The following is a 57,671-nucleotide window of genomic DNA, read 5'->3' as shown; positions in this document are numbered from 1 at the left end:
ATGTATGGTGGCCGAACACAACTGCGGTTACTTGAGAATCCAGCAGATTTGGCATTAACCGGTAACCCCACTCCGCACCAAGACCGCCTAATTGAATCCACTTCGGTTTGACCTCAATACCATGCTCTTTCATGGCAGCTAGAAACCCCAATTTCCTCTCTTGGACATTAATAAACGTGTCCCATCCAATAAATCCGATATTGGTATGTCCATTTTCAATCAAATGTTTTGCCGCGGTATAACCACAGTTCMAGTTATCGCAACCAACAAAATCATATTGATCAACGCCAATTAATGGTCTCTCCAAAATAACGTATGGTATACCTAAGCTGCGTAGATGATCCGTATTTTCAGTCCCTTGAATGGTTGGGCTAATAATTATTCCATCCACGCGCTGTTCGATCATTTTTTTAATAATTTCCCGTTCTCTCTCCATATCATCTACAGTTGTACTGATTGAAACAAAGTATCCTCTGCTTCGAGCTACTTCCTCAATAACAACGACGATTCGAGTAAAGAAAGGATTATCGAACTGCGGAATCAGAACGGAAAGTATGCCACGTTCTTTGCCTTTTAAGCTGCTAGCTACGGCACTCTTCATATAATTGAGCTCTTTAGCCGCTTGAATCACCCGTTCCTTTAACTCTGAGCTTACATAACGTTTATTGGAATCATTGAGAATATATGATACAGTGGCAATTGAAGTTTCTGCCAACTTGGCTACATCGTTAAGTGTTGCATATTTCTTTTTTTTCGGTTTATCGATTAAAACCACCATTTCCCCTCCTCAACATAAGGTAAACGTTTACTTTCTAATATAAAATTCTCCCTAGAATTAATAAAAAAACACAACCCTTTTCGACTAATTCTAGGTATATTTCCAGTTGAAGTCAAGGTCTATACACACAATTCTTTACGTTAACGGAAAATTGTCATGGCTCGGACATACACCTATCAACATTATAAGCATAAGGCCTCATACTCCATAAAGTTATGCCTTTGTTCCCCGTAGAAATACAGAGCAAAAAGCCGAATTCTCACTATACGAATAGTTTAAGTCTTCGACTTGACTCACTTACTTTCAAAAAAGTTACACTTTAAATTTCCTTACTAACGTTTGTAGTTCTTCCGCCATTTGAGCAAGATACGTTGCTGAAGATGAGAGTTCTTCCATAGAGGCTAACTGTTCCTCAGATGCACTTGAGACGCTTTGTGTACCTGATGCAGTTTCTTCTGATTGCTGTGAAACGATGTTTATCAAATTGACTACTTCTTGTGCGCTAGCCGACACTTGTTCAATGGCTGTAGAAACTCCCTCAACTTGCCTTGACACACCATTGACTGATCGTTGGATCTTCTCAAAAGATTCGCCTGCTTGATTAATAACAGATGTTCCTTCATTTACCTCAATAAGCGTCTTTTCCATAGATAAAACCGCTTTATCCGTTTCAATGTGAAGATCGTGAATAAGTTCAGTAATTTTGTTGGCCGAGCTGTCTGATTGCTTCGAAAGTTTTTTCACCTCATTTGCGACTACCGCAAATCCCTTACCTTGTTCGCCAGCACGCGCGGATTCAATTGCCGCATTAAGTGCTAATAAATTGGTTTGTGAAGCTATATCCGTAATCACTACGGCAATTTGATCAATTTCTGATAATTGTTTTCCAAGATTATGAATGATTCCTGCTAAACCATGAATGGATAGCTTAATAAAATTCATTTGATCGACTACCGATTGTATAGCTTCATTACCTGAGAGTGCGAATGCAGATGATACCGTGGACGTTTTCGATACTTCCTGAATGTTGGTAGCAATCTGCTGAATGCCCACCGACATTTTGGTTATCCTTGTTACGCTTTCGCTCAAGCTTAGTACTTGCTTTTCAGATCTAACAGCCATTTCCTGCATATTAAAAGCAATATGTTCCGTTGCTTGACCTGTTTGTTGAGAACAAGCGTTTAAATGCTCAGAAGAGTAAGCTATTTGATGTGCAGTAGTACCTACCTGTTGCACCATCATCCGGAGATTATGGATCATTTGATTAAAATGAAGAGCTAAATCACCGATCTCATCTTTGGACTTCACGATAATTTGCTTTGTTAGATCTCCACCTCCCTCAGCAATTTCCTTTAATTGCCTATTCACTTGAAGAACAGGTTTAACTATTTTTCCAGATATCAATAATGCAAGCCCTATCCCAATTAAAAAAGTAACAATGATTATGGTAATATTGAATTTTCTGACAAAAGACTTGAAAGTAACAATAGCCGCATCTTGCGTTAAAATTAATTCCGATAAGCCATCATTATAGGTAATTAATGAGTTTATTACAGGATCAAAAGGAACCTCTGTATACATAGATTGAGCCGCTTGGGCCCCCTTGCTTTGGACAGCACTGAAAGAAGCATCAATTCCTCGAATATATGTATTCCATTCATTATCAAAGGTTGTAATTGATTTTAACTGCTCGTTATCATGGAAATGGCCTTTGATTATTAGCTTTAATTGTTCAGAAACGTTTTCGATGTCCTTATCCATTAAGGACTTATATCTCTCTTTGTTCTCCTTTGTTGAACTCATTAAATACCTGCCACCATCATCATTCGTCGTGCGGACTAAATAATTAATTTTTTGTAAAATAGATTGTTCATTTTTGCTACCCATGATTTCGTTCGTTAAGGTATTTACTCTTTCTTGAATCCACATATTACATGTGATGGCAATTAGAAATAAAAATAAAAGTGCTAGAAATCCTGACATAAGCTTTAATCGAATGGTCATTCTCAAGTTAATCCCCCCTTAAATTGAATGTAAAAATGAGCAATGCAATCACATCTAGGTCATCTTATCATCGAGGCATTGGGATCGTTGCTTTAAAAAATAGCCGATAACTCACTACAATACATAGTGTGTTGTCGGCCTTAGTCTTTTAGTAGGTAAACGTTTACTTGAAGTTTAACATTTTATTAACACACGGTAACTTGGTTTGAAAGTGTAACCGACTGACCTGTACGAGCTGACTCGTAAATCGCCAAGATAATTTCCAGCGGTTTATACCCCTCTTCACCATTAATGACAGGCTCGCGGTTTTCTTCAATCGCTGCAATCATGTCATTCATTTGTTTAATATGACCTGTTCCTTCAATTGCACCAGGGTCACCAGCGGTTGTTGCTCCACCTTTAATCATTGAAATGGCAGGTTTCTCATGAGAATCCGCTTCTCCCACTTCAGACTTTAATACTCTAAATACAAGCTCATCGCCATCAATAACGGCACTTCCGTCTTTTCCAAATATTTCAATACGCGCTGTTAGACCCGGATAAGCGCAAGTGGTGGCTACTATTGTACCAATAGCTCCGTTGCGAAAACGTAGAGTGGCTACAGCAGCGTCTTCAACTTCGATTCGATCATGACCCAATGTTTCACAATGCGCATACACGCTCTCGACTGGCCCCATTAAATACTGCAAGACGTCAATCGAGTGAACTCCTTGGTTCATTAATGCCCCACCCCCGTCAAATGCCCAGGTCCCACGCCAAGCTCCACTATCATAGTACTCTTGCGAACGGTACCAGTTGATCGCTACAGATCCCAATACTAATTTCCCAAACCTACCGCTCTCAATGTCCTGCTTCACTTGCTGGGTTGAAGGTTGTAAACGATGCTGTGAAATAACGRCTAACTTAACTCCCGCTTGACGACATTCTTTAATCATTTTCAAAGCATTCTCTGCCGTAATATCGATTGGCTTCTCCGTAATAATATGTTTTCCTGCACGTGCAGCAGCGATAGTAAACTTTGCATGCATGCCGCTTGGCAAGCAAATATTTACGATATCTACATCAGGACGAGCGAGCACTTCATCTAAGTTGCAGGACCACTCACAGCCGTATTTTTCACCGAACTCACGGGCTTTTTCTTCGCTCAGATCACAAATAACAACCAATTTCCCTTTATCAACATCTAACAATCGCTGTGCATGAATATGCCCAATTACGCCCGCTCCAATGATTGCAAACCCATACTTTTCTTTGCTCATCTCTCTACTCCTCCTAGAAGAATAATCGACTCTGCCGTCTCCTGACCAGGAAGTGGGCAGAATCTCTATTCTCTCTCTATTATTTCGCTGCAATGTCCTTCTTGTTTGTGAACATTCCTTTTACCTTATTAAATGCATTAAACTGCGATAAAACTAAAAGCAAAATGAAGATGACTAAAACTAAACATAAAGGTCTTGTAAACAACGGCTCTAGACTGCCACCAGACAGAACCATTGCACGTCTTAAGTTCGTATCCACCATAGGTCCGAGAACGACCCCAAGCAAAAACGGGGAAGCTGGAAATTTCATCTTGGACATCAGTAGCCCAATAATACCGAAAATAAACATGATATAAATACTTGAAATCTTGTTATCGATAACATACGAACCTACGGCACAAATAACAAAGATAACTGGCATCAGGATGCGCTTATCAATTCGAAGTACCTTTACCGTATATCTGGAGATTAGGAGTCCTAAGAACAACATAACAAAGGCACTTGCTGTCAAGTACAAGCTCATGGAGTATATAAACCCTGGCGATTCGGTCATCATTAATGGTCCTGGTCTTAAACCATGAAGCCACATAGCTGCAAGCAATACGGCCGAAGAAGTACTTCCGGGAATGGCCAAGGTCAATAAGGGAATAATATGGCCGCCGATGGTGGAATTAATTCCTGTTTCTGCAGCGATAACGCCCTCATAAGAACCTGTGCCGAATAATTCTTTCTTTTTACTGCGAACTTTTGCCGCCCAGTACGATAACCAGCCTGCCACGTCCTCGCCAACTCCGGGGACAAGCCCGATAAGAACTCCGATCACACCCGAACGAAATATCGTTGGCGTATTTCCCTTAATGATGCCTAACCCCTTTTTGACTCGCAGATCAAGGACTTCCGTAGGAACCTTAATCTGCTGCTTCTTAAAGGAATTCACAATTTCAGGGAATCCGAACAAGCCAATCATGATGGGAACCAATGAAAGCCCTGCCATCAGTTCCACGCTGCCGAATGAAAAACGCGGGTATGAATTTATACCGTCTAACCCGATTTGTGATACGAACAAACCCAGCGCACCGGCAATCCATCCTTTGATTGCATTTCCGCCAGAAGTCAAACTACCGCAAATGATAACTCCGAACAAGCCCAGCAAGAAAAATTCCCACGAACCGAACTTCAAGGAGATCTTCGAAAGCATGGGGCTTAGCACCAAGACGCAAACAGCGCCGAATAGTGTCCCAAGGAAAGCGGAGAAATTCCCGAGGAAAATACCTAAGCCAGCTTCACCTCTCTGTCCGATCTTATAACCGTCAAGCGCTGTTGCCGCTGAAGCAGGTGTGCCCGGTATATTCAGCAAGATGGCGGTTTGAACGCCACCCGATATCGCGCCGACATACACACCTACAAGGGACAAAATAGCTGTTTCCGCGGAAACGCTATACGTTAAACCAGTCAAAAGAGCAATAGCCATCGTTGAGGTCAATCCCGGTAGTACACCCACAATCAATCCAAAAAATACAGATAGAACGAGTGTAATTAAATTAACAGGAGACATCAGAGAGTATAAAGCCTCAAGTGTATAATGCAGTGTCATTTTGTTTGCCTTCTCTCCTTAGAATAAAGGAACTTTAAATAATATTTCAAAAAGTACGTATAACGAAATGCTTACGGAAACCGCAGTCAAAATGATTTTCAAATACGATCCCGCATTTAATACTTTCATCAGAAACACCATGAAGATCACCGATGACAACAAAAAAGGCAACCTCGGCACTAAGACAAAACAATACACAGCAATAATAAGGATMCCTGTAAACATACTACGTACATCTGCATCCTTGAAAAATGGTCCAAACCATTCACTTATCGCTCGTAAGTTGCCACTAAAACCCACGTTTTTCACACTTTTAATAAATAACACAATCGTGCACAGCATCAACATGCTTCCAATAATAATCGGCAGCAGTCCTGGTGATGAGTATACTGGCCCTCCGACCGAATTTATCATCATCCAGCTATCCGCTACAATATAAACCGAAACTAGAAACAAACAGATTGACGTTATGAAATCCAGATGTTTAGGCGTTCCTGCCGTTGTGCCTGAGTTATTCTCCATCTGTTGCTCACCTTATTTCTATCAAATTTATTTTGTTGGCTTTTTAATGTTAAATTTCTCAGGAGAGATTTTGGCAACTCCGCCATCATATAATGCCCAGTCCACAGTCGAAGCGAGCTTCTCTACATATTGCTGAGCCTTATCACCACTGAGACCTAGGATCTCTACACCTTTTTCTGCAGCAAACTTCTTGACACTATCACTTTCCACTGCTTTTTTGAAGGCTTCATCAATTTTCTTCACTACGTCAGCCGGCGTATCTTTCGGTACACCAATACCAAACGCTTCACCAAGTGGGACAACGGATTTCAATTCTGGTGCAACTTGCGTTATGGAAGGGATGGGATCAGCACCTTCGATAGCAAGTGGTTTATCTGTCAAAGCAGCAAGCCCTTTTAATTTTTTGCCACGAATCATATCAACCATTTCCATAGACAATTGAGGCACCACTTCGACTTCACCAGAAATTGTAGCTACGATAGCAGGGTTGCCTCCTGCATAAGGGACATGCTTGTATGTGAACCCAAGGTTTGATTTAAGTACTTCACTGGCGATATGCCCACCTGTACCAACACCTGCTGTTCCTATGGATACGTTCCCAGGATTGTCTTTCAAACCTTTAATCAACTGATTGATATCCTGGTACTTAGAATCTGGCTTCACAGCAATAATGTTAGGAGAGAAGGCTGCAATCCAAATGTTCCAATCGCGATACGTTTGCTCTGTATAGCCCATAACCGGATAGCTTGAAAATGACATAAAGCCGTTACCCATAATGGTATAACCGTCATGCGGAGCGTTCCAGACGTTAATCGTTCCTACAGAACCACTGGCTCCTGGTGTATTGACAACGCTAATATTTTTACCTAGTGCTTTGGACATTTCATTTGCTACGGCTCTAGTTGTAAGATCCGTTCCGCCCCCGGGAGCATAAGGAACAATTAAAGTAATATCTTTAGATGGGAACTGGGCTTGCGCACCCTTGAACATAGGTGAAATCTTCGGCCAACCTACTGCTAATCCGATAATGGCTACTGCGGCAACACCGATAATGATCTGTTGTTTTTTCATTTTACTTCCTCCTAATGGATTAGTTTATTAGCGTTTAACACGACAAAGCTCACTTGAAAACTCGGCTTAATTACTTCTAATGTGATCGTGTATTTCATGTTTAATATCTCTCTGATGAAAATACCTCCTCTTTTTAGTTAAACGTTTACTTATTTAAGGTAAACGTTTACTTGATCACTGTAAGCGTTTCCTGAATTATATCTTAATCCCATATCCCAATTGCTGTCAAGGTATTTTTTGTCGTTTTTTGTCTAATGCGAATCATTTGAATTGACTTACAGAAACTGTTGGAATTTGCTATTTAAAATTCCTAAAAGAATTTAGGTTACTCTTCAGGCAGTCTATTTGACTGCCGCAGAGTAACCCTTTTTTCCGCCTTCCAACTGATTTTGATTAGTTGCTCTTGTTGGCCAGTCTGAGCAAGACCGTTACAGCCTCAGCCCTCGTTGTTGAGTCTGTAGGAGCGAATTGGTTAGCGCCTTTGCCTTCTATCAGTCCTTGTTTCTTCATCGCCGCTACTGCACCCTTGGACCACGCAGGAACATCGTTGTCGTCTGTGAAGTCGGTTGTCGATTCGGCATCAACGGCCAGACCCATAGCATTGGCGAGCATCGTTGCCACTTCTGCGCGTGTAATTTCCGCGTCCGGACGGAAGCTGCCGTCCTCATAGCCATGAATAATACCTGCTTGAACAGCTTGCGTAATAGCTTTTAGCGCCCAGCTTCCGATCTTCGCTGTATCTGTGAAACTCAACGCCACTCCTTCTCCCTGCGGCTTCAACGTATTCATCAGCATCACAGCAAATTCCGCACGTGTCACCGTATGATTCGGCTTAAATGTGCCGTCTGGATAACCACTGACGATTCCTTTGCTCACTGCTTGCTTGATGTTAACCTCTGCCCAGTGCCCAACGATATCACTTAATTGAATAGGTGGTTTCGTATCCGTAGGGTTATCTGTAGTTGGTTTCTCCGCTGCTTGATCAATGGCGAATACAGCATATTTGGTAAAGTGATTGACCTCTACCGTAACATGATTACCGTTCACTTTACTTCCGGCCACTTCCACCCATGTCTTCTTCACTTCGTCGTAGTAGAATACCGCCACTTTTTTATTACTCTTCAAGCTGGCTGGATCAAAAGCGAAGCTCAGCGTTACAGGTTTGCTAAAGTTCTCTGAGAAGTTTTTCAAAATCTCATAGATTGGACTGGCTAGAACATCTTTCTCCGTTAGAAGCTTTTGCGTGTCTAACACTTTTTCAATTGTTAGTTTCAGTTCCTTACCTGAGGCATCGGCAGGAATGGAGATTTTGATCCCATCACCCAAACTAACCTCACCGATTTTACCTGTTGGTAGCGTTAAATTACCATCCGTTGAGATTACTGTGTCACTTGTATCTCCTCCTCCGCCATTGCCATTACTAGGCGGCGTTGTAGGTGCAGATGCACGAGTCACTGTAACCGTGTAGGTTTTCGGGGTACCATTCTGAGCTGTCACAACCACAGTAATGATATTCTCCCCTACGTTCAGCGCGATAGCTTTACTTGGCTGACCACTTATAACGGTCGTTCCATTTACTGTGACACTCTCTTCTGCATCAACTACCGTTGGGGTAAGCGTCAAGCTCAGAATATTGTTGGCTACATTTTGTGTATAGCTTTGTTTTGCCCGAGCAAATGTCTCGTTCAACGCGCCCGATGACAAACTAATATTGCTCAAATCAGGGAAAGGCGCATGCTTAGTATCGGCCATAGCCGTTTTCATCGACTGAAGGAACCTTGATGTTTCATCGTAAGGTGGTGTACTTAGAACGTTCGGATAGCCGTCATCACCGGGAAGCCATAATAGTTCAACTGGGATATAACCACGATACGGACTATTTCGGATGACCCCGAACAATTTATTCAAATCCATAAGCTCCGTTGTTTCGGCACCACCAGGCTTTTTCTTAACCTGAAAGTTGTTGGAGTAGGGAAGGACAAGTGAAATATCCTTATACCAATCGTATTGTGACGCGTCGACATTTAGAAAATCTCTGTAGTACCCTGTATCGTTCACAATGCCAACATTAGATCTGTTGATCCATTGCACAAGCTGTAGAACCTGGTTGGCCGTTGCTAACATATCGCCGTGGTTCTGAACACCAATTTGAACATCTGGATAATTTGCTGCTGCATAATCGGCAACTTGCTGAATGGCAGGCACAATACGATCATGTGTGATTGTCGCCCAGCCTGTGCGCGCAATGTCAACAGGAGGAGGTCCAGAAAACACACGGATCACAGGCGCACCCATTTCAGACGCAACCTGCGTCCAAAAATTAATGCGCATAATATCCAAATCACGTCTCGTTTGATTGGGGTCCGCAAAGTTATTTTGAATACCCGTCCCGCTTATCGCAATACCCAAACTGCTGGCCAGATCTTTAATTTGTTTGGCATAGGCAAGGATTGCTGGTATCTGAGCTTCTGTAGGCATAGCCGTATTGCTGTACCCTGGAATGTAATAGCAAGTGACGTCGACAGCATCAAATCCATGATCATGCGCCCATTGAATAGCCTCAAGTGCTGTCATTGGAGTCGGTGATGTACGACCTTGCAAGAATGAGTTGATATTCGAGTTAAAGGTGTACATATTGAGACTTAACTTATAATCACCGTTATAATACGGCACCGTTTGATCCACACGGAGGAAGTTATAATCTGCATCAATATAAGGTGCCGCCGGTGTTATTACGGGTAAAGAGTCACCATTATCAGCAACAAATGTCATCGCGCTCCAGTCAATTTGATCACTATTTTCCAGCTTAATATACTCATTGTATACAGCTAAACTAGGCACATGAATAGTCATGTGTGTCACAAAATTGAACCATAAGCCTTGTTTGCCATCAGGTACATTAAGCTCAGGCGGTACGTCTCCTAAGTATAAATCCGTCAAATTCATACAAAAGTAGAAAGCTCTTTGTTCGATTTTTTTTACTTTGGGAAATCTTGCCGTCGTAAGCTTGCTGGCACTAGAACCCTTTGTTTGGGCGAACGCTTGGGAACTTATCGTTGTTACATTTGGAAAGTTGACTTCAGTTAAATTTTCAAATAGATTAAATGCTTTTACTCCGATTGTCGTTACGTTATCCGCTTGGACTTTTTTCAAATATCGATTACCTTCAAATGCGTTCTTGGGAATGGTCGCAGCTACGAAATTAGCTGTGCCAACGACATAGAGTTCTTCAAGCTTTGTAAGGTTGGAAGCAATAAAAGCACAGTCAGTAGGGTCTAATTCGCCTGCATTGATGGTAAGAACTCGGATATCTCCATAGTTAGTACCCGTAAAATTAGAGCTGTCAATCGCACTCTTCAGAGATTTAGGAGCAAAGTACGTATTTATGGTAACTGTTTGGGTTGCGGCTGGTCCGCTGCCAGCATCCTGCTCAGCATCGTCGCCATTTGACATCACGATTACACCATTGTCACCAATACCGCTCCAGTCTCCATCGTTAATAAAAAGGTCTACGGAAACAGTGGGCACACGAATGATGAGATGGTCGGTATCGACCCCATAAAACCAGTCGCCCGGTGCAGGTGGTGGACCAACAAGATCATCAAGCCCAATCGGAAGATAAGTTTTATTAAAAGTGATGGATTTAAGGCTGATATCGCCACTAAAAGCTAGCGGACCCAGCGTGCGAGTCAAGCCAAACTCGGCTGTTTCAAGTAAGATATCACCCTGAAACGCGGATGAACCGATGTAGGAAGTATCAATGCCTATTTTCACTGTCTTTAGGCTTGTAAGCCCTTTAAAGGCGTTATTCGGTAATTTGTTGCCGCTCCATGTTAGGAAAGTAGGATCAATGGGTTTTTCTATTGTGAACGAAGTAAGGTTCTTATAATTGCTGAAAGATTTACCCGTAGTAGGGTTAAAGTCGCTATTTGCAAACACTTTCTTTGCGCCGCTGCTTGATTTTATTACAAGTGTCTTCAGAAGAGCAGCCTTAGCGGGATCCGTGGAGTCATATCCAGCTTCGGCCAAAAGATCCAGAAGAGCCTTACTGTTGTTCGTACCATCAAATGTGATGACAGCATCGCCAGTTGGAGGTGGTGCTACCACGACGCCTGATGTAATAGATGTAAGATTGGGACAATTCGGATACGCTGAGGGACTCAGGGATGTAACTTTAGGAATGACTAATGTTGTTAAGCTGGCAATACCTGTGAAAGTACTTGAGCTTAACGTCGTTACGTTATCAAGCTTAACAGATTTTAAATTGTTGTTGACTGAGGTAAAAAGGTTAGTTGGTGTGGTATTCTTCGTGTTGACATTTTGACCACTTTGAGTTGTTGCAGTACCAATAAGTTGAAAATCCACAAGACCTGTCAAACTTGGAATGATTCCCGGTGCCGTTGTGTCATTGCCATCAGCTGATTTCCCAACACCGACGACGCCTGCCGTGATAATTAAGACTTTAATCTCGGAATATGCAGGCTTAGGTGTTAGAGTGTTAAAAAGGTTGTCAATTTGAGTCTTTAACACACCTGCGACAAAAGTACCATTTAATGTCAACGTACCTGTCGCCGTGTCAAAGCTATCGGGGGCGGCGGCCTCAGCCTTTGTGCCCATGGTGAATTGAACTGATGTAAATATCATCAGAATTGCTAGAATAAGGCTCAACACTTTATTCGTTTTTCCTTTATTCATTTTTCTAACCACGTTCTCACTCCTCCTAAAAATAATTTCACTTACAAGATGTCAAGCATTTTGTACAACCACCCTTATGTAAACGGTTGCACACTGTTTTCAATTGGTCTCTCCTAAATTTCAGTGTTGAGAGCGAGAAAACAGTTCCATGCTTATTCCAAATATAGGTAAACGTTTACTTGGAAATTAAATACCAAAGTTCAACAGTTTTGCTTTTGAGAAAGCAAAGAACAGCTTTATGCTGATAGTTGAACAAAAGTTTGAGTATACGTTTACATATAGAATGGAAATAAAAAATACTCAGTAAATCCGACTATTTCTTGTTGCGTGATTCATCATGAGGATATTCTGAAATAGTATAGGTAAACGTTTACGCTCACTTTATGACTATATCATCTTTGTCCATAAAGTCAAGAACTTCTCTTGGTCTGAGAATTAATTATTTACAGAAAATTCGCCAATGAAAAAAGGTTATCCATCAAGCAGTCTGTTCGACTACCTGAGGAATAACCTAATTTTGAGAAAATTGTTTACGTTATTAGTTCTATTAAGCGAGCATCCTCAGAAGAACTGTGACAGCCTCAGCTCTCGTTGTTCGAGCTGTAGGACCGAACTCGTTGTTGCCTTTGCCTTCTATCAATCCTTGTTTCTTCATCACTGTTACTGCTCCCTTGGACCATACCGGAACATCCTTGTCGTCAGTGAAGCCGGTTGCCGTTTCGACATCAACGGCCAGACCCATAGCATTGGCGAGCATCACTGCCATTTCTGCGCGTGTAATTTCCGCGTCTGGACGGAAGCTACCGTCCTCATAGCCTTGAATAATACCAGCTTGAACTGCCTGTGCGACAGCCTTCAACGCCCAGCTTCCAATCTTAGCTGTATCTGTGAAAGTCAGTGCCGCTCCTTCTCCCTGCGGCTTCATCGTATTCATCAGCATCACAGCAAATTCCGCACGTGTTACCGTAGCATTCGGCTTAAATGTGCTGTTCAGATATCCACTGACGATTCCTTTGCTCACCGCTTGCTTGATGCTAACTTCTGCCCAGTGTCCAGTAATATCGCTAAATTGAATATGCGGTATAGTATCTGTAGGGTTCTCTGTTGTTGGTTTCTCCACAACATGATCAATGGCAAATACGGCATATTTGGTAAAATGATTGACCTCTACCGTAATATGATTACCGTTCACTTTACTTCCAGCCACTTCCACCCATTCCTTCTTCACTTCATCGTAGTAAAAGACTGCTGCTTTCTGATTGCTCTTCAAGCTTGCCAAATCGAAAGCAAAGCTCAGTGTTACAGTTTTGCTAAAGTTCTCCGAGAAGTTTTTCAAAATCTCATAGATTGGACTGGCTAGAACTTCTTTTTCTGTGAGAAGCCCTTGCGTGTCTAACACTTTTTCTATCGATAATTTCAGTTCTTTACCTGAGGCATCAGCAGGAATTGAGATCTTGACTACATCACCCAAACTAACCTCACCTATTTTACCTTTTGGCAGTGTTAAATTCCCATTCGTTGACATCACTGTGTCACTTGTGTCTCCTCCTCCGCCGTCGCCATTGCTAGGCTGCGTTAAAGGTGCAGATGCACGAGTTACTGTAACCGTATAGGTTTTGGGTGAGCCATCCGCTGCTGTTACATCAACAGTAATGATGTTCTCCCCTACGTTAAGCGCAATCTTTTCGCTCGGCTGTCCAGAAATAACGGTCGTTCCGTTTACCTTCACACTCGCTGGTGCATCCTCTGCCGTCGGTATAAGCGTCAGACTTACAACGGTATTCGCTACATTCTGCGTATAGCTCGTCTTTACGGTAGTAAACGTCTCGTTCAACGCGCCTGTTGATAAACTAATGCCGCTCAGTTTCGCGTTCGAGCTTGCCGCATTTACAATGACAACAAAGTTCGTCGTCTTGGTCACGCTGCCCTCTGTATAGCTGACGGCAACCATAGTCGTACCACTTGTGTGAAGCAACGTTCCATTCGCCGGCGTAACCGTGTAGCCGCTCACATTGGCTTTCGTGCTATCGCTATAGGCTGCTTCAATCTCCATACCAGTGAAATCAAGCGCATCGCCGACTGTGTAGCTTGTTTTCGTAGGCTGCGGTTTTACCGCAATGCCAGTTAGCGTGACCGCTGCTACATGAGCAGAAACGACAAAGTTCGTCGTCTTGGTTACACCGTTCTCCGTATAACTGACGGTAATTGTACTGGTCCCCGTTGTGTTAAGCAACGTTCCATTCACCGGCGTAACCGTGTAGCTACTCACTTTAGCTTTCGTGCTATCGCTGTAGGCTGCTTCAATCTCCAAACCAGTGAAGTCAAGCGCGTCGCCGACAGTGTAGCTTGTTTTGGTAGGAGGTGTTTTTACTATAATGCCAGTCAGGGTGACCGTAACGCTGTTAACAGAGACGGTAAAGTTCGTCGTCTTGGTTACGCTGTCCTCTGTATAGCTGATGGTAACCATAGTAATACCCGGTGTGTTAAGCGGCGTACCACTCGCTGGCGTAACCATATAGCCGATCACGTTGGCTTTCGTGCTATCGCTGTAGGCAGCTTCAATCTCTAAGCCAGTGAGATCAAGCGCATCGCCGACTGTGTAGCTTGCTTTCGTAGGCGGCGTTTTTACCGTAATGCCAGTTAGACTGATGGTTGTCACGTTGTTTGTTATTGTATAACGCTGAACCGTCTTTCCGTCTTCGGCAAGCACAGTAAGGACATTGTCAATGGATACGTTTGTAGAAATCTCCCTTGCACTATTAAACGATGCCGCGTCTTTTACAGTTGCAGACACAGAAGCGTTTGCGACGACTTTCCAACCAGCCTTGCTGTTTTTTAGAAGCGTTGCTTTCAGCGCCTCCTTTGTCGTGCCTGCTGGCACATTGCGTATAGTGAAGTTCGGCGCCTTGCCGCTTACGATGATGCCAGGAATGTAGCCGGGACCACTGGTTGCGGCTGTTACATAGGCATTATTGCTGAGTGCTCCAGCTGCGTTATTCACATACGAACCCAGAATAATAAAGTTTTGCGCCTCGGACGGCGAATTGGTTGTAGTTCCTCCAGTTCTGACGTGTATGTTTCCAAGGTCAGCGGGCACTTCAATATTGTCGATCGTCGTTTCACCTACGCTTGTCTTTGTTCTTATAACGATACCCTCGCCCCAAGTGGTGTTTTTAGGCGAAGAGAGGGCATCCGTAACCACGAATTCATACGCGGTTTCAGGAAGTAAACCTGTCAATTTCATCGTACCGCCAACTGTTCCAGGCTCGGCTGATGCGGTTGGAATAACGCCCTGCGGCAAGCTTTTGACGCCTCCCGCTCCTACTAAATAATTCTGTGGAAGCGAATTGGCATTGCTGCTATTTTCAACCGCCATTACGTGCATGTAAAGCTCAGGGGACGAAACAATATTGTCATACACGGTTTGGCCATTCCCTGTTGTAATCGATTGCCCTTTATGATCCCACGCATCTGTCGCTGGGTTGTCAGTATTCGTGTTGATAATATACAGATACGTTGTGTTCGGCAATAAACCTGTCAGCTTGGTTGTTCCTCCTAGTGTGCCTGGCAGCGCACTGGACTGTGGCGTTGCATTCGCAGGCTTTACTTTTACCAGATCTGCCGTTACATAGATATTTTTTTCAGAGGAAGCTTCTTTGATGTCAGTAGCTGAAAATCTGATATGAAGATATTGCCCAGTTAGTACCGGTATATTGTCCTTCGTCGTGTCACTGGAGGCTGTTGTGAACAGTAATGCGGCATCCCAGTTTACGAGTTCTTGTGCGCTTGTGTTAACGATATACTCATATGCTGTTCCTGGAAGCAAGCCTGTTAGCTTGGTTGTTAAGTGATTTGAACCCGGTTGAAGCGTTACAGTTGGGGCTGAGGCATCCACTGTCTTGTTGATTTGACTAATATCTATAAGTATATACATGGGACTTGAGGCAGACATCGTTGCTGTTTCCGCTGCCCGAATATACAAATAGCTGCCTTGAGTAACAAACAGATTATCTCTTTCCGTTTCACCTGCGCCTGTTGTAAACTGCACGGAGGAAGATGCCCAAGTAGACCCCGAAGGCATACCTACAGTAGTTCTAATCACATACTCATACGTTGTACCGGCCACTAATCCTGTTAGTTTTGTTGTATTGAACTTTTTGCCGGGCACGGCTACGGCTGATGGCGTTGCTGCAGTCGGTTTTAACGTTATTGGGTATTTATTTAACGTTGCACCATCCTCCGCCAGAACGATTAGTACATTGCCGTTTGCTACGTTTTTCGTAGTTTCGATTGCGCTCGCAAATGTAGCCGCCGTTACAGTGCTTGCAACCGCACTTGTGACTACTTTCCAGCTCGCAGACGGAGCAAGAATAAGTCCATTTTTAAACACATCAACACTGGTCGAAGCCGCCAATCCTATGATCGTCTTCAAGGAATTATCGACCGCCAGTCCCCAAAGATAGCCCGTCTCCGTGCTTCCTTTTGCCGTGACGGTTGCGAGGTTACTTGGGAGTTCCTCTGCATTTTTTTTTAAGATAATGAGGTTAAATACGACTGTGTCGATGACGGTTCCACTTGTTAAGGTTGCTGTTAATGTTACACTCGCATCTCCAGCCACAAAAAGCGGTCTTTTCACGACTCCAGTTGCTGATAAGTTTGTATTATTGTCGACCTTCCAACTGATTGTTGAGCCGTAGTTTGAAGTCGTAGGCAAATTTAGATTCCCAATGATTGCATCCGGTGCTGTATTTTGACCTTTGATCTTGTCAAACGTAAGGACAGACTTATCCGCGCTCACCACGGTTGTGTCATCCATTTTGGCATAGTTGATGATGTATCGCTCTACCCCAGTTCCAGATGGGTTAATGATGAGCAAATGATCGCCGTCTCTAATTTGTTCGCCGGATTTTCGAATATAGCTTTTTTTACTGTCTCTTTGACTATCATCATCTGGGGGCCAGAACGTTGCCATGGCATCAGTAAACGCAGCCGCAGACTCCGTTTTAGGCGAAATATTAGAAGGAATAATAAACACCGTAGAACCCACCGGCTTAATATCAAGATATCCTAATAAGCCGTATACAAAGGAGGTGTTCCTAATGGTAGCTGTTCTGCTATATATGACATTGTCAAAAACAGAAACACTTGTATCGACCGGTGTTACGATGATGCCCGTATCTTGCTTGACGGTTAGCATTGCAACGTTTGAGTAGGCCGTTTGAGGGCTGCTAGTATCCGCGTCGGTTACCTTGGATCTATATTGAGTCCCATCCATATCTGCCGTTATTGCGCCCGTCGTATAGGTCGCTGTATTCGCGCCGGTTCCAGTCGTCACGTTATTCCATGTCGCGCCTGCGTCCTTTGACATTTGCCATTGATAGCTGTATGGCCTTGTTCCACCGGACATCGTTACCGTATAAGACGCCGTAAAGCCTGCTCGTTTTGCTACGTTTTGAGGCTGTTTGGAGACAGTGAGCGGCCCGCCGCTGACTACTGCTCCGACATCAATGGCCCAATACTTATTAGAGTTGGATGTGCCTGTACCCGAGCCTGCTCTCGCTCCAAACATAGCTACGCGTAGCAATCTTCCGGAAATATCCGCGGGGAAAGTAAACGTTTCATAATCGGACGCCGAATCGCCGTCTGAACCTGGCGCAACTTCTTTACCCATGATATGCCCGTTACCGAGGTTATCCTGCTGCCAGTTACTCGCCATCACCTTCGTCCACGTATACCCATCGTTCGAAACCTGAAACTCAAAGTAATACGACCTTCTGATTTGGGTATCTCTCGAATATCCAAGTGATACACTACTAATAAACGTTGGTTTATCACCAAGGTAGAACTGAACCCAAKGGGTACCTGACGCCGACCAAGAGGTCGATAAAAGGCCATCAATCAGATTATTAACGTTTGACCCGCCTACACTTGAAGTGACAGGAACGCTCTTGTTGATAATCCCATAATTAACGGTATAAACGCTATCCTTTTTGCCTGGCATGGTAGCTGTAAGGACAACCGCATTATTACCGCCTACAGATGGTGTGACAGTTACTCCAATACCTGCTGTGTAAGTAATGACAGGCAGCGCCGTATAGTCTAATGGGACAGGTACCGTGTACGAAAGGACTTCATTGTTGAAGTTTGCTATCGGTGCGCCGTCAACGAAGATTCCTGTGAGAACGGCAAACTGGGATGCAAAATCGCCAGATTGATCCATATAAGCAGGAATCACACTGCTATTAGTCGTATCGACCGCCCCTTGCCCCATCCGATCCTTCAACTGTTGAATAAATAAGCTGGCAGGTGTCATTCTGCTTCCATTGCTGTACTCATAGGCGCGGAAATTCGGAACATTTCCTGGATCAACCGCATCCATGACAAACGGCAATCGGTCTCCTGACTGGCCGAACAGATAGTTGGCAGCAAGCTGGTTCTGACTAATGATATAGGAACCGGTGTTGTTATAGAGCGTATAGTTTGCTCCCGACCAACCATGTGCCGTTCCGTTGTTCCATCTGTCTTGCAGATAAATTCGTCCGTTGATATTGTCATACAATCCGCCGGTGGACCACCGCAAATGGGGCTCATTCGCGTCAAATTGATAATCCGTCCTGTCGTTGTAAAATACGTTTTGTCCGACAACATTGCCCATCACAATGAATCCATGACGGGTGTATCGCGAGTAGTTTCGTTGATTGAGCACTAACGTGCCGCCAGCGTTTGAAAAATTGTATCGGCGCTCTCCCCCTGTTCCGCTGACAGGTTCAAGGCAGTTGACATCTTGAATTGTAATCTTACTAACACCTGTTGCAATCGCCACCGCACTATCGATGTGGTAGGTGGTTATCGTTCTTGCCCATGCATTTTGCGCATTGCCGAAGCGAATGGCCAACTCAGCATGAAGCTCGTCGTCAAAGGACTGATAGTCCACACCAAATGCGGTATTAATGGCTGTCGTCGAGGAATCAAACCTCGACATAATCAGCATATTCTCGATACCAACATTGCTAATTCTGCCAGTAGGGTTATACTTGGTAACCGTTGAAACGCCATACTTCATATCCAGTGCATCCGCCAATGGCTCTACAAGCGTAATCTCATTTGTGAGAGGATTGATGGATTGAATCGTCCGCTCTTCGTCCGTCGTAACATAACCGCTGTCTACTACGCCATTTACCGCCCATTGATTGGCCGAAGGTATGCCAGGCGCATCTGTAATGGCATCCATTCTAAGATCCTGCGCCCAAGCCGCGTTAACAGCTTTGCGAACATTCACCGTGTCTCCAACATTAAGCCCGCTAACGCTCTCAAGTCTTATCTTATGTCCACCTGCTGGGACATACTGATCGACAACTTTGATTGCGCTTCCGCTTGTGGACGTTGCTGCGCCGGCAAAGTTAAATATAGCGGTATTTTTGTCGTATGAACTGGCGATCCATGTCGCAACAACCTTTGTCACGTTGGGCTGCGGTGCCTCAGAGTGCGTATAATCCTTCCAGTTGGTGGGGCTAAGAGGCGTATTATGCGTCTCAATGCCTTCGTGATCATCACCCTCACCCTTTATGACGATTCCACTAGTAGCAATTCTAATGCTGCTGCTTACCCTATACGTACCTGCCTTTAACAAGATTGAGCCTCTAAATCCATTCGAATCCGGGTCAATACGTCCAAGCATGTTGATTGCGTTTTGAATCCGCTCGGTATCGTCAGAGTTGTTGTCTCCCGATGGTTCAAGGATAATTTTCACAGGAATATTTGGAATTTCAACCCCGCCGCCCTTATAGCCGACATTGGAGTAATCCATCACGGTATTGCCGCGATAATCTGGCACATAGACAAGTTTACCGGCGCTGACAGAAAGCGCAGGATACGGCTTGGTATAGCTATATTTGGTAATATCATCATCTACAGCCGTAAAATAAACCTTATCATAGATCGTTTTGCTTCCTGCAATCGTGTACTCAAAGATATACGTTCCAAGCTTAGAAGCTGTTACATTAGGCGTGATGACACTTGTTGCGCCGCTTGCTATATTCTGACTTGGAAGGGTATAAACGACGGTTCCAGTTGGATCCTTTAATACACCGGTGACTGTAATGTCAGTTGTCGCCGTGATATCGAATTTCGGAACCGCTGTATCTTTCTTTACAATAGCAGGTCGGCCGATGGTTAGGCTCATTCCCTCATAATCGGGCATGATTCTTGCCAAATCTCCTGTAGCGTACGCAGGTTGCGTAGGCACAACATTGGTAACTTCTTTTTGAAAAACATAGAAATTATAAATTTCAATCCAATTGCTTGCAAGCTCGCCTGTCACCATCACATACCTGGCATTGATAGGTGACGCAAGATTGCTCATGAACACCTTGTTTCCGTTCGCATCCGGCAATTGCGTCACATCTTGCGCATAGGCTACGTCCCAGCCAGATGGTTTACTATAGCCAGTCGCAATGCCGCTGGAACCCGCAACGGTTGCGTTCGAAAGTGAGGCCCATTTCGCAGGGTCATTGGTGTATTCAACATAATACGTCGAGTTTTTTAGCCTCGTTGTTAAATCACCCACGGTCGTGCCCCATGCCACGCTAAACTGGTCGATTTTCTTCATTTGGCCTAAGTCTAGGGCAAGCCAGAACGTATTTTTCCCTACACTAATGTTAGCTGCAGTGCTTTGTGAGCCGTCAACCTGATATCCGCTGCCAGCGTTGCCGGTAGAAGCGCCGTTAAAAGCATTCGTAGGATCATTGCCGCTTCTAAAAGAGCTGACCTTAATGTTGTTTGCATTCGGATTCAATGCCAGATTTTCCAGCGTATAATGAATCACTTGAATCGTGTATTCCTTTTTTATTTCMCCCGAAATAACGACAAACTTGTCGTCGGCGACGAGCTCCGTTATTTCACTTTTGGGAATGCCTTTTGCATCCAAAATCCTCAATATCGTACCGGCACCGTTCGTGGTCTGCGCATCAAGCTGTTCGAGGCTTGTTTTCTCGATAACCTGTATGGAACGCACACTCTCATTGACACTCACAATGTTCGGATGAGCAGGCTTCAGTGATAAGGTGATGTCATCCGTTGATCCTGCTCCGTCGCCCGACGTATCGCCGATGGCTTTGATACGAAGTGCCACGCTGCTCCAAACGTCATCCGCCTTATAGATCGCGACTTTGTCCGCTGGTACGTAGAATATCGCATTCGCAGGGAACAAAATTGGACCCGCTGCGGCTGGCGGCAGTGCTGCGCCGAATGTGATCGATGTTAGATTGGTACAGTCAGTAAAAGCGTCTGCATTTGCAACAGTAGTCACACTGGGAATGACTAATGCTGTCAAGCTGCCTGAACCGCTGAATGTACTTGTACCTATCGTCGTAACATTACTAAGCGTGACTGATTTTAATTTAGCGTTTGCTGAGCTAACCAGGTTCTTCGGCGTGGTACCCACCGTAGCACTGTTGGAGCTGCTCTGTGTTGTAGCGCTGCCGATGAGTTGAACATCCTCCAGATTCGTTAACTGCGCTATGATGCCAGTGCTTCCTGCATCCGTGGCGCCAACAATTCCTGCAGTGATCCTTAAAGCCTTAATATCAGCATAAGTTTTGTTAAGAGGGTTAATAATCGCATCAATTTCAGCTTTTAACGTGTTAACAGCAAATATCCGCGTCAATGTCAGCGTTCCTGTCGTTGCGTCAAAGCCTTGGGTGTAGTCTAGCGCTTGACCAATCGCCTTTATGGGGTTGTCTATTATGCCCCAAACAGGATCCGCTTTATATGTCGCGACTTTGTCAGCTGGAACGAAAAATGTCGTGTTTACAGGGAAGAATCCAACTCCGGAACTTGGCGGCGTAGTGCCTAACGTAATCGATGTAAGATTAGTGACATTTTGAAAAACTTTAGCATCGGATACGGTTCCCACTGCAGGAATAGTTAAATTTGTTAAACTATCCAACGCGCTAAACGTGGTCGTACCTAATGTTGTTACATTGTTCAGTGTAATTGATGTTAATTTGGTGTTGGCTGTTCCGCTAGCAAGGTTTTTGGGCGTGATGTTCTTCGTGCTGCTGTTGCTACTACTTTGGGTTGTGGCATTCCCCACAATTTGTAAATCCTGCAGATTGGTTAATAGCGGAATTGTGCTTGTGGCATCCGTAGGGCCAACGATTCCATTGGTGATAATTAAGACTTTAATATCCGTATAAGCTTTCGCTAGAGGGCTCATAATAGCGTCAATTTCAGCCATTAGCGTATTCACGCCAAATGCACCTGTTAACGTTAACGTCCCTGTGGTTGTGTTAAAGCCCTGGATGTAATCTAATGTTTCACCAATCGCTTTTATGCGGCTTGCTACACTGCTCCATGCCGCCTTATATCCAGCGACGCTTCCCGTTGGAACAAAGAATATCGTACTTGCTGGGAACACAGTTGGGCCGCCCGTCGGAATCGTAGCACCAAGCGTTATGGAGGCGAGATGTGTCATGCCCACGAAAGCGCTTGCATCTACGACGGTTGTTAGACTGGGAACAACAAGTGTCGAAATACTGCTCATATTTTGGAACGCCTGCGCATTGATCGTCGTTGCGTTTTGAAGCGTCACAGAGATGAGTTGAGAATTTGCCGCTGTAAAAAAGTTTGATTGGACGATACCAACATCGCTGCTGCTCGCCGTACTCTGTGTGTTAGCTGTGCCTGTCAGTTGGAAATCCTGAAGATTCGTTAATAGCGGGATGATATTACTTGTATCGTCAGCTCCGACTATGCCTGAAGTAATCTTTAAGACTTTGATATCTGTATACGTTTTGCCAGTAGGCATAACGGCATCAATTTGAGCTTTTAACGTACTCACGGCAAAAGTACCCGTCAGTGTCATTGTGCCTGTGTTCGCATCAAATGTGCCTGCATCGCCTCCGCCAGTTCCGCCACCGGTTGAGATGGCACTGATATGGGTTGAAATAGCGCTCCATGTACTCTGGTATGCGGCTAGACTAGCAGCTGGGACATAGAAAGTAGCACCCGGAGCTAAGGCATTATAAATCGTAGTTATGGTGCCGGATGTTAAGGTTGGCGTGGTTGTTCCAAAGGTAATAGACGAAAGACCTGTACAGCCCGAAAAGGCGTTTGTACTTGATATCGTTGCTATTTTAGGAATCGTGAGTGTTGTCAGACTACTCATATTTTGGAAAGCTTGTGCATTGATTGTCGTTGCGTTGAGGAATGTAACCGATTTGAGCAGAGGATTTTGAGCAGGGACAAAAAAGTTTTTCGCAATAATGTTATCGCTAGGTGCGGTTGATGAGCTTTGTACGGTAGACGTACCAATTAGTTGGAAATCTATAAGACCTGATAGCGACTGAATGATGCCTCCTGTAGCTATATCACTACCGCCATCAGCTATTTTGCCAACGCCGACTATGCCAGCAGTCACAATTAAAACTTTAATATCAGCGTAAGTTTTACTTAAGGGGGTAATAACGGCATCAATCCGAGCCTTTAATCCACCTGCGACAAATGAGCTGTTTAGCGTCAGCGTACCTGTCACCGAATCAAAGGTGTCAACGCCGGCAGCCTGAACCTTTGAACCCATAGTAAATTGAAATGAGTTTACTATGATAAGGACTGCTAATATAATACTCAGCACGCGATGTACTTGTTTATTCATGATCTCACTCCTTACAAGCTAATAGGTAAACGTTTACATATGGATAAAAAGTAATAATGCTGCACGGCCGATATGAAAAGACTTATGTATGTGCTTGAGGAAATACGCAAAACAAGTAAACGTTTAGATAAATTATTTAACATATACAATTACACATAATACATTGGGTTTGAATTGTTTATTCTCTTTCTTTTTAATTGGTGTTCTCACTGCAACCTTCATTAACATTTCCCCATTTCATTACCTCCAAACCAAATAATCTGAAAAACGTATTATGTAAACGTTTACTTGAAATTATAGCATCTTTATCCATAAAGTCAATAATACCAAAGTCAAAGAATCAGAAGGCTTTTAATCTCCCAGTTGCAAGTCAAGTCAGGTGACGAATAGACTTTACATGATCGAAAAGCAGACCTGTACTTGGCCTGCTTTGTTTTCGTTTAATGCGACGAGGGTAACCAACCAATAATTTGCAATGATAAGCACTTCGCCGCATGAATATCACGATTTTAGGACAACATGAAATCTATCGAGCTTCCCTCAGAATCGACTGCCCGATATAAATACTTCCACTTCCCTTTGACTTTGATGTAGGTTTCATCGACCCTATATGAATCGATAGTCGGTTTCAAGTAGGGGCGAATTCGTTTGACTATTTCAGGTTCGAACTCATGAACCCATCTCATGATCGTAGTATGAGGAATATTCAATCCTTGCTCTTTCATCATTTCTGCGACATTTTTATAACTCAAACAATATTTTAAATACCATCTAACGGTTAATAGGATCATATCAGTTTCGTAAGGTTTCCATTTGAATACATTATCTTTGATTCCATACTGATTCGGCCCATCCCATGATTTCATTTCCCCCTATGTTATCACGCTTTGGATCCTTTGCACCAAAACCCTTTATTTCCCAATACAATCTTTATTTCCCATGATCAGATGATCTTTATTTTCCTTAATCAAATAGAGTATGAAATCACTCGATTTTCCCCCGATTTCTTTGTAATATACATCGATTTATCGGCTTTTTTATAAGTTCGTCAGCCAGTGGAATCCCCTTCTATCCAACCAGCTAATCCAATGTTAGCTGTCACAATCGTCTCCTGTTGGACGATAACGCCATTCCCTTCACACTATTGGAATATTTCTCCTACACTAACTAGAGAAAAATGAAGCCTATGTATCCAACGAAAAAGAAACAAGAACCCCCTTATTTCCCATGGAGTTCCGGCCTCATCATTCCTCAACTAAAGACTCTCCAACAACCGACCATCCCGAAACCTCACAACTCGCTTCGCCTGCTGCGCAATCGCATGATCATGTGTGATGAGAATGATCGTCCTACCCTGATCATTCAACCTAGTGAAAATATCCATAATCTCTATACCCGTCTTCGAATCCAGTGCTCCCGTCGGCTCATCTGCCAAAATGATGGCGGGATCTCCAGCCAAAGTCCGTGCGATTGCCACACGCTGCTGCTGGCCGCCGGATAGTTCCGAGGGCATATGTTTCCTTCGATCTATTAAATCCACCGCTTCTAGCGCCTTCATGACAAGCGGCTCTCGTTCTTTCCTCGTCAATCCTCGATAAATCAATGGTAGCTCAACATTCTCGTACGCGCTTAATCTCGGAAGCAAATTAAAGTTCTGGAACACGAATCCGATCTTCCGATTTCGAATCTCCGCTAGTTGCGAATCTTTCATTTGGTTAATAGATCTCCCATCTAGAACATACGTTCCAGTGTCAGACACATCCAAACACCCGATGATATTCATTAGCGTAGACTTACCCGATCCTGATGGACCCATAATGGCGACAAATTCGCCTTCTTCAATCACCAAGGATACATCATCCAAGGCATGAACAGTTTCCCCGCCCATCACATATTGCTTACAGACATGATCGATTTGAATCAAGCTCATATCCTTCGCCTCCATTTTGCGATCCCACGATCCCTAACAATGAAGAATGCGATTCATTCTAAATCTGTTACCCGTCTTTGTACTGCTTTGCCTTATCAGGCGTTACCCTGTTCTACCTCTTCGCCTTATAAAACTCATGATACAGCTTCATCAGCGCCCGCTTTTCAATCCGTGATACATAGGAGCGGCTAATCCCCAGCTCCTTCGCGATCTCCCGCTGCGTCCGCTCTTCGCCGCCAAGCTCCAATCCGAACCGACCAACCACTACTTCCTTCTCGCGGTCATCCAATATCTCCAGATTGCGATAAATCTTGCTCTTCTCAATCTTCAGCTGCACCGCATCCACCACATCGTCAGCCTCGCTACCCAGGATGTCAATGAGCGTAATTTCGTTCCCCTCTTTGTCCGTCCCAATGGGATCATGCAAGGACACATCTTTCCGCGTTTTCTTCAATGAGCGAAGATGCATCAGGATCTCATTCTCAATACAACGCGCCGCAAATGTAGCCAGTTTCGTGCCCTTATTCGGCGAGAACGACTCGATAGCTTTGATCAGTCCAATCGTCCCGATGGAGATCAGGTCTTCCAAATCTTCTCCGGTATTGTCGAATTTTTTGAGGTTGTGAACACGAAGTTACGTAAAATAGGCGTTCAGCCCCAGAGAGAGAACACCATTGGATCAATATCAATTCAGTTTCAATTGCAAACGAGTTTCAACACTTTCTCATTCAGTACTTTTTTGCCAATCAATAGGTGAAGCTTTACCAAGCAGATCAACATACAAATCCTCTGATGCTTTATACAACAAGGAAAGCGCTTGTTAATGTAGAAATCCTAGTGTATCCGTAAGCGACTGCGTCTTAATCACAGCTACATTCCTTAATTTTTATCATATCTGCTCATTTAGTTCAAACGCCACCTCGAGTTGACTGTTTTGTTTGCTTCCATACGAATAAGAATTGTCTCCATACAATAAATTAAATAGGCGTTCACTCTAGGAGTGGCGCCTTTTTTAATTTCAAAGCTTAATTTGTCACTTTAAAACTTATTTGTCTCTCAACAGCCCCTCCCTCATCCAATTCTAAGGCAGACTTATGCCTCCAATTTGAAAATGATCTAACATTTCAAGACTTTCAAATTGTCAATGTTTTATTAATTCACTTCAGTTTTATAGTAGTAATCCTTGATATTTCGATATCGTTCCCGCAGAAAATGAGCGGCTTTCTTGGGGCGCCTGTCCCTAGTGAATACGCCCTTCTTGTTTCCATCCACTCTTACAATCCCTTGCTTTGTAGCAAAATCCGCAAAATTCCAGACATGCTCACCAACCACGAAGTCGAGTTTGTCCATAACTTGATGGTATGTTTGTAGAAAGTCACATTGATACTCTTCCGACCACATGAGAGGCACCGTTGAAGTCAGCCCTTGGATGGTATCCGCACCAAACTCCGTTAGAAAGACAGGTTTAGCAGTAAGATTCCACCATGCTAACAGTTCCTGATGTAGTACTCTGCCAGCCATCTCCAAGTCATTACCAAACGCATACCAGCCTACGTATCGGTTTAAGCACAAAACATCGCTTAACGAATGAATTTTGCAGGTAGTTGGTGAGGCGGCAAAATAATTCACAATAGTAATGGGTCTTGTAGGATCAAGCTTCCTGGTCAAATCCGCAAGTGGTTTAAAATATTCATATGCTCCTTCTTCCTCACCGGCAGGTTCGTTAGCAATAGCCCACATTACAACACATGCGTGATTCTTATCTCTCTTTATTAACTCTTTAATAGCAAGTTGATGGCTCTCTTGGCATTGAATGGTTTGCCAGGTATTACGTTTATTAGATGAAGCGTAAGCTCCTAATGAGAGATGAAGCCCTACCGCAGCAACCTCGTCAACAACAACTATTCCTTCACGATCAGCCAATCGCATGATTTCTTCTGAATACGGATAATGGGAAGTACGGAATGAATTAGCCCCAATCCACTTCATTAAGCTAAAATCCTTGATATTCAACGCTTCATCCAAACCTTTGCCATGGACTTCCGCATCCTCGTGCTTACCAAATCCTTTAAAGTAAAAGGGCTTGCCATTAATCAGAAACTCTTTTCCTTCCACTTTAACCGTACGAATACCAAAGAGTTCGTGATATGTGTCCACAACACTGCCATCGTTGCTAATAACTTCTACTCTTAGCGTATACAAATAGGCAGCTCCAGGCTCCCAAAGCGTCGGATTCTCGATTTTCATATCTCCATGCAAACCTGATGATTCAGCAACAACATTCTCCTGTTCATCCAGAATCGTTACCTTAACATTGGTGGACCCTTCGGTTTCCACTTCATAATAAACTACGCCTGTTTGGCCGCGAAGGTCTGTGCGAATAGTAATGTCATTGACATACTGTTGTGCCGTTGTATATATCCGAACAGGTCTGTGAATACCGCTGTAATTGAAGAAATCATGGAAATAGTCCTGCTTTCTAATCTCATTCCCCGCAGCATCACGTCTGACATTCACCTCACCGATGGGGACTGTAGTGTAGTCGAGCACATTATTTACGAGGACAGTAACCCGATTTTTACGATCGAAATTTACGAAAGGTGCAATGTCTGCTTCAAACGGGGTGTAGCCTCCGTGATGCTCCATCACCTCTTGGCCGTTAACCCATACTTTGCCGTAATGCGTTACACTACCGAATCGGAGTACGATCCTTTTTCCTATCCAAGTCTCAGATACGTAAAACTCCCGTTCATACCAAACGTCACCCACATGATCTCTGACTCGAGCGTCTTCCACCAGATCATTATAGCTGGCCGGCACGGGCATGGGGATAGTACCCTGCAGTTGTTGTTCATATACTCTATTGGTAACACCTGTTCCGTCATCCAGTTTGAAACCCCAGATCCCATTTAACTCGATCAATTCTCTCTTCGTATTGCTTTGCGGATATAACATACCGGGATATCACTCCTGTTATTGAAGCCTATTTCTTAATCACGTTCAGATCTTTATTGATTACAGTAAGCAATTCTTTAGGAATATTGTAGAATGAGAGCTTTGACATTTTCTCAATGGACATGACTCCTTTGGTCAATTCAAACCTAGGATTGTGAGTTGTATGATCAAAATATTTAAGAAACACTTCTTTAGCTTTCTCATTCGTATATAGATCTTCTATCGTGTCAAAAGTCGAATAACAGCTCTCTTTCAGTTCAATCTCTTTAACATCGGTTAAATCGAACTTTTCGAACCAGTTCACAACAAGCCTAGCCTCTTCCTTCTTTATATAAACATAGCTGTTATCTAATTCCATCGTATAATGAAGCACAATCTCATCGGTATAGATGGTACCATGTTCATCCACGCCCACAACCTTCAGATGATTCTCCCCTGCGGTTAGCGAAAGATCCTGCACCAACTTTACTGGTTTTTCACTATTTATTTCTTTGAGCAGGAGTTGATCTTTATAAACTTTGATACTAGAAATATTGGAAAGAATAACAATATCATTCAACTCCCTATGCCTATTAGCAAAACGACGCCCGGCAATGTGGACAAAAGGAATCTTAGACCAATAGGCTTTATATAGATAATAGGCATCTTTCTTTATTTTCCGGTCAATCGTTACGAGCCCTTTCAAGTTCTTACCAGAATCGCCGCCTTCGTTTCTATTTGCACTACCGAAGTCGAACATATTCCATACATAGCCTCCCAAGACATACGGCCTATCATTAAATGTCTGTAACGCATTATGATGGAAGAGCAGCTGATATTCCTCGGTATAGTCTTTCACTTGCGGAGAATAAGAATGAAACCGAGGGTTCGTATCTACGCCATACTCGGCTACAAGAACAGGCACATTTGGCTGTACACGATGGAATTGGTCCAGTCTTTCTCCCAAGTTTTTCATTTCACCATAGTACCACCCATAATACAAATTATAGCCGACAAGATCGGTAAAGGTGTTAAGTTGGCTATCGTCTTCAACCGAATATATATTAGCCTGTGCCGTTAGCCGATCAGGATCCAAGTGTTTGGCCAAATCCTTTAGCCGGTCTACACTTTCATATGTTTTCTCATTTTCAACAGCTATTGTGATTTCATTCTGTACTCCCCAGCAATAGATGGAGCAATGATTATAGGCTTGCTTAATCAATCTTTCAAGCTGATCTAATGCATTCTGATTTTCAGGGTCTAGGGTAGAAGGAATACTAATAAAAGGGATTTCCGCCCAAACTAGCAACCCGTATTGATCACACAGGTTATAAAAGTAATCGTCATGCTGATAATGAGAGAGACGAATGCTATTCGCACCAATATCTCGAATTAAAGTCATATCTTCATCCATGTGAGCCTTAGTAATGGCATTACCTACACCAGCATAATCTTGATGACGACTAACCCCATTAAGCTTTATAGGTTTACCGTTCAGTAGAAAGCCTCTTTCTGCTGTTACTTCTACCGTTCTAAATCCATACTTCATTGATCTCATATCATAAGTCTGTCCTTCTATATTTATGGAAACATTGACGGTGTATAAATATGGATTTTCAATACCTTCCCATAGTGTAGGATTATGGATCTTACTTTTCAATTTAAAGGCAGTTTCAGAGATTAGTGATAGTTCCTGGCTTTCTTCTAGAACTGTCTTGTTCTCATGGTCGCTAACTTGAACGATAAGAGTCCCCATTGCGGGAATAGAAGATTCATTGATTACTTTTCCGAAAACTTCTAATTCAAAGGAGTTACTTCCCATTTTTTTTTGATTTAAATACACACCGTCTCGTCCTTGATCCAGTAGGTCAAAATGTATATCCTCCATGACCAGGAGCTTTACATCCCTATATAAACCTCCGTAAAACGTAAAGTCAGCCATTAGGGGGAATACATCCTTGTGCAAGCTATTATCCACCATGATAGCTATAAGGTTTTCTCCTAGAATAAGGTAAGGATTCAGATGGACTCTGAACATGGAATATCCGCACCGGCTCTCGCCGACACTTTGCCCGTTAATATAAACCGAACCAAGCATCCCTGCTGCTCCGATTTCCAGGAATAATTGTTTTGCTTTATCCTCGCTAGAGAGAATCAGTCTTTTTTGATACCAGCACTGTCCTCGATAGTACTGACTTCCTTCTTGCCCATCCATGTGATTCCAGCAGTGTGGGAGAGTGACTTCCTCCCCTCCTTGAATATCATCCAATGAATAGGTAATACTATTGTTTTTAGTAAAAATCCATCCATCATTCATCTCAATGGTTTGTATCATCCTGCTAACCTCACTTATGATTCAATATTGGAAAATAATTGCGGTAGACCCGCTCGCATAATGCAAGGGATCTACCGCAAATTTTATTTATTGCTCTTAGCCCACTCATCCAACTGCTTCTGCTTTTCAGCAATGATTTTATCCAGCCCCGCGGCCTTTAACTGTTTATTAAATTCAGGCAGCTTCGTTTCAGGGTCCACCATACCCGTTTCTAAAGCAATTTTAAATTGATTTTGTACATTCGTAACCGCAGCAATTTCTGTTTTCACAGGCTCTGCATCAAAGCTAAAGCCGAGAGCTTTCGATACTACCGCACTTTTATTGAACTTGGACATTTTATCCCAAAGCTGCGGCTCGTCGCCGTTCCAGATATAGGATAAGAACTGGTTACCGAACATATAGCCTTGTTGTAGATTGTAACCAGAGTTTGATGCATCGACCCCTGCAGGGAAATCGATAACATCTCCTTTTTTCACGTAATGCTTTCCTTCTACTCCCCAACTGAACAGATTTTGAAGGTCTTTGTTCGTGTACAATAAGTCCAACAACATCATTGCGCGTTCCGGGTTTTCCGAGCTCTGCGTAATGCTCCAAGCGCTGCCTGTAATTTTATCTGTTGTCGTGATCGGCTGAGATAGACGAACGGAAACCATTTCCTTGCCCGTGCTTCGAGATTCCTGCTGCTCAATGCCAGGCTTCATTTGGGATAACCATGAGAAGCCTCTTCCTGCCTTGACGAGATTATATTTCGTTTCCGTATCCGTAGCGGCATCCTTTGCAATATAACCCGCTAGGTACCACCTTCTAACAAGTTTGAGCAAATTCTCGTATTCCTTGGTTTCAAACCAGTTCACGACCTTTAACCCATTGTCATGCTTAGGGAGAACACCGAAGCCGTTTCCAAGTGAGTCCATAAGAGCCGCCACGTAAGAATCAATAATGGAAGAGGCATATTTTACGGCTGGCGTTACACCGGGCTCATTATCTTTGATTAGTTTAAACACCGCATCCAAATCATCAAGTGTTTTGATGCTATTTACATCAATCTTGTATTTTTCAACTAGGTCCTTACGCATCGTGATTCCGTAATCGGACGCCAGATCTTTAATATTTGGCAAGCCATATATTTTTCCGTTTACTTTCGTTGCATTTATAATGGCAGGATTTTGTTCATCCAGAGCCTTCTTAGCATTTTGACCGCGTTTAGCAATAAGATCATCCAGTGGCAGGAAATGTCCCTGAGCTACAGTTTGCGTATATGACCCGCGGACACTACTATACATGAGATCAATTTTCTCCTTACCCGCCAGCATAACAGTTGTTTGCTGTGACCAAGTTCCAAAGCTGATCGGCACAAGTTTTACGGTAGCATTAATTTTTTCTCTCGTGATTTTATTGATTTCCTCCGTAACCAACTGCAATTCTTTCGGTTGGTTATTGATGGGAAACACCATGACAATTTCATACGGCTTTGACTGAGCCCCGCTCTCCTGTACTTTCTGGGGCGTTTCACTACTATTTGAGCTGCAGCCCGCCAGTAAGACACTCGTTCCAAGCCCTAATAAACCAAGTTTTATACTCAATTTCTTCAGTGCTACCATACAAAACTCCCCTTTTGTAATTTTATACTAAACTGGCATAGGCCAGTTATAGCTATTATCCTTTTACAGCGCCTACAGTAATTCCTTTAATAAAGAATTTTTGAAAGAATGGATACGCAGCAATGATCGGAAGGACCCCTATAACAGCAATAGCCATTCGCATCGATTCCAAAGGTAAATTCGCCGCCGCTTCCATCGTTTGTCCATCACTGTTCTGCATAAATTGGATATCCAGCAAAATGCGATTCAATAAATTTTGGAGGCTGTAATATTTGCTATCGGTAATATAGATTAGCCCATTGAACCAGTCGTTCCAATATCGAATGGTTTGGAATAGACCAACGGTGGCAAGCACTGGTGTTGATAAGGGGACGACGATACTTATAAAAATTCTTGACTCCTTCGCTCCATCAATATAAGCCGACTCAATAATCGATGGCGGTATGGAGGTTGCGAAGAAGGTACGCATGAGAATCACATAAAACGCATTCACCAGTAATCCCGGAATAATTAGGGCCCAAATCGTATTCTTCAAATCAAGTAAATTGGTATAGACCAAATACGTAGGGACAAGTCCACCATGAAACAACATGGTAAAGAAAACGTAGAAAGCCAGAAACTTGCGAAATGGCATCTCTTTCCTGGATAACGGATAAGCAAGCAAAGAAATAAATGTTAGTCCTATTAGTGTCCCTACGACAGTTACTAGTATCGTGATTCCATACGCTCGCATGATTGTCGCAGCGTCATTCCAGAGATACTCGTATGCTGAAAAACTAATTGTCTCAGGAATTAGCGAGTATCCGCTGCGAATCAGCTCCATATCGTCCGTAAAGGATGCCGAAACCAAAAGAAGAAAAGGAAATACACTGCAGATGGCAAAGAGCAACATAATAATATTCAAAAATAACTGATATCCTTTATTTGTTAGCATGGGTGTCACCTTCCTTAAAACAGTGCATTCTCGCTGTTTACTTTTTTAACAATAAAATTGGATATCATAACGAGGATGAATCCGACAAGAGACTGGTACAGCCCAGCAGCAGACGCCATTCCGAAATCACCTAAATTCATAAGTGCTCGGTATACATAGGTATCAATGGTATTGGTAACCGGCATCAAGGCCCCTGTATTTAAGGGCACTTGATAGAATAGCCCAAAGTCAGAATAGAAAATACGTCCGATGGCTAATAGTGACATTATCGTAATGACAGGAGTAATTAGCGGTAGGGTAACACTCCACATCTGCTGCCACCGGTTGGCCCCATCTATCGTTGCGGCCTCGTAGTATTCTTGATCAATCCCAATAATTGCTGCTAAATAAATCACACATAAATATCCTGCGTCCTTCCATGTGTGCACAATCGTTAATATATAAGGCCAATATTTCGTTTCTGCATACCATTCGATTGAATTCATCCCCAACATAGGAAGAATCGATTTATTGATAAATCCACTTTCAACATCCAAAAATGATAATACCAGGTAGCCCACAATAACCGTGGAAATTAAATAAGGTAGTAAGATAAAGCTTTGAAACATCCGTGACAAAAATCGATTCTTTATTTCATTCAACATGATTGCTAAACCGATGGCAAACACTGTGGTTAGAATTATAAATACAATGTTATACAGAATTGTATTTCTGGTGATGATATAGGCATCTGATGTCTTAAACAAATATTCAAAGTTTTTGAACCCAACCCAGTCGCTTCCCCAGATTCCTTTCGCAAAATTGATGTTTTTGAATGCAATGACTACCCCAAACATAGGCAAATAATTATTAATCAACAGATACAAAACTCCTGGAAGCGTCATTAAGAGTAATGCCCGGTACTTAACCACCTTTTTTAATAACGCTCTCGTGGCTGTAACTTGTTGGGGCTGTACTTCTGATCGTGATGCTTTATATGCCCTTGTGTTCAATGTCATCTCCCCCTTATTCAAATTCTTCAGTTCTTATGAACCTTATATTAAGCGAAACGATTTCAAGCAACTACCATAATTCCGCACTCCCATTTTTGAATTTCCGTCCTAATAAAATAAACATCCCGAATCGGGATGTTTATCTAATATTAACGAACCGTTTTTCTATAGTCCTGAGGTGTCATCGTCATCTCTTTCTTAAAAGTGGTTGAGAAATAAGCAAAGTTGGAATACCCAACAGCCTGGGCTATGCTGCTCACGGGTAAATCGGAATGTGCGAGAAGCTCTTTAGCAATATGAATCCTTTCTTGTACAATGTAATCCGAGATTGATATCCCTGTTTCCTTCTTAAACAATTTCACAAGATAATCCGGACTTAGTCCGATATAGTCAGCAATGTATTGCCGTGATAACGGCTGATCAATATGGGAAGTAATATACTGTTTAATTCGATCCACAAAAGATTCATTTCCCCCTTCATCTTGCATTTGAAGAAAAGTGATATCTAGAACCTCCATCACCCAGTTTTGAAGATCATTGATGGACTTCGTAACAGTAAGTGCTCGATCAGGAGATAAGTGATCAGTGAAAATTTGATCCGCTTTAAGACCGTTTTGCTGCAGAGAATACAATAGCATTTGCAAAAAACTCTGGTAAAATAGCTTCAGACCTTTCGCATCCAGTCCTTCTATTTGCTTCCAGGAGTTAAGTGAACTTACGATTTCCGCTTGCAGCTTCTTTTTATCCCCCCGCTTCATCATTTCAGCCCATATGTTCATTTGAGGCCAAGAGACGTCTTCTGTCTTAACGCTTTTTTCTCGGAAAGCGATTACCTGTTTACTTTGAGAAACATTGTTAAGGTGCAGATACATTAGTTTATCATACATGACAAGTACGTTTTGAATTTGAGTCACTTCGCCCATATAACAGGAAAGCTGGCAATAAAAATGTTGATGACTAGCTTCAATAAAAGACCTACACAAATCTGTCAGCATTTCTTCGGTTGGAAAGGAATCTTTCCTCAATTCAAGGATAATTAAGATAAGACCGGTTTTAATCTGAATAATTTGACCTTTATTCCCTTGTTGTAGGATTAGCTCTTCCGCTGTCTTTCGAAGAGCATACTCCATAATATTTTCCTCACGCACGGAAAGCCTTTTCTCCCAAAGTTGAACGCCTATCAGTATGGGCAGAAAGCTTGCCATTTCTGAATAAGGGATACTTTTTTCAGAGAGCACTCTCTTTATTACTTCCGGGTGTGAAGGTATGTTTTGTTGAAGTAAGTCCAGCCAAAAACGTTCGATTACTAACGGCCTTTCCGTCTTTATTTTTAATATAGCCTTCTGTACGGCTTCCTTTAATTCTTGTTGCGGTACTGGCTTCAGTAAATAGTCTAGGCTTCCCAATCGCAGCGCTTGCTTGGAATATTCAAAATCAGCATGACAAGTTAAAAAAATGGATTCTGTTTTCAAATATTTTTCTCTTACCCACGTCAAGAGATCCAGACCATTACCTTGTGGCATTTCAATATCACAAATCATCACATCAATTGAATGATTTTCGAATAACTCTTTAGCCTGGCGGATATTATATGCAACAAATACTTTTGTTATTCCAAGCTGTTCCCAATCAACGGTAGCTTTCACCTTGTTGGCAATGTATACTTCGTCATCTACAATCAATAATGTGTACATAGTAATAATCTCCTTATTCTGACTGAAGTGGAAGAACAATTTTAACAACCGCCCCAGGATTATTGTAGAAGGTGATGTTCGCTTGATCTTGATAAAGCAACCATATTCTTCGCTGCACGTTCCATATTCCGATATGTTCTCCCGAGTCATTGTTCATGAGGGCTATACCTTGCTCCAATTTCTGCAAAACCCCTGGTTCAAATCCTTTGCCGGTATCTTCAATACGAATAATCAATTGGTCTAAACTTTGCTCGATATCAATCCGAATATGAATTGGCTCATCTAAAGACACGGCATGCTTGATCACATTTTCAATAAATGTTTGTACCATTAAAGGAGGGATTTTATAGTTCATTAGAGATTCCGCTATGAAAAAATGAGTAGTCAGGTTTTCAGGAAAACGAAACTCTTGAATACGCAAATAATTTTGAACATGCTTGATTTCATCCTTAAGCAGCACGAAATCCATATGACTACGAAACATGAAACGGAAATATCCAATTAAAGACAAAGATAACTCCTTTAGTAATTGAAAATTTTGATCCTCTGCTAAGTAGTATACAATATTTAAGGAGTTCAAATAAAAATGAGGGTTGACCTGCAATTGCAGATGCTTTAACTCCGCCTTTTGGTTGTTTAAACGCTCTTCATAGACATTGATTTTGAGCTCCTGTATTTGAGCCATCATATCGTTAAAGGTTTCATTCATCATTCGGAATTCTTGAGATATCGGCGTATTAACAATCCGAGCCTCCAAGTTGCCGTCCTTGATCTTGCGCATCGCTACAATAATGCGGTTAATCGGCAGAAGTACGGTCCTTCTCAAGAAATATAAAGCTCCGATTAAAACAAAGACCGCCCCAATTGTAATTATCAATATAATACGCTGTGTATAAGGAAGCTGCTCGATAATATTACGATCCGGTATTACGGCAAGCAAACTGAAATCTCCTTTAGTTGATTGCTCACCAATCACTAGATACTTTTGATTCGCGCCAGTTAGTAAATAAGTGCCCCGTTCATAGTTCAGTTGAATTTTCTGTGAGTTGTAAAAATCAATGTCCATTAGCGGTTGATTACCAGCATCAACAATCAGTGATCTTCCCTCTTCCCCTAGGTCCAACAGGTCAAGAGGCACCATGATTTCTTTGGAATTTACCAGTGCCCCAATATACACATTCCCATATTGAAATAGATGAATAAGATAAGGAGTTCCATTAATTGTAATTGTAGTCCAGCGATTCATACTATAATGGGATAGTTTCTGAGAATCTTGAGCTACCTCCTTAAGTGTATTTTTAAATACATGAAGATCTGGACTCTCTGAAACAGTACTTCGKGGAGCAAGTATTAGATCTTGGTTCACAACGGAATAGGCAAAGAAAAAATCCAGCGCGTTATACGAGTTGCTTTTCTCATACAATTCCCGAAATAGTTGATATTTAGAGAGATTATAGGTATCTAGGTCCTGCTCAGCTGGACGATCCAAATAAGATAATCCTGCATTCTGCGCAGCAAATTGAAGGAGATAAGTGTCAATATTATTTAAATCCTTATCGATCAATCCCGTATATAAGTGAAGCAAATTATTGCTAGATTGTGCCACCTGATTGCGAACTACGCTAATTGAATAATAGCTGTTATAAACAAGAAATGTAATAATCGGCAGCATGATAACGAATAAACCGAAGATTAACTTAAACCGAATCGTATTAAAATTTAACGACAGCATGTTAGAAGTCTCCTTTAACATTGTAGTAGATAAGATTCCAATTAATTTGAAATATTTTCTCGGTCCATTATATACTACTAAATTGATATAAGGGTATCTGTAAAATATGTGATGTTGCTACGGCTAGAAAAAAAACGCAAGTTATTCCATAAGTATTTAAATATAGTCATATGTATCGGTCCTACAAAGAATATCTGTCATGTGAAACCAAAATTAGGTAAGTACAATCATCAGGAACTGTTTTTAGTAAGCGGTTAGACCACGTTTTATAAGTTCGGTTCACGGATAGCTCTAATCGAAGCACAATCCTCTGTTCCCTGCTGGAAGTGTCAATCAACATAACTCTTTATTTGATAAATCAGTCTTGTCTAATATCCAGTCCCTTGTCTTAAACATTGATTATTAATTTAATACTCAAAGTGAGGTCTGGATTTGTCCAATGTTCTTCTTAATGATGTTTACCTTTGCAGATGCCTGGATATCAAGGATATTTTGAAGTCGATTATATTGATCTGTAAGCGAGATTTGTTCGAATAAAATAGTGTTTTCGGATATTCGCAAATCAAATACAAATCGAAGCAGAGGGACAGCGGTACCMTTGCTGTCCTAGATCCACCCGATATATTCAACACTAATCAACAAACCCTTAGAAATTAAAAAGTGAATGTTCATAATAGTAAATATTCACTAACGAAATCTATTTACCACTAACGATCTTTATTTCACTTGATCACCAACCACCAACTCAACTTGCCTCCACCCCATTTTTGATATAGTAGATCCCTAATGAATTATGCTCATGAAATTTCACTTTTACAATCATTTGAATTCACTTCAATAAACAAGCGTTCCTCAAGGTCATCAAAGCAGCATTCACCATTATTAAAAGCTCAAAAGCCCTACGATTTTATCGTAGGGCCGATCTTTGTGAGTAATATTGTTCGTTTCAATTAAATAACCTGCCATCCCGAAACCTTACAATCCGCTTTGCCTGCTCCGCAACCTGCCGATCATGCGTAATCACAATAATCGTCCGTCCCTGCTGCTCATTCAAGCGCCTGAAAATATCCATGATCTCCGCGCCTGTCTTTGAATCCAGCGCCCCCGTAGGCTCATCCGCCAAGATGATCGGCGGATCTCCCGCCAACGTGCGCGCAATCGCAACACGTTGCTGCTGTCCACCAGACAGCTCCGATGGAAAGTGCCGCCTGYGATCCAACAAATCAACAGCTTCCAGCGCTTTGAGAACCAGCGGCTCCCGCTGCTTCCTCAATAAGCCGCGATATATCAGCGGCAACTCCACATTTTCATAGGCATTTAATCTCGGCAGTAAGTTAAAGTTCTGGAAAACAAACCCGATCTTCCGATTCCGAATCTCAGCCAATTGTGAATCCTTCAGCGAATGAATCTGCTTCCCATCCAGCACATACAGGCCTTCATCCGAAACGTCCAAACAACCGATGATATTCATCAGCGTGGACTTCCCAGACCCCGAAGGTCCCATAATAGCGACAAATTCGCCTTGTACAATGTCTAGCGAAATGTCATCTAGGGCGCGGATTATCTCCCCGCCAATATAGTAAAATTTACTCACATGCTCAATCTGTATTAAGGCTGTCATTGTCTTCGCCCCCCCATTATTTGAAGCCAAATAAATGAAGAATACGATGTTCCAACCTGATAACAATGCTGTTCTTTTACCTCTTCGCCTTATAAAACTCGTGATACAGCTTCATCAGAGCCCGCTTTTCAATCCGTGAAACGTAGGAACGACTAATTCCCAGCTTTTTCGCGATTTCCCGCTGCGTCCGCTCTTCGCCGCCAAGCTCCAAACCAAATCGACCGACAACAACTTCCTTTTCTCGGTCATCCAAAATCTCTAAATTTTTATAAATCTTCGACTTCTCAATCTTGAGCTGGACAGCATCGACTACGTCATCTGCCTCACTGCCAAGGATGTCAATCAGCGTAATTTCATTCCCCTCTTTATCCGTTCCGATCGGGTCATGCAGAGATACATCTTTACGTGTCTTCTTCAATGAACGCAGATGCATCAAGATCTCATTCTCAATACAACGCGCAGCAAAAGTCGCCAGTTTTGTCCCTTTGTTCGGGGAGAAGGACTCGATAGCTTTGATCAGTCCAATCGTCCCGATGGAGATCAGGTCTTCCAAATCTTCTCCGGTGTTGTCGAATTTTTTGACGATATGAACACGAAGCAAGGTAAATTACTTTACAGTATTTCTAATTCAAACTGACGTGTTGATTAATGACCAACTATGTTGAAGTTACTTACTTTTTCTTCCAAGTGAACATAAAACTAAACCCAATACCTGGTAGGTACTGAGTCTAGTTTTTGTTATGTATGTTAGCCCATTATAGTTAATTCTTTTTATTCCGGTATAGCCTTCTGTTGCTTTATTGGTGAGCGAACAACTCTCGATTGATTGGAATTTTGCCGGTCATCGCTTGCAGCAATAACTCGGCCGAGCATTCAATATCACCATACATATTAATTATAGAATCAATAGAGGCTTCATACTCTCGGTGAACGAACGGATGGAAATGAGATACGAAAATGATCGGCGTTCGTAACTTCGTCCACCCTCCCATCATATTTCTAGCCACTTCATCATGTAGACGAACTACGTTTATCCCATAACTAAGCTTACAGCCAATTGAACAAATAATCAGGTCGGCAGCTTTCTCCGAAGCTGCTTCAAAAAGCGCATCTGGTCCTGGATCCAACCATTGCGTCACATGATCGGAGAACTTACTGATCTCCTGCTTCATACGAGCATGCAGTTCCATCAATTGATCATGATTGTTCATTATGACCACATGGAGTACTCTGGTCTGTGGCTCAATGGGGAAAGGAATTAATTCGGCGCGATCGCGTACGACGGTAATGCAAGCCTGCGCCACCTGCTTGGCGGTTCGCTGGTGTGCTTCCCGATCGAACTGTGTACTTCCCGCCACCACTGCTTCTTGATTGAATAGCCCCATCTGCGTTTTGACGGCTACAATGCGGCTAGCCCGATCGCGTAGCGTTTCGATCGAAAGCTTCCCGCATGCAAGCCGCTGCTCCATCTCTGAGTAAAATCGCTCATTTATACGGGGAAAGAGCAGCATGTCACAACCACTCTCCAGCGCGTCAGCACAAACATCGTAATAATTTCTAAACCCGACGGCACCACCCATTTCAAGCGCATCAGACACGATTAATCCTTCAAAACCCATCCGCTTGCGTAGCACCCCCTGCAGTAAATTAGGAGAAATTGTCGCCGGCGGATACAGACCACGTTCATCTGGCTCGTCTAGGCATGGCAGCGCGATATGTCCCGGCATCACGGCCATTGCACCTCGGTCAATTAATTCCTGAAAGACTCGTCCTGGCCCATGCCACCATTTTTCCTGAGATAATGAAATGACCGGTGTCGTCAAATGATGATCCAAACTAGTAAATCCGTCTCCTGGAAAATGTTTAATTGTTGCCATCATGCCATGTTCTTGTAACCCCTTCATGTATGCGCCGGCTATTTTCACAACATGTTCCGGGGTGACACCTGGACTCCTCATACTGACAACTGGGCTGTCGGGATCAACTGCCAGATCTGCTACAGGTGAAAACGTCCAATTGAACCCAAGCACTTCAGCTTCTTGTGCTGCTATACGTCCGGTCTCATACGCCAACGTCTCCGAATTTGTTTGGCTTAAGCCCATCATATAGGGAAACTTGGTAGCTCCTAAAATCATATTACCCGGTCCGCATTCCAGATCGCTGACGATAAATGGCGGAATTGTACAGGTTTTCTTGAACTCTGCAATTACCCCCTCCAGCCGGCTGCGCTCCATGGGATGAAAAAACATTGCGCCGAACTCCTCTAGACACTCTTCCCCGATTCGTCCTAAAGTCGGACAGCAGACTTGCTTCAACAATTGTTTATGGCTAAGCGATTGCACCTTCGCTTGTATTTCTTCCGTGACAGTGACTCGATATTTCCCCACTTAGTCAGCTCCCCACTCAAATTCATACGTTCATTGATTTGTTTAACCACGCTTGTAAGTAAGCAATAACTTCCTCCCGCATCGCCTTCGTCTCCAGATGGGCAACGTCATACCTGGATAACTTCCATGACTCGGAAGCTCCTAATGCTTCATAGACGCTTCTTAATTCGCGATCTATTTTATCTAAGCCCTTGACCGGGGTTAAGGGATCCAGACTGCCTGCCAAGCTCAAATGGGGTCGCGGGGCAATCAAAGCATTAATTTGAGCCGTTGTAAAATGATTCAATAAATCGGATACATAGTAATATAAGCCATGTCGGTCGAGCCCGCCCTCCTCCAAGAGCGCCTCAAAATCAGTCAGGCAGCAGATGTCAACTGTCACTTGAATACGCGGATCCAACGCTGCGAGCCACCATGCCATCGTACTCCCCATCGACATCCCTAGCGTACCTATCCGTGCAGGATCCACATCAGAACGAGATACGAGATAATCTACAGCGCGCAGGCTGTCAAAAACCATCATTCCCCACATCGTCCGCCCTTGCCAGAGCAGCTCCTTAAAAATGGTCGCTTCGCTGCGCATACTTCGTTCCCCAAATGCCCAAGCGTCAATACATAAAACAGAAATCCCCAATTGTGTGAGACTCTCGCCGTAGGATACTTCGTTCATATAAGGAGCTGGCGAGAGCAACTCCTCTTTGCCAACCTTGTATCGCCCGCCATGCGAGTGGTTATAGAGCATAACCGGAGAACGCGGGCCTGCATGCTTGGCGCGTAAAAAATAGGCAGGAACTGGCTCGCGATCATTCAATTCCAATACGAGTTTCTCTAATATATACGAACTGTTCTCTTGTTCTTGCAACAGATGCGCTTGAATCGGCTTCGTTCGAGACGGCGGCTTGCCCAGCAGTCCCATCAATTCTTCTCTGCGACCAACGACACTCATCATTCACAGCCTCCCCGTAGTGCGATTTAGATTATATCCGCGTAAGTATCAGGTCTTCTTTCTTTTCTGAAAAGGCTACGCGCTTCCCCATTTCCTGGGCCTACCGACAGCCAGTACTTATACAACCGTTGATCCAAGTCAAGATCTGCAGCAAAAACACCCATCTCCTCGTCCTGTACATATCCGATCAGTTCACCGTTAGGAGCAATCACTCGACTGGCGTTAGCTCCGCACCCGCAACCAGCCACGACGACATATAGTCCATTATCCCGTGCCCTGGCTCTTGTCTGCAATAAGCCATTTCCTATCGTTGGGATAAAAATGACTTCCGCACCTTGCAGCGCCAAGACCCGCGCTGACTCGGGAAACTCCTGGTCATGGCAAATTAAAATCCCCATTCGACCAAAATCAGTGTCTATGACGACATGCTCATCGCCAGGCATGACACCCATTTCCGCCTCGTACAATGGCAGATGAATTTTTCGATACTTCCCTGCAATCTTGCCTTCACGGTCCAGCAGTACTGCCGTATTGTAAATATGTGCTTCGTCACGTTCATACATTGTAAAGAGAATGTAGCTGCTAAGTGCCCTCGCTTGCTCCGATAGGATCTCAGTAAGCGGACCCGGTACGGGTTGACATCTTTGAACCAAAGGAAGCTGCACGAAACCTTCATAGAAGGTCTCTGTCAGCATAATGATATCCGGATGATGCCCCCCCGCTTTATTCAGTAAGCCCAGCATTAATTTCAGATTTGTATCCATGTCTTCAGTCGGTCTGGCATACGTAGTGACGACGCGCACAGTTTTTTTGAGCGGGTTTTTGCACGCTTTAACTTGTACGTTCCGCCACACGACGCTTCCGTCAGCGCTCCAACGAAACGTAAGCTCCAGACGCAATTGCGCGGCATGCAAAGGCGCATCCAATGTCCGTCGCAAAGTTCTCCACGCATCATCGCTTTCTTCAACGAGCTCGAGATAGTCCCGCTGCAGTAAAGTACCTTCATCGTCCATCCATGTTGCAATCATATAGACGCTCACATGCTCATGGAGAACATCACTCACCTGATACTCCGATTGAATGGTATAATTCTGCGTTTCATTAATAGGGATGTTTCGGCTATGCCAACTTCCATAACATCCTTTTTTCCCTGCACCGCTCATCTCCAGTTGTAGTTCTTCATCCAACGCAATTCGCGCATAGGAAGGCGATACTTCTTCTCGGGGTGCCCAGAATTGCCATTCCCCATCTTCCATACTCATGATTGTTCGCATCGGGATAAGCTCCCTCCTAATCTTATTTATGGTCGCATTCGAAAGGGGGACTTTTCAGTCCCCCCTTTTAAGAACTTAATTTTTGGTGAACTTCACTGCATCGGCAATCACATAGTTACTGTTCGCATTGTCAGTAAGCTCAACATACCCTGTAGTCCCTAACGCAAAGTCATAAATGCCAAGTAAAATCCAATTACCTCCAGGTGATGTCTGCTCGTTGACTAAAATCGTTTGGGAGCCGCCATTGTAGTACACGGTGAATGGTGCATTGGAAGCCCGATCACCATTCCCATTCGGCAACCGATAATACACTTTGTAATTGCCCGCCTCCGTAATGGTTGGTCTCCAGCGAATGGAATCCGCTCCAGTTCCTGTTGCATTGACCGCATATTCCGAACCATAATAATTAGGGAGCGAGGCCGACGAGTTCCAGCTACCTGTCTTCTCAGCTTGGGGGTTATCAATGATAATACTGCCGTCCGTAGGCGTTGCCAGCGCTCTGGTGGAGTGCACACTCGTCAACGTGCTGCTTGTAGCCGTGACAACGTAATCATAAGCAGTTCCATTAGATAAACCTGTGTCCGTATAAGCGGGAGACACCAGATTGGCTGCGATCTGGGCATATGGCCCGCCAGCGACAGTACGCCTCTTAACCGCATAGCTGGTGGCCCCAGGTACACTTCCCCAACTTAAACTCACTTGTGAATCTCCTGCAACCTCCAATAAACCTGATGGCGCAGGCACAACCTGCGTTGAAGAGTACGCAAAGAAATTATCGAATACAGCGGTGACAGAATCCCCATTTTGTCTTGCTTCACCTGTCAGCATGATGCTGAAATCATTATTCCAGGTAACCGGAACACTTGCATACTCCACATCGTCAACTAAGAAATGAACGTTGCTGCCGTCATGAACAAGCTTAATTTCATGGTCACCATGATCCGAATTCGTATACACGGTAACATCACTGCCGTCATTTAAATTATAGGCCCATACCCCTGTATCGCTATTTTGACTAAAATGAATATTCTCTGTATAGGTACGCCACAGCTTAATTCCGCTGCGATACCCCGACCCCGTGCCATTCGCAGAGACCCGATCTACTTTCACGGTTAGTGGAGAACTTGCCGTCGCCTGAAAAAATGGAATGGATTGCACCCCTTTGCCACCCCAGTAATTTACACTGGTCGTACCGGAAAATGTCAAAAATCCACTGGATTGGCTGGCACCAATGCCAGTCACAGCTGTCGACCGAAATCCCTTGTCGATGACTCTCCATTTTGTTAAATCAATTGCCGTGCCGTTAAAATTATCAATAAAATAATTGCTCGGTGTGACTTCACTCGAATTTCCGTTTTCTCCGTAGGCACCTTCGGCAGAGACGACATAGTAATAGAGCGTATCATTCGATATATCAGAGTCTACATAAGTAGTTGCCGTCACACTTGAAGCAATCACCGTGTAAGGTCCGCCTGGAGTCGTACTTCGTTTAACGTTATAACTAGATGCCCCTTGGGAAGGCCGCCAACTTAAATTCACATTCGGATAATCGCCAACTGCTTTGAGTCCAAGCACTTTGAACTGAATCACAGCTAATCCATATACACTTGGATCGCCGACTCTCGTTGCCTTAATAATGGTCTGGGGCATAGGAGGCATGGCGTTCGGCGCAGTAAATGTCCCGCTGGTCGAGATCGCTCCTTGCGATACATTGCCAAGCACAGACCATGTCGTTCCGTACGTGCTGCCAATGACTGTATCATTGAAAGTAGCTGTACTTCCAAACACAGCAGAAATTTCTCCAGGCGTAATCTCAATCTGCTCCGGTTCCCCAACCGTCGTGTATACGGCTACACTATTAGCAGGCAGATTCGTATCACTAAAAAGGCTTCCAACACTCGTCCAAGAGGCATCGCTAGGTATCGTTATAGCTCCTGGTGTAGGCACCAACGTACTGGTATACAAATGCCGACTAACAGTTTTGTTTATACTCGAATTAAACTGAATGTCTACACTTTTGCTCGCTGAAGAACTGCTGTTAACAACATATACCGTGTACTCACCATCGGCTCTTCTCACTGACGTTACATGCAAGTCAGGATCATCCGACGTTGTCGATAGCACCTGCGCATGCGAACCTGTAAAAGTAGAGAACAAGCCAAGCGAATAATACGAATACCGAGGCATCGTTGATTCCGGTAGCCATGGCCAAGCTCCAAAAGTAGTATCGATAAAATTCAGCGGATCGACCAGCTGTTGATCGGCAAGGCGCCAATATAGCATACTGGATACGCCATTTCGCATTCCGGATACCATTAAATCTGCAAGATTAAAACCATACTGAAAGGTACTACGGTCTTCATTGGTCCCACGAGCTGCAAATTCGGTCAAAATGTGTGGTTTCCCCGTAGGCGCGATATAACTATTGCGAGTTGAAAGCCAAATCGGCAATGTGCTGTAATCCATGTTATAAGCATGACCATCATAAATATCGAGAACATCATTCATATACGTCGCTGCATACGCTGTCCATTCTGAACTCGAACCGGATTCATCAGGCCCGACTAACTTTATCGCGGAGCGCATGCCGTCTGCAATTAACCGATCGTGAATAGCTTGGTACATGTCCTTGTAATAGTCCTTTGGATCAATGCCTGCTGGTGTCTCGAAATCACCACCACTTGGTTCATTGTAGGACATCACATACTTAATGTTATCATATCCCTTTACCGTAATCAGTTGGTGCAGCGATGCCGAAACCCATTCGGCCCACTCATCCAGATCGTTCGGGGCGCTATTGACTGGACTCGGTAATCCGCTGAATGCGAGCCAACTCTGTACGGCAGCATCCATCTTCCAACCGGCGACGAGCATGACATCGATTTGTTCTGACTTTAGGAAATCAAGTACTTTGTAGACAGACTGCATTTTAGCACTGTTCGTCTGCATATTCGACCAGTTCGTGACGTCAGGGTCATTGTTATCGTTCGCAGGCTCCATCCAATCGGTCTGATACCACACGCGAACAAGGCTCGGATGCAACTTGGCTACCCGCTGTTTCTCCACTTCCCACCAGTCATCATTGAAACCATTGGCTACAGCTTCGCTCATGAACTGCGTAGGATCAAACTCGCCACCGAATCCGAGGAAATCATTGTTAACAATAGAAGATGTATCTATGGTTACTGTTGAGCCAGATGCATATGCAGAAGATGCCCCAAACATAGCCGTAATCGCGAAAGCCACCAACATAAAGGTCATTCTCACCCTTTTTACAAGCCATCCATTACATCTCATTATTTCATTTCCTCCTTTTTAATAAGGGAATGTTGTTTGATTGGAGGACAGAACGATTCTGCCCTCCAGCAAATTTTGTTAGTTACCTTGATTTTTTTTGTACGCCTCGTTAGCCTCCTGTTCGATCTTGCTTCCACCTGACAGTTTCCATTGCTCAACAAACTTATCAAAATCAGAGATCGGTGCTGCGTTCATAATAATTTTGGTAAAAACTTCCATTTGCATTTTCGTTAGCGTTGCAAGTTTATCGACCATCGTTGGTGTCGGCGAATAGATAAATTCGTCAAAAACAAATGTTTTCTGCTTATCATACTGATCAATGACTTTAAAGGCACCCTCTGGCCCAAACGTCCGATCTGAATACCACATCTTGTAATCACCATTTCTAAACTTGGTAATGCGGTCAAAGTGAACAGAGGCAGGGAAATCAAGTTTGCTGCCATCCCCTGTCTTGAGCGCGTCGACAACTTTATACCAAGCTTCTAGATTAAGATTAGGTGACTCTAGTTGAACCGGCGCAAATTTGGCAGGGAAAATCCCGTCTTTCGCAATAAAAGGATTAACTGACCCGGAATAATCGGTTTCAATATATTTTTTCAAATACGTGTTCAGCAGCTTGATAACAGCTTCCGGGTTCTTCACACCTTTTCTTACAACGATAAATGTTTCTGCCGTTGGATTCGCTTGTACCTTCGCCGGGGCTGAGTCTACGGAGACGATTGGATACGTCTGCCAAAGCGGATAAGCGGCATCCTTGTTTTTCTCATAATTAATGTCATACGTTTTGCCTGGTGGATCCCACAGATGCCCGTATATTAAGCCGATTTTCTCCGCATTCACATCTTCCAGAATCTTGTTCGTGTCCTTGACGGAAAATTCTTTGTCTAGGACGCCGTTTTTATACAAATCCTGAAGCTTCTGCAACGCGACTTTCATTTCTGGCTGCACCGAACCGAATACAATTTTACCCGATGCGTCTTTTACCCAATAGTCTGGATAAGCATGGTACCCGTTAAAAAAGCCCCTGACCGAACCAAAATTCTGCAGCATCTCTTTGTTAATGGCCAGACCGTATGTGTCGTTTTTTCCGTCCCCATCCGGATCCATCTTGCTAAACGCTTCTGCAATTTTCATCACATCATCCATCGTCTTAGGCGGTGAAAGGTTCACTTTTTTCAGCCAATCGGTTCTAAGCCAGATCATTTCAGTCGAAGCAACGCCCCCGTTTGAGGCTGTATGCGGAATTGCCATCAATTTACCGTTCACGGTCGAGGCTTTGATCGCAGCCCCACCATCGACTGTGAGCGTTTTCTTCGCAAAGGGACTCCCATACTTTTCGTAGACAGCAGTCAAGTCTTCAAGCGCTCCTTCGTCTACGAGTCGCTGCATGGTCACCTTGTCGACTTCAAAGAAGTCAGGCAAACTGCCCGAAGCAATCGTTACATTTAATTTCTGGTTGTATTGCGACTTGTCCACAACCCACATATTTTTCACTTTTATGCCAAGTTCATCTTCAAAAATACCGTTCCAAATATTCTTATCCAGCGACTCTCCGTCTTTAAATTTAAACCCGGCATCAGTAAATCGTACCGTCGATACTTCAATAGGCGGATTGTACTTACCATTGGTTGGCGTTGCGGACTGCGAATTGGCTTCTTTCGATGGTTCTGATGGACTTGGACTCCCCTTTTCATTCGTATCACTGCTGCATGCGGAAAGCGTCATAAGAGCAGAAATCAGAACCATATTCAGCACGTTGACATGTTTAACTTTCATTTTCAATCCCCCTGGGAATAATATGTTACCTACCGATTTCATTGAACTTAACCTTTTACACTGCCTACAACAATTCCTTTGATAAAGAAACGCTGAAGAAATGGATATAAGAGCAAAATGGGAAGCGCACCTAAAAAGATTTGTGCTGACTTTGCCGTCCGACTTGAAACATCCTCAAATAACTTCATATTAACCAAATCCATGCTCCCCATTATGGTATCAACTTTATTGACGATGGTGTACAGATAGCTCTGAAGCGGATAATTTGATGGTGAGTTCATGAAAATAAGTCCATCGAACCAGGCGTTCCAATGACCTACGGTAGCAAATAGCGTTAAAGTCGCGATGGATGGCATGGATAACGGAACGTATACTTTCCATAAGATCCTCATATATCCTGCCCCGTCGATGAAAGCGGCTTCCTCTAACTCTTTAGGAATTCCTCTAAAAAAGTTCAGGAGCAGCACGACATTAAAGACCGGAAGGGCATGTGGAAGAATTAGCGACCAAATGGAATCAAGCATGCCTAGCATCTTAACTGTCATATACAAAGGAATAAGACCACCCGAGAAAAGCATCGTAAATACCAATATCCAGACATACACAGTCCGACCTTTAAACTCAGACGATTCCTTAGACAAAGGATACGCTGCCAAAACAGTTAGTACCATATTCACTGTCACCCCGAGCAGAACCCGCTTCAGGGTTACAAGCAACGACAAGAGAAATTCTGACTTTCGAAGAATGAATTCGTACGATATGAATGTAAAATCTTTTGGCCAGAGCTTAACAAATCCTGCAGAAACCGCAAGATTGGAGCTAAGTGAAATCGCGAGTATATGAATCAGCGGAAGGATACATAAAACCGCCAGCAGGATCAGAAACGTATAATTGAGCACAACGAACAGCCATCTCGACCAAGAATAACGATCTACCAAGTTCAACTTCCTTCTCTCTAAAAGATTCTATAGTTCGCAATCCGGTAGGCAAGATAGTAGGACACGGAAATGAGTACTAGCGAGACTACCGACTTCATCATGCCAACTGCTGTTGCCACACTGTATTGTGCGTCGATCAAGCCAATCCGGTAAACAAAAGTATCAATAATGTCACCACTTTGATAGACTACTGGACTGTAGAGATTAAACACTTGCTCAAAGCCGGCATTCAATATGCTGCCGATGCTTAACGTAGCCATCAGGACAATGATCGGCGCAATACCCGGCAGTGTGATATGAAGCGCACATTTCCAGCGATTCGCGCCATCGATAACAGCCGACTCGTAGAGCGACGGATTAATACCCGAAATAGCGGCCAGATAGACAATCGTACTGAAACCAAATTCCTTCCATTCATTGGACAACACCAGTGTAAAAGGAAACCACTTATTATCGCCAAGAAAAAATATCGGATCGATGCCAATCGCTTGAAGCAACTGGTTCACAATCCCTGCCGATGGGGACAAGACATCCACTAAGATGCCTCCCAAGAGTACCCAGGACAAAAAATGCGGTAAATAAACTAGTGTCTGGATACTTCTCTTGACGAACGTAATGCGCATTTCATTTAAGAGCAGCGAAATGACTATGGGCACCAGGAGCCCCGCTATAATTTTCATAACGGCGATGATGATGGTATTTAGAGTTACTTGGAAAAAGTCGGGTAAATGTATGACATAGCGAAAATTATCAAGTCCTACCCAATTCGAACCCAATATTCCCTTAGAGGGCACATACTTTTCAAAAGCCATCACCAAACCGAACAACGGAATATAGCTGAAAATCAGGACTGTGATAATGCCTGGCAATACCATAAGATGTAAGGAAGCCTTGGAAGCCCATCGATTATTCATTACTTTTCTCTCACCCCCTTCGTTATGCCCTGCTTATCTTTTATAATAAAAGGTATAGGGATGTAAAAATACGAGACATTTCCTACTTCCTTATCTTCTCTCTTGAACTTAATGAAATCTCTATGCCTCCACGCAAAAATACCGCCGAATCAACATCAACGAGAGGGCTCGCATGTCCGGCGGCAGTTCATTCACGCTGCATTTAATTCATTTCGCGATATTCAATTGGCGTTGAACTAATCAGTTTCTTAAATACTCGGGTAAAATAAGGCGCCGATTCAAAACCAACCTCGCAGGCAATTTCGTGGATTTTCATTGTTGTGTTTTTGAGCAGCTGCTTTGCACGCACCATTCGTTGTTCGGTAACATAATCCGTCAGGTTATTGCCGGTAAGCTGCTTATACAACCGAGACAAATACGGCGGACTGAGATAGACGACCTCGGCCAATCGCGTAAGTGTCAAATCCTCCCTCATAAAATCATGCACATATTGATGTAAAATACGGATCATTTCATGGGTTCTTTCTTGCTGCAGTCTACCGTTGTAGTCAGCCGCCATGACCCCTAGCTGTCGAAAATAGGCTAATGCAGCCTCCCAAGAACTGTGGTTATCGAATTGCACAAATTTATCCAACTTCATTGGAGCGCCAAGCTCGTCAATGAGATTTCGACGACTCATATAGGAGAGAAAGAAGGAGGATAGATTTGCGAACATTTCCATGGTTAAATAGTTCAGCTTTGTCTCGGACAATTCCATGTTGCTCAGCAGAGTAAACTCATGGAATTGTTGAACGAACTGAGCTTTATCTCCGCTATCCAAATGAGCCTCCAACAAGTCTAGTTTCCGCATATGGTTCCGTACCGCCATCTCTGCGAAAAAAGTTTTACTGGAACGTTCTAGCCCCGCTGCGTCTGAACTAGGCTCCACTACCAGCTTCTCCTCGCTTCGAATCAGTCCGCTGCTAAGATTAAGCTTGAGCGAATCGAATTGACCTGCCGCCTTCTCCCACGAACTTGGAGTTGAACTTAGCATGAGAGAGATCGGCAATTTTAGCAGCTGGCTGCAGGTCGCTTGAATGGATTCAGATGTTCCTTTTACGAATTGCCGTACACGCTCCCAGGCCATCTCAGCTTCTTCCCCTTGAGGGAGTGGGAATAGCTTGGGTTGAATGAACCAGACGAATCGAAACCGATCGTACAACAGAAATACAAACCGAAACTTGTCTGCCAGATACTCCTCTGCAATGTTTTGAATGGAGTATGATAACAACGTTCTATCTGACGTTGACAGATTCTTTCCCCAGTCGTCGACCCTCCCTACTACGAGGTAAACGTCATGCATGGGATCCAAATGAATGCCTAATTCCGTGAACCGTTTCACTCTTGCAGCCTCAGAACCCATTTCCCCGCCTAGCATTTCCATGAAGTAATCGCGCCGCATGGCTGGAATTGCTTGCTGCATTAGCTCTTTGGCCTTCTTCAAAATACTCCCCTCATGCAGTTCGGTTTTGATCTCCTCCGCCGCTTTTTCAATCGCTTGAAAGATGAGTTCATCGTCTTCTGCCTTCAGGATATAGTCCATTCCCCCCTTGCGGATCGCTTTCTGAATGTACTCGAAATCATTGTATCCGGACAGAAAGATGATCTTGCACCGAGGCCATAAATCCAGCACATGGTCTGCCAACTCAAGACCGTTCATGCCAGGCATGCGGATATCCGTTAGCAAGATATCTAGTCGGCGTTCTCGTATCCGCTCCAAAGCTTCATTGCCTGAATAGGCTTTATTAATCGTTAATTCGTACTTGCCCCACTCTTCAAGCGCATTTGATAATAAATTGACTGCCACAGATTCGTCGTCCACAATCATTAAATTTAGCATGGTTTCCCCTCCTCCTTGTCAATTCGGATCGTCAAGATTACGCATAAACCTCCACCTGACTTCGGTCTTACTTGAATACCCGATTCATCACCGAATTTTAATTGCAACCGCCGGTTCACATTCATCATCCCGCTGACATCGATATTTCCAGTTGGATTGGTGAACCGATGATTCCATATCGCCATGTCTTCCACCGTCATGCCAATACCGTTGTCTTCGATTAGGATTTTTAAAACTTTTTCGCCCGCCTCTACCGTAATGGTTAGCTCCCCATTTGCCAAAGTATGCTCGAGTCCATAGTTGTAAGCGTTCTCGACCAGCGGCTGCATAATTAATCGTGGCACGAGTAGATGATGCTTATCCTCGGGCAGCTCAGCAATGGATACTTTTAAGCGATTGGAAAATCTAACATTCTGGATCTCCATATACATGCTCACGTGATGCCATTCTTCGGAGAGCGGTACATCTTCCCCAGCTTTCTTCGTAATATAGCGAAAATAATCACCTAAATATTTGGTAAGCCTCAAACTGTTCTCATAGTCTTCATCTTTCGTGATGCGATACAACAAGTACAAGCTGTTATAGAGAAAATGGGGCTTAATCTGCGACTGCAGCTGATTTAATTCTGCCTGCTGCTTTTGCAGCTGTTTTTCATATACCTCGTAAATCAGGGTTCTTAGTCTGTCTGCCATCTGATTGAATTGCCTATAGAGATAGTTGAATTCATCCCTACTCTTGTGATGCAGGACAAGGTTCAGATTGCCTGACTCCATATGGCGGAAGGCACGTACCATTTTAGAAAGCGGCTTATGAATGACCTGATAGATCCAATAAGAAACGAGCACAATCAGTACAATGGTTGCGATGGACATAAGAAGAATGAACTTCTTATATTTCTGCAGCGGCCCAAGTATATCTGACTCCGGCACGAACACAAGCAGTGTTGTGTTCGAATCTGAAGCGTACTCAAAGGCCGTAATATAGTTTTGATTGTTCACCCGGATGTTTTCGATCCATCTCCCGTTTACTGATTGCTTAGCCACCTGACTTTGAACACGCTCAATAATTGGCGTCATAGCTTCATTGTTCTCATCGCTCGAAATCCTCCATGCATCACTGACGAGAGCCGATCCGCTCTTTTTGAAGCTAGAAATTTGCAGGAGGAAATTTCGTAGTTCATTCACGGAAATCTCAGTCTCCAGAACAAATACGGGATCACGTTCAGGCGTTACTGCTTTGGTGGGGTAAAATTCCCGTATAAACAGCTTGCCATCTCTAGCATATATAGGCGTACCGTTCGTAAACAGCTCTCTTTCTTTTTTTAATTGTTCAATTTGACCTAAGGGGAGCGTTGTTGTGAGATCATCAGTGCTTATGATTCGTTGAAGTGACGGGATATAAGCTTTAGCAACAGTTGCGTAGATGCCGGAGCTCTTAATAAGATTCAACTTAAGTTGAAGTTGTCGCATCATCAGTGAACGGTCGTAGTCAGGTAGACCTTCTCCAATTACACTGAGGTTTAACAAGTCATCATCAACCACATATTGACGTTGAAGTTGAATCATCCGATCGATTTCTTTGTTAAGGGAATTATGGTAGAAGCTGATTTGTGCTTGGAGCGAGGAAGAAATTTCATTGCTGACAAGGTGTGACCCGGACTCATTGCTATGAATGGCCATCGCATACACAGGTAATATCATAATGAAGAATAAGGCCAACAGCTTTGTAAAAATGGAAAACCACCAATTCTGCCAGTTTAATTGCATCATGTTGGAATAACCCCCAATCGTGCTCAATATTCCCTACTAATTATTTCCAGTATAGTTGACAGAACTATTCGACAGAAACTCACAATTTCCTCTTGCGTCAAAATGTCAAAAAAATCCGCTCGAGCATTTCGAATTGCTCGAGCAGACGTTTTAGTTCTATCTATTTCGTTTATGCATTGCCGACTAAAGAGCTAATTTCCACAATCGTATTCTCAGATCTTGAGCGTTCTGCCGCAAAGCCGATTTGGTGGCCATAAATCGATTTCTCCAGAGATGTCGAAGACAGAGAAGGTTTATCTCCCCGTAAAGTACGAACAAAATCAGCAACCAGCCGCAAATCGCCGCCACCATGCATGTCGGATGTGACATTCGTCTCGATCCGTTCTTCCTTGTATAAATGACCAGGCCTTGTATCTGGTTGCCTAACCAAGAAGTAACCATCCTCCATCGTACCGGAAATTTCACCTTTCGTCCCCGTGATATGAATCGTCCTACATGACTTGGAGGTGGCGCCTGTTAGATTATGCGATGCAGTACTTCCGTCTTCGAATTCGATGATGACTGTCTGATGATCGACAACATCATTATCACAGCGCCATACGCACCGCCCGTATGGGTTGGACATTCGTAGCGATTTAATTTTTTCTTCGTGGGTTGGATTACTGCTGACATATCGATTGTCCCAAGCATAAATGCCCCATAAATCTTGTTCGATATACATTTTATTCGCGGAATATGTACATGTGGCTTCAATTGGACAATCAACAAGACACCTTGTGCCAGCGCCTTCCGGGGCTTTGTCCGTTCGAAACTGGAATAATCCTCCGAAGCTACTCACCTTCTTCGGTCGTATGCTGCCTTTCATCCAAGTAATGATATCTAAGTCATGGCAGCATTTGGCTAATAACATGGAGGAATCGCAACTCGCTTTACTATTCCATTTCCCTCGTACGAAAGAAGTCGCCATGTGGTGGTAGCTGACATTTTCTTCTGTCTGAATGGCGATGATATCCCCGATGATTCCGCTTTCGATTTGCTTGCGAATTTCCAAATAAAAAGGAGCATAACGCAATACATGACAAATCATCACGGACCGATTAGAGGAGTTCGCTGCTTCGTACAATTCAAGTACTTCCTTTTCACTTACGCCGATCGGCTTCTCTAACAGAACATCGTACCCCGCCTTTAAAAGTGGCAGCGTTGTTTGAAGATGGAGTTGATCCATCGTCCCATTAATAGCGGCATCCGCTATTTGGGGATGAACAACAAGTTCCTCAATGGATGCAAAGCAATTGTCCGGAGAAATACCGAAACATTCTGCCGTTAATTGCCGGCGTTCCAGGTTAGGCTCAACAACACCAACGATTTGCAATTCATCTGGATGCTCTAAGGCATAAGAAGCATAAATCAAACTTCGGTTGCCTGCGCCGATAATAACAGCCTTTATAGGCTGATCTTCCGACATACGGGATGGACCCCATTTCATATCCATATTCTTGTCATCTTACCTTTCTGATTTTAGACATCGCTTCTGAGCTGCTTATATCAACCAATCATCAGATACTTGGGACGATGAACTTCTTAATAATTTCCTGATAAAACAAGGCAGCGAGTACACCTTGTCCTGCATCGCTTGGGTGTACGGTATTCTCTTCCTTATTAAATGAAGTGATTCCTAGCGTTGGGCTATACATGTCCACACACGGAACCCTTTTCACCGCGCATGCCGCTTTCACTTCATTTACTTTGACGATGTTTTGTGCCGCTGTGTAGTAGGTATTATATTGAATCGTGGCCATGATGATATCGGCATTAGGGAGGTAAGCTTTCATTTTATCTAAACCAATTTCTAAGGAAGCCTGCGGATTCAGATTATTCATGCCTGTTAGCCATAAGACCAAGTCCGGGTTTCTAGATGCTACAACAGACTCTATCACATTGGTAATAGTGCTGACATCCGCTCCGGATAAACCATGGATACTAACAGGACGACACAGCATCTGCTGCAGCTTTCTACCGTATAAGTTGTCTGGTCTTGTAATGACATTAGCTCCGAAAGTAATGGAATCACCGATGCAAACGATACTTTTATACTGAGATTGCTGCGGTTGCACCATTTCGGAATACAAATAATCAATTGAAATGCAGTTGCCTGTCGAGCTGGGATTTCTCGTATCTTTCTTACGAATTTCTAGGGTATGGAAACCCGCTGGCAGTTCAATTACCGGATAGATTAAAGTTCCGTACTGCGCTGTGGGAGCATAATAATCCGCTTCACCATGAAGAAACCCATCAATATAAATGTCCGCTTTACCGAAGGTTGGCGCCTTCATGGCATAAATTTCTATGCTTGTACAATAGGCATTCCATGTTGCCGACGCATTAGCTGTAGCAGTCCCATCTGATTCATGCCTGCTATCCATGCTTGCATTCGTTGTAAAGACATGTGTCCATGTGCCCGAGTAGCTCAAAGCCATATCCTGAATCTTCATCCTCGCCATCACAGCAGCCTCCCTCTCATCACCAAATTGGTACTACCCAGATTGTCCATTTGCCAGTTAGATTCGCACAAGTTACCTTTACAAATCGTGAAACGTCATCCATGACATAAGAAGTTGTCCCGTTAATTCCGATCTTCACCGCATTGACGCTTAATTCATTCGTATACATTCCGTTTTCATTCGGCGCGCCGCTTATCGTAACATCAATACTGCCTGCAACGTTTGCCTGCACATAGATTCTGCATCTAGAGTACCCTTTTAAATCCATGGGATTGCTGATTAGCGTCGAACCCGTCGGTAAATAAACAAACGACTCCGGCGGTGCTGGGTGTATGCTAGCGTGATCGTCCATTATCTATCACTCTCCTTAAAATTACTTTTTGCTCTGCTTCTCTTAAGAGTAAAATATGCGGTCATGCAAATCTACGAGATTCTATAAACATTCTTATCTTCTCTTGTCCTTTTTGCGAGCAGATCGATCATTTTCTAAAAAAAAACTACGACTGACCAATTGACTAACAGGTAATTCCAAATCCTCTGTCGAATTAGTTAATAGCTAATTTGACGGAGGTCTTGCTCTATGCCATTACCAAAAAACCGAATCATTCCTGAAAAGAAAGTTTACTTTCACCCTGAATGAA

Annotated in this window: 29 protein-coding genes and 3 pseudogenes (1 of these 32 running past the window's edge); all 32 read right to left on the bottom strand. The window is 43.4% G+C overall.

The features are described from left to right. Positions 1-778, bottom strand: the 5' portion of a protein-coding gene (locus tag AB4114_RS14990) for a LacI family DNA-binding transcriptional regulator (protein WP_441989153.1). The gene continues 266 nt to the left of window position 1, outside the view; only the first 778 of its 1,044 coding nucleotides appear in the window; its start codon is at positions 776-778; its stop codon lies beyond the left edge, outside the window. Between the two features lie 312 nt (positions 779-1,090). Further along, positions 1,091-2,782, bottom strand: a complete 1,692-nt coding sequence (locus AB4114_RS14985; protein WP_441989288.1) for a methyl-accepting chemotaxis protein — start codon at positions 2,780-2,782, stop codon at positions 1,091-1,093. Between the two features lie 185 nt (positions 2,783-2,967). Continuing rightward, the gene (locus AB4114_RS14980) at positions 2,968-4,041 is read right to left on the bottom strand and encodes a Gfo/Idh/MocA family protein (RefSeq protein ID WP_441989152.1); all 1,074 of its coding nucleotides are present in this window, start codon (positions 4,039-4,041) and stop codon (positions 2,968-2,970) included. A gap of 79 nt (positions 4,042-4,120) precedes the next feature. Then, the gene (locus AB4114_RS14975; RefSeq protein WP_441989151.1) at positions 4,121-5,635 is read right to left on the bottom strand and encodes a tripartite tricarboxylate transporter permease; all 1,515 of its coding nucleotides are present in this window, start codon (positions 5,633-5,635) and stop codon (positions 4,121-4,123) included. 18 nt (positions 5,636-5,653) lie between these two features. Next, positions 5,654-6,157, bottom strand: a complete 504-nt coding sequence (locus AB4114_RS14970; protein ID WP_441989150.1) for a tripartite tricarboxylate transporter TctB family protein — start codon at positions 6,155-6,157, stop codon at positions 5,654-5,656. Positions 6,158-6,184: 27 nt separating this feature from the next. Further along, a complete protein-coding gene (locus AB4114_RS14965; protein WP_441989149.1) occupies positions 6,185-7,228 on the bottom strand; it encodes a Bug family tripartite tricarboxylate transporter substrate binding protein in 1,044 nt (347 codons plus the stop codon). 393 nt (positions 7,229-7,621) lie between these two features. Continuing rightward, positions 7,622-11,935: an S-layer homology domain-containing protein gene (locus AB4114_RS14960; protein ID WP_441989148.1), complete on the bottom strand. Its 4,314-nt coding sequence runs from the start codon at positions 11,933-11,935 to the stop codon at positions 7,622-7,624. 535 nt (positions 11,936-12,470) lie between these two features. Next, positions 12,471-23,576: an S-layer homology domain-containing protein gene (locus tag AB4114_RS14955; protein WP_441989147.1), complete on the bottom strand. Its 11,106-nt coding sequence runs from the start codon at positions 23,574-23,576 to the stop codon at positions 12,471-12,473. 512 nt (positions 23,577-24,088) lie between these two features. Beyond that, a pseudogene (locus tag AB4114_RS14950) lies at positions 24,089-24,442 on the bottom strand (IS6 family transposase); the annotation flags it as partial. 389 nt (positions 24,443-24,831) lie between these two features. Beyond that, positions 24,832-25,506, bottom strand: a complete 675-nt coding sequence (locus AB4114_RS14945; protein WP_441989146.1) for an ABC transporter ATP-binding protein — start codon at positions 25,504-25,506, stop codon at positions 24,832-24,834. Between the two features lie 112 nt (positions 25,507-25,618). Beyond that, positions 25,619-26,140: pseudogene (gene sigK, locus AB4114_RS14940) on the bottom strand (RNA polymerase sporulation sigma factor SigK); the annotation flags it as partial. 518 nt (positions 26,141-26,658) lie between these two features. Next, positions 26,659-28,461: a beta-glucuronidase gene (uidA, locus tag AB4114_RS14935; RefSeq protein ID WP_441989145.1), complete on the bottom strand. Its 1,803-nt coding sequence runs from the start codon at positions 28,459-28,461 to the stop codon at positions 26,659-26,661. Between the two features lie 28 nt (positions 28,462-28,489). After that, positions 28,490-30,775 (bottom strand): glycoside hydrolase family 2 protein, encoded by a 2,286-nt coding sequence (locus tag AB4114_RS14930; RefSeq protein ID WP_441989144.1) that lies wholly within the window; start codon positions 30,773-30,775, stop codon positions 28,490-28,492. A gap of 83 nt (positions 30,776-30,858) precedes the next feature. Then, the gene (locus AB4114_RS14925; RefSeq protein ID WP_441989143.1) at positions 30,859-32,376 is read right to left on the bottom strand and encodes an ABC transporter substrate-binding protein; all 1,518 of its coding nucleotides are present in this window, start codon (positions 32,374-32,376) and stop codon (positions 30,859-30,861) included. Between the two features lie 55 nt (positions 32,377-32,431). After that, positions 32,432-33,310: a carbohydrate ABC transporter permease gene (locus AB4114_RS14920; protein ID WP_441989142.1), complete on the bottom strand. Its 879-nt coding sequence runs from the start codon at positions 33,308-33,310 to the stop codon at positions 32,432-32,434. 14 nt (positions 33,311-33,324) lie between these two features. Further along, a complete protein-coding gene (locus AB4114_RS14915) occupies positions 33,325-34,194 on the bottom strand; it encodes an ABC transporter permease (RefSeq protein WP_441989287.1) in 870 nt (289 codons plus the stop codon). A 257-nt stretch (positions 34,195-34,451) separates the two neighbouring features. Further along, positions 34,452-35,996, bottom strand: coding sequence for a response regulator transcription factor (locus AB4114_RS14910; protein WP_441989141.1), 1,545 nt, complete (start codon positions 35,994-35,996; stop codon positions 34,452-34,454). A 13-nt stretch (positions 35,997-36,009) separates the two neighbouring features. After that, the gene (locus AB4114_RS14905; protein ID WP_441989140.1) at positions 36,010-37,728 is read right to left on the bottom strand and encodes a sensor histidine kinase; all 1,719 of its coding nucleotides are present in this window, start codon (positions 37,726-37,728) and stop codon (positions 36,010-36,012) included. Positions 37,729-38,674: 946 nt separating this feature from the next. Then, positions 38,675-39,349 carry an ABC transporter ATP-binding protein gene (locus tag AB4114_RS14900; protein ID WP_441989139.1) on the bottom strand — a complete coding sequence of 225 codons (675 nt, stop codon included), beginning with the start codon at positions 39,347-39,349 and terminating at the stop codon, positions 38,675-38,677. Positions 39,350-39,425: 76 nt separating this feature from the next. Beyond that, a pseudogene (gene sigK, locus AB4114_RS14895) lies at positions 39,426-39,947 on the bottom strand (RNA polymerase sporulation sigma factor SigK); the annotation flags it as partial. A gap of 199 nt (positions 39,948-40,146) precedes the next feature. Continuing rightward, on the bottom strand, positions 40,147-41,736 hold the full coding sequence (locus AB4114_RS14890; RefSeq protein WP_441989138.1) for a glycoside hydrolase family 3 protein: 1,590 nt from the start codon (positions 41,734-41,736) through the stop codon (positions 40,147-40,149). A gap of 22 nt (positions 41,737-41,758) precedes the next feature. Beyond that, the gene (locus AB4114_RS14885; RefSeq protein ID WP_441989286.1) at positions 41,759-42,682 is read right to left on the bottom strand and encodes a dienelactone hydrolase family protein; all 924 of its coding nucleotides are present in this window, start codon (positions 42,680-42,682) and stop codon (positions 41,759-41,761) included. A gap of 26 nt (positions 42,683-42,708) precedes the next feature. Then, the gene (locus tag AB4114_RS14880; RefSeq protein WP_441989137.1) at positions 42,709-43,956 is read right to left on the bottom strand and encodes a carbon-nitrogen hydrolase family protein; all 1,248 of its coding nucleotides are present in this window, start codon (positions 43,954-43,956) and stop codon (positions 42,709-42,711) included. A 75-nt stretch (positions 43,957-44,031) separates the two neighbouring features. Beyond that, on the bottom strand, positions 44,032-47,253 hold the full coding sequence (locus tag AB4114_RS14875) for a golvesin C-terminal-like domain-containing protein (protein ID WP_441989136.1): 3,222 nt from the start codon (positions 47,251-47,253) through the stop codon (positions 44,032-44,034). Positions 47,254-47,331: 78 nt separating this feature from the next. Further along, positions 47,332-49,029 carry an extracellular solute-binding protein gene (locus AB4114_RS14870; protein ID WP_441989135.1) on the bottom strand — a complete coding sequence of 566 codons (1,698 nt, stop codon included), beginning with the start codon at positions 49,027-49,029 and terminating at the stop codon, positions 47,332-47,334. A 47-nt stretch (positions 49,030-49,076) separates the two neighbouring features. After that, the gene (locus AB4114_RS14865; protein WP_441989134.1) at positions 49,077-49,967 is read right to left on the bottom strand and encodes a carbohydrate ABC transporter permease; all 891 of its coding nucleotides are present in this window, start codon (positions 49,965-49,967) and stop codon (positions 49,077-49,079) included. A gap of 17 nt (positions 49,968-49,984) precedes the next feature. Next, on the bottom strand, positions 49,985-50,881 hold the full coding sequence (locus tag AB4114_RS14860) for an ABC transporter permease (protein WP_441989133.1): 897 nt from the start codon (positions 50,879-50,881) through the stop codon (positions 49,985-49,987). 202 nt (positions 50,882-51,083) lie between these two features. After that, positions 51,084-52,760, bottom strand: coding sequence for a response regulator (locus AB4114_RS14855; protein WP_441989132.1), 1,677 nt, complete (start codon positions 52,758-52,760; stop codon positions 51,084-51,086). Then, a complete protein-coding gene (locus tag AB4114_RS14850; protein ID WP_441989131.1) occupies positions 52,754-54,529 on the bottom strand; it encodes a sensor histidine kinase in 1,776 nt (591 codons plus the stop codon). Before AB4114_RS14850 ends, AB4114_RS14855 begins: the two co-directional genes overlap by 7 nt. Before the next feature lie 169 nt (positions 54,530-54,698). Then, positions 54,699-56,021, bottom strand: a complete 1,323-nt coding sequence (locus AB4114_RS14845) for a Gfo/Idh/MocA family protein (RefSeq protein ID WP_441989130.1) — start codon at positions 56,019-56,021, stop codon at positions 54,699-54,701. 64 nt (positions 56,022-56,085) lie between these two features. Further along, the gene (locus AB4114_RS14840) at positions 56,086-57,030 is read right to left on the bottom strand and encodes an SGNH/GDSL hydrolase family protein (protein WP_441989129.1); all 945 of its coding nucleotides are present in this window, start codon (positions 57,028-57,030) and stop codon (positions 56,086-56,088) included. Positions 57,031-57,049: 19 nt separating this feature from the next. Then, positions 57,050-57,382, bottom strand: coding sequence for a hypothetical protein (locus AB4114_RS14835; protein WP_441989128.1), 333 nt, complete (start codon positions 57,380-57,382; stop codon positions 57,050-57,052). Positions 57,383-57,671 lie beyond the last annotated feature (289 nt).

This window comes from Paenibacillus sp. 2RAB27 (assembly GCF_052115445.1).
Classification (GTDB): Bacteria; Bacillota; Bacilli; order Paenibacillales; family NBRC-103111; genus Paenibacillus_E.
The sequence above is the reverse complement of the archived record's forward strand: the minus strand, read 5'-3'. Positions and strand labels throughout refer to the sequence as shown.

Coding starts and splice junctions, on each gene's coding strand:
- AB4114_RS14845 (WP_441989130.1), bottom strand. CDS start 56,021: ATGGATATGAAATGGGGTCCATCCCGTATGTCGGAAGATCAGCCTATA.
- AB4114_RS14985 (WP_441989288.1), bottom strand. CDS start 2,782: ATGACCATTCGATTAAAGCTTATGTCAGGATTTCTAGCACTTTTATTT.
- AB4114_RS14920 (WP_441989142.1), bottom strand. CDS start 33,310: ATGCTAACAAATAAAGGATATCAGTTATTTTTGAATATTATTATGTTG.
- AB4114_RS14965 (WP_441989149.1), bottom strand. CDS start 7,228: ATGAAAAAACAACAGATCATTATCGGTGTTGCCGCAGTAGCCATTATC.
- AB4114_RS14930 (WP_441989144.1), bottom strand. CDS start 30,775: ATGATACAAACCATTGAGATGAATGATGGATGGATTTTTACTAAAAAC.
- AB4114_RS14835 (WP_441989128.1), bottom strand. CDS start 57,382: ATGGACGATCACGCTAGCATACACCCAGCACCGCCGGAGTCGTTTGTT.
- AB4114_RS14840 (WP_441989129.1), bottom strand. CDS start 57,030: ATGGCGAGGATGAAGATTCAGGATATGGCTTTGAGCTACTCGGGCACA.
- AB4114_RS14915 (WP_441989287.1), bottom strand. CDS start 34,194: ATGACGCTTCCAGGAGTTTTGTATCTGTTGATTAATAATTATTTGCCT.
- AB4114_RS14875 (WP_441989136.1), bottom strand. CDS start 47,253: ATGAGATGTAATGGATGGCTTGTAAAAAGGGTGAGAATGACCTTTATG.
- AB4114_RS14910 (WP_441989141.1), bottom strand. CDS start 35,996: ATGTACACATTATTGATTGTAGATGACGAAGTATACATTGCCAACAAG.
- AB4114_RS14855 (WP_441989132.1), bottom strand. CDS start 52,760: ATGCTAAATTTAATGATTGTGGACGACGAATCTGTGGCAGTCAATTTA.
- AB4114_RS14945 (WP_441989146.1), bottom strand. CDS start 25,506: ATGAGCTTGATTCAAATCGATCATGTCTGTAAGCAATATGTGATGGGC.
- AB4114_RS14880 (WP_441989137.1), bottom strand. CDS start 43,956: ATGCGAACAATCATGAGTATGGAAGATGGGGAATGGCAATTCTGGGCA.
- AB4114_RS14850 (WP_441989131.1), bottom strand. CDS start 54,529: ATGATGCAATTAAACTGGCAGAATTGGTGGTTTTCCATTTTTACAAAG.
- AB4114_RS14925 (WP_441989143.1), bottom strand. CDS start 32,376: ATGGTAGCACTGAAGAAATTGAGTATAAAACTTGGTTTATTAGGGCTT.
- AB4114_RS14860 (WP_441989133.1), bottom strand. CDS start 50,881: ATGAATAATCGATGGGCTTCCAAGGCTTCCTTACATCTTATGGTATTG.
- AB4114_RS14870 (WP_441989135.1), bottom strand. CDS start 49,029: ATGAAAGTTAAACATGTCAACGTGCTGAATATGGTTCTGATTTCTGCT.
- AB4114_RS14975 (WP_441989151.1), bottom strand. CDS start 5,635: ATGACACTGCATTATACACTTGAGGCTTTATACTCTCTGATGTCTCCT.
- uidA (WP_441989145.1), bottom strand. CDS start 28,461: ATGTTATATCCGCAAAGCAATACGAAGAGAGAATTGATCGAGTTAAAT.
- AB4114_RS14885 (WP_441989286.1), bottom strand. CDS start 42,682: ATGAGTGTCGTTGGTCGCAGAGAAGAATTGATGGGACTGCTGGGCAAG.